General features: G+C 71.1%; 45 protein-coding genes. 38 read left to right on the top strand and 7 right to left on the bottom strand.

All coding sequences use genetic code 11. The annotated features are described in order from the left end of the window. Window positions 1–71 precede the first annotated feature (71 nt). From fabG to ACLFOB_RS01985, 22 genes are all read left to right on the top strand, one after another. Window positions 72–809, top strand: coding sequence for a 3-oxoacyl-[acyl-carrier-protein] reductase (fabG, locus tag ACLFOB_RS02090; RefSeq protein ID WP_410916881.1), 738 nt, complete (start codon window positions 72–74; stop codon window positions 807–809). Window positions 810–1,015: 206 nt separating this feature from the next. Then, window positions 1,016–1,249 (top strand): acyl carrier protein, encoded by a 234-nt coding sequence (locus tag ACLFOB_RS02085; RefSeq protein WP_410916883.1) that lies wholly within the window; start codon window positions 1,016–1,018, stop codon window positions 1,247–1,249. A 166-nt stretch (window positions 1,250–1,415) separates the two neighbouring features. Next, the gene (gene fabF, locus ACLFOB_RS02080; protein ID WP_410924605.1) at window positions 1,416–2,675 is read left to right on the top strand and encodes a beta-ketoacyl-ACP synthase II; all 1,260 of its coding nucleotides are present in this window, start codon (window positions 1,416–1,418) and stop codon (window positions 2,673–2,675) included. Next, window positions 2,676–3,836 carry an endolytic transglycosylase MltG gene (mltG, locus tag ACLFOB_RS02075; protein WP_410916887.1) on the top strand — a complete coding sequence of 387 codons (1,161 nt, stop codon included), beginning with the start codon at window positions 2,676–2,678 and terminating at the stop codon, window positions 3,834–3,836. Window positions 3,837–4,077: 241 nt separating this feature from the next. Further along, complete coding sequence (locus ACLFOB_RS02070; RefSeq protein ID WP_410924603.1) at window positions 4,078–4,428, top strand: hypothetical protein; 351 nt, start codon at window positions 4,078–4,080, stop codon at window positions 4,426–4,428. Then, on the top strand, window positions 4,337–5,707 hold the full coding sequence (locus ACLFOB_RS02065) for a DNA-packaging protein (protein WP_410924601.1): 1,371 nt from the start codon (window positions 4,337–4,339) through the stop codon (window positions 5,705–5,707). Before ACLFOB_RS02070 ends, ACLFOB_RS02065 begins: the two co-directional genes overlap by 92 nt. Before the next feature lie 299 nt (window positions 5,708–6,006). Next, window positions 6,007–7,185 carry a phage portal protein gene (locus tag ACLFOB_RS02060; protein ID WP_410916893.1) on the top strand — a complete coding sequence of 393 codons (1,179 nt, stop codon included), beginning with the start codon at window positions 6,007–6,009 and terminating at the stop codon, window positions 7,183–7,185. Continuing rightward, a complete protein-coding gene (locus tag ACLFOB_RS02055) occupies window positions 7,178–7,414 on the top strand; it encodes a hypothetical protein (RefSeq protein ID WP_410916895.1) in 237 nt (78 codons plus the stop codon). The genes ACLFOB_RS02060 and ACLFOB_RS02055 overlap by 8 nt, the downstream gene beginning before the upstream one ends. Window positions 7,415–7,428: 14 nt before the next feature. After that, complete coding sequence (locus ACLFOB_RS02050; RefSeq protein ID WP_410916896.1) at window positions 7,429–7,965, top strand: HK97 family phage prohead protease; 537 nt, start codon at window positions 7,429–7,431, stop codon at window positions 7,963–7,965. A gap of 26 nt (window positions 7,966–7,991) precedes the next feature. After that, entirely contained in the window at window positions 7,992–9,164 is a 1,173-nt protein-coding gene (locus tag ACLFOB_RS02045) for a phage major capsid protein (RefSeq protein ID WP_410924599.1), read from the top strand. Window positions 9,165–9,270: 106 nt separating this feature from the next. Continuing rightward, window positions 9,271–9,867: a head-tail connector protein gene (locus tag ACLFOB_RS02040; RefSeq protein WP_410924597.1), complete on the top strand. Its 597-nt coding sequence runs from the start codon at window positions 9,271–9,273 to the stop codon at window positions 9,865–9,867. After that, the gene (locus tag ACLFOB_RS02035; RefSeq protein ID WP_410924595.1) at window positions 9,864–10,202 is read left to right on the top strand and encodes a head-tail adaptor protein; all 339 of its coding nucleotides are present in this window, start codon (window positions 9,864–9,866) and stop codon (window positions 10,200–10,202) included. Before ACLFOB_RS02040 ends, ACLFOB_RS02035 begins: the two co-directional genes overlap by 4 nt. Beyond that, window positions 10,199–10,609 carry a DUF3168 domain-containing protein gene (locus ACLFOB_RS02030; protein WP_410916900.1) on the top strand — a complete coding sequence of 137 codons (411 nt, stop codon included), beginning with the start codon at window positions 10,199–10,201 and terminating at the stop codon, window positions 10,607–10,609. The genes ACLFOB_RS02035 and ACLFOB_RS02030 overlap by 4 nt, the downstream gene beginning before the upstream one ends. Window positions 10,610–10,631: 22 nt before the next feature. Continuing rightward, on the top strand, window positions 10,632–11,045 hold the full coding sequence (locus ACLFOB_RS02025) for a phage major tail protein, TP901-1 family (RefSeq protein WP_410916901.1): 414 nt from the start codon (window positions 10,632–10,634) through the stop codon (window positions 11,043–11,045). Then, window positions 11,045–11,368, top strand: coding sequence for a gene transfer agent family protein (locus ACLFOB_RS02020; RefSeq protein ID WP_410924593.1), 324 nt, complete (start codon window positions 11,045–11,047; stop codon window positions 11,366–11,368). Before ACLFOB_RS02025 ends, ACLFOB_RS02020 begins: the two co-directional genes overlap by 1 nt. Further along, window positions 11,365–11,577: a rcc01693 family protein gene (locus tag ACLFOB_RS02015; protein WP_410924591.1), complete on the top strand. Its 213-nt coding sequence runs from the start codon at window positions 11,365–11,367 to the stop codon at window positions 11,575–11,577. Before ACLFOB_RS02020 ends, ACLFOB_RS02015 begins: the two co-directional genes overlap by 4 nt. Continuing rightward, window positions 11,570–12,235: a phage tail tape measure protein gene (locus ACLFOB_RS02010; RefSeq protein WP_410916904.1), complete on the top strand. Its 666-nt coding sequence runs from the start codon at window positions 11,570–11,572 to the stop codon at window positions 12,233–12,235. Before ACLFOB_RS02015 ends, ACLFOB_RS02010 begins: the two co-directional genes overlap by 8 nt. A gap of 91 nt (window positions 12,236–12,326) precedes the next feature. Continuing rightward, window positions 12,327–12,959, top strand: coding sequence for a TIGR02217 family protein (locus ACLFOB_RS02005; protein ID WP_410924589.1), 633 nt, complete (start codon window positions 12,327–12,329; stop codon window positions 12,957–12,959). Then, entirely contained in the window at window positions 12,959–13,840 is an 882-nt protein-coding gene (locus tag ACLFOB_RS02000) for a DUF2163 domain-containing protein (RefSeq protein ID WP_410924587.1), read from the top strand. Before ACLFOB_RS02005 ends, ACLFOB_RS02000 begins: the two co-directional genes overlap by 1 nt. Further along, entirely contained in the window at window positions 13,837–14,280 is a 444-nt protein-coding gene (locus ACLFOB_RS01995) for a peptidase (protein ID WP_410924585.1), read from the top strand. The genes ACLFOB_RS02000 and ACLFOB_RS01995 overlap by 4 nt, the downstream gene beginning before the upstream one ends. Before the next feature lie 86 nt (window positions 14,281–14,366). Then, a complete protein-coding gene (locus tag ACLFOB_RS01990) occupies window positions 14,367–18,275 on the top strand; it encodes a glycoside hydrolase TIM-barrel-like domain-containing protein (protein WP_410924583.1) in 3,909 nt (1,302 codons plus the stop codon). Then, window positions 18,275–18,673, top strand: a complete 399-nt coding sequence (locus ACLFOB_RS01985; protein WP_410924581.1) for a hypothetical protein — start codon at window positions 18,275–18,277, stop codon at window positions 18,671–18,673. Before ACLFOB_RS01990 ends, ACLFOB_RS01985 begins: the two co-directional genes overlap by 1 nt. On the opposite strand, the gene ACLFOB_RS01980 is transcribed toward ACLFOB_RS01985, so the two are convergent. Beyond that, the gene (locus ACLFOB_RS01980; protein ID WP_410924579.1) at window positions 18,589–18,915 is read right to left on the bottom strand and encodes a TraR/DksA family transcriptional regulator; all 327 of its coding nucleotides are present in this window, start codon (window positions 18,913–18,915) and stop codon (window positions 18,589–18,591) included. The genes ACLFOB_RS01985 and ACLFOB_RS01980 overlap by 85 nt on opposite strands. Window positions 18,916–18,995: 80 nt before the next feature. Here ACLFOB_RS01980 and cysE point away from each other — a divergent pair, with 80 nt between their 5' ends. Beyond that, window positions 18,996–19,802, top strand: coding sequence for a serine O-acetyltransferase (gene cysE / locus ACLFOB_RS01975; RefSeq protein ID WP_410924578.1), 807 nt, complete (start codon window positions 18,996–18,998; stop codon window positions 19,800–19,802). A 274-nt stretch (window positions 19,803–20,076) separates the two neighbouring features. On the opposite strand, the gene ACLFOB_RS01970 is transcribed toward cysE, so the two are convergent. Genes ACLFOB_RS01970 through ACLFOB_RS01960 form a run of 3 tightly spaced genes read right to left on the bottom strand, consistent with a single transcriptional unit; the run spans window position 20,077 to window position 22,343 of the window. Continuing rightward, the gene (locus ACLFOB_RS01970) at window positions 20,077–21,045 is read right to left on the bottom strand and encodes a methyltetrahydrofolate cobalamin methyltransferase (protein WP_410924576.1); all 969 of its coding nucleotides are present in this window, start codon (window positions 21,043–21,045) and stop codon (window positions 20,077–20,079) included. Window positions 21,046–21,082: 37 nt separating this feature from the next. Further along, entirely contained in the window at window positions 21,083–22,018 is a 936-nt protein-coding gene (locus ACLFOB_RS01965; RefSeq protein WP_410924574.1) for a methylenetetrahydrofolate reductase, read from the bottom strand. A gap of 28 nt (window positions 22,019–22,046) precedes the next feature. Beyond that, window positions 22,047–22,343: a virulence factor gene (locus tag ACLFOB_RS01960; RefSeq protein ID WP_410915694.1), complete on the bottom strand. Its 297-nt coding sequence runs from the start codon at window positions 22,341–22,343 to the stop codon at window positions 22,047–22,049. Window positions 22,344–22,558: 215 nt separating this feature from the next. Between ACLFOB_RS01960 and ACLFOB_RS01955 the strand changes: the two genes are divergently transcribed. The 11 genes from ACLFOB_RS01955 to mnhG all read left to right on the top strand — a co-directional run bounded on the left by ACLFOB_RS01955 (window position 22,559) and on the right by mnhG (window position 34,520). Further along, entirely contained in the window at window positions 22,559–23,671 is a 1,113-nt protein-coding gene (locus ACLFOB_RS01955; RefSeq protein ID WP_410915696.1) for a Ppx/GppA phosphatase family protein, read from the top strand. 105 nt (window positions 23,672–23,776) lie between these two features. Then, entirely contained in the window at window positions 23,777–24,529 is a 753-nt protein-coding gene (locus tag ACLFOB_RS01950) for an RlmE family RNA methyltransferase (protein WP_410924572.1), read from the top strand. Between the two features lie 827 nt (window positions 24,530–25,356). Continuing rightward, window positions 25,357–26,745, top strand: coding sequence for a bifunctional enoyl-CoA hydratase/phosphate acetyltransferase (locus ACLFOB_RS01945; protein WP_410915700.1), 1,389 nt, complete (start codon window positions 25,357–25,359; stop codon window positions 26,743–26,745). Window positions 26,746–26,872: 127 nt separating this feature from the next. Next, complete coding sequence (locus ACLFOB_RS01940; RefSeq protein WP_410915702.1) at window positions 26,873–28,045, top strand: acetate/propionate family kinase; 1,173 nt, start codon at window positions 26,873–26,875, stop codon at window positions 28,043–28,045. A 760-nt stretch (window positions 28,046–28,805) separates the two neighbouring features. After that, complete coding sequence (locus ACLFOB_RS01935) at window positions 28,806–31,067, top strand: putative monovalent cation/H+ antiporter subunit A (protein WP_410924570.1); 2,262 nt, start codon at window positions 28,806–28,808, stop codon at window positions 31,065–31,067. Then, window positions 31,064–31,483, top strand: a complete 420-nt coding sequence (locus ACLFOB_RS01930; protein ID WP_410924568.1) for a Na+/H+ antiporter subunit B — start codon at window positions 31,064–31,066, stop codon at window positions 31,481–31,483. The genes ACLFOB_RS01935 and ACLFOB_RS01930 overlap by 4 nt, the downstream gene beginning before the upstream one ends. Beyond that, window positions 31,483–31,845 (top strand): Na+/H+ antiporter subunit C, encoded by a 363-nt coding sequence (locus tag ACLFOB_RS01925; protein ID WP_410915706.1) that lies wholly within the window; start codon window positions 31,483–31,485, stop codon window positions 31,843–31,845. The genes ACLFOB_RS01930 and ACLFOB_RS01925 overlap by 1 nt, the downstream gene beginning before the upstream one ends. Then, window positions 31,842–33,359, top strand: coding sequence for a Na+/H+ antiporter subunit D (locus ACLFOB_RS01920; protein ID WP_410924566.1), 1,518 nt, complete (start codon window positions 31,842–31,844; stop codon window positions 33,357–33,359). The genes ACLFOB_RS01925 and ACLFOB_RS01920 overlap by 4 nt, the downstream gene beginning before the upstream one ends. Further along, window positions 33,356–33,838, top strand: a complete 483-nt coding sequence (locus ACLFOB_RS01915; RefSeq protein ID WP_410924564.1) for a Na+/H+ antiporter subunit E — start codon at window positions 33,356–33,358, stop codon at window positions 33,836–33,838. Before ACLFOB_RS01920 ends, ACLFOB_RS01915 begins: the two co-directional genes overlap by 4 nt. Further along, window positions 33,838–34,137: a monovalent cation/H+ antiporter complex subunit F gene (locus tag ACLFOB_RS01910; protein ID WP_410915709.1), complete on the top strand. Its 300-nt coding sequence runs from the start codon at window positions 33,838–33,840 to the stop codon at window positions 34,135–34,137. The genes ACLFOB_RS01915 and ACLFOB_RS01910 overlap by 1 nt, the downstream gene beginning before the upstream one ends. Beyond that, window positions 34,134–34,520 carry a monovalent cation/H(+) antiporter subunit G gene (mnhG, locus tag ACLFOB_RS01905; protein WP_410915710.1) on the top strand — a complete coding sequence of 129 codons (387 nt, stop codon included), beginning with the start codon at window positions 34,134–34,136 and terminating at the stop codon, window positions 34,518–34,520. The genes ACLFOB_RS01910 and mnhG overlap by 4 nt, the downstream gene beginning before the upstream one ends. A gap of 399 nt (window positions 34,521–34,919) precedes the next feature. Here the strand turns inward: mnhG and ACLFOB_RS01900 are convergent, their stop codons facing one another. Further along, the gene (locus ACLFOB_RS01900) at window positions 34,920–38,354 is read right to left on the bottom strand and encodes an indolepyruvate ferredoxin oxidoreductase family protein (RefSeq protein ID WP_410924563.1); all 3,435 of its coding nucleotides are present in this window, start codon (window positions 38,352–38,354) and stop codon (window positions 34,920–34,922) included. Window positions 38,355–38,840: 486 nt separating this feature from the next. Next, window positions 38,841–39,212 carry a VOC family protein gene (locus ACLFOB_RS01895; RefSeq protein WP_410915712.1) on the bottom strand — a complete coding sequence of 124 codons (372 nt, stop codon included), beginning with the start codon at window positions 39,210–39,212 and terminating at the stop codon, window positions 38,841–38,843. A gap of 108 nt (window positions 39,213–39,320) precedes the next feature. Here ACLFOB_RS01895 and ACLFOB_RS01890 point away from each other — a divergent pair, with 108 nt between their 5' ends. Then, complete coding sequence (locus ACLFOB_RS01890) at window positions 39,321–40,769, top strand: TrkH family potassium uptake protein (RefSeq protein ID WP_410915713.1); 1,449 nt, start codon at window positions 39,321–39,323, stop codon at window positions 40,767–40,769. Window positions 40,770–40,779: 10 nt separating this feature from the next. Here the strand turns inward: ACLFOB_RS01890 and ACLFOB_RS01885 are convergent, their stop codons facing one another. Next, complete coding sequence (locus ACLFOB_RS01885; RefSeq protein ID WP_410924561.1) at window positions 40,780–42,492, bottom strand: trypsin-like peptidase domain-containing protein; 1,713 nt, start codon at window positions 42,490–42,492, stop codon at window positions 40,780–40,782. 175 nt (window positions 42,493–42,667) lie between these two features. On the opposite strand from ACLFOB_RS01885, the gene ACLFOB_RS01880 reads away from it, so the two are divergent. The 3 genes from ACLFOB_RS01880 to glyS all read left to right on the top strand — a co-directional run. Continuing rightward, window positions 42,668–43,603 (top strand): glycine--tRNA ligase subunit alpha, encoded by a 936-nt coding sequence (locus ACLFOB_RS01880; protein WP_410915715.1) that lies wholly within the window; start codon window positions 42,668–42,670, stop codon window positions 43,601–43,603. A gap of 126 nt (window positions 43,604–43,729) precedes the next feature. Beyond that, on the top strand, window positions 43,730–44,254 hold the full coding sequence (locus ACLFOB_RS01875) for a DUF6446 family protein (RefSeq protein WP_410924560.1): 525 nt from the start codon (window positions 43,730–43,732) through the stop codon (window positions 44,252–44,254). Window positions 44,255–44,262: 8 nt separating this feature from the next. Next, window positions 44,263–45,680, top strand: a 1,418-nt coding sequence (gene glyS / locus ACLFOB_RS01870) for a glycine--tRNA ligase subunit beta (RefSeq protein ID WP_410924558.1), incomplete at its 3' end; no start/stop codon positions are given.

Below are 45,680 nucleotides of genomic sequence, written 5' to 3'. Positions count from 1 at the left end.
GCCGACGCCGGGTTGCCGGCGCGGGCACGACTGGATAAGCGGAACCACCCTGAAAGCCAAGAGGAGCGGCGATGTTCGATCTGACGGGAAAGACGGCGCTGGTGACCGGCGCCTCGGGCGGTATCGGCGGCGAGATCGCGCGCGCCCTGCATGGCGCGGGGGCGACGGTGGGGTTGTCGGGCACCCGCGAGGCGCCTCTGCGTGCGCTGGCCGACGAGTTGGGCGCAAGGGCACATGTCCTGCCCTGCGATCTCTCCGATGCCGGGGCGGTCGCGGTCTTGCCGAAACAGGCGACGGAGGCGATGGGTGGCCTCGACGTCCTGGTGAACAACGCGGGCATCACCCGCGACGGGCTGTTCATGCGCATGTCGGACGACGACTGGGCGCAGGTAATGGAGGTCAATCTGACGGCAACCATGCGCCTCTGCCGCGGTGCGCTGCGCGGCATGATGAAGGCGCGCTGGGGCCGGATCGTGAACGTGGGCTCGGTGGTGGGCTCGATCGGCAACCCGGGGCAGGCGAACTACGCTGCCGCCAAGGCCGGGCTGACGGGGCTCACGAAGGCGATCGCGCATGAGGCGGCCTCGCGCAACGTGACCGCCAACGTCGTGGCGCCGGGCTTCATCACCACGGCGATGACCGAGAGCCTGACCGACGATCAGCGCGCGGGATTGCTTGCCAGGGTGCCGATGGGCCGCATGGGCGACCCGCGCGAGGTCGCCGCCGCCGTGCTCTATCTGGCCAGCCCCGAGGCCGCCTATGTCACCGGCGCCACGCTGCATGTGAACGGCGGCATGGCGATGCTCTGAGCGGGGTTTCCGCGCGCCCGGGAAAGCGTTTGCCAATCGCCGAGCATGTGCTATAGGCGCGCCTGATTTGGCCGGGGCGGCGCTGCCGCGACGGGCAGACCCCGCTCGAGGCGGGAGACGCGTCCTTCCGGGCGCAGGCAGGCGCCGGACCCGTGGGGCGAGGGCAGAACAGGGCCAAGGCCCGCAAGGACAACGAGGAAATTGACATGAGCGACATCGCGGATCGCGTGAAGAAGATCGTCGTCGAGCATCTTGGCGTCGAGGAGGACAAGGTCACCGACAGCGCCTCCTTCATCGACGACCTTGGCGCGGACAGCCTCGACACCGTCGAGCTGGTCATGGCGTTCGAGGAGGAGTTCGGCATCGAGATCCCGGATGACGCCGCCGAGAACATCCAGACCTTCGGCGACGCGGTGAAGTTCATCGAGGACGCACAGTAAGCCACCGGGCGCGCAGGTTTTCGGGCGGCATCCGGGACTCCGGGTGCCGCCTTCGTTTTGGCCGGCGGCAGACCGCCGCGCGGCGCCTCTCCGGTCCGCCCGGCCCTTGCCCCCCGCGGGCGCGAGAGGCTAAGAGCGGGCGAGGCGAAATCGGGAGTGGATGGTCATGCGGCGTGTCGTCGTTACCGGACTGGGACTTGTCACGCCGCTGGGCTGCGGGGTCGAGACGACCTGGTCGCGAATCCTCGAGGGGCGCTCGGGCGCCGGCACGATCACCCGCTTCGACGCCTCGCATCTGGCCACGACCTATGCCTGCGAAGTGCCGCTGGGTGACGGGTCCGACGGCACGTTCAATGCCGACGACTGGGTCGAGGCCAAGGAGCGGCGCAAGATCGACGAGTTCATCGTCTACGGGCTTGCCGCCGCGCAGCAGGCGGTCGAGGACGCGGGCTGGACCAACCCCCCGGAGGAGGAGAAGCTGCGCACCGGGGTGATGATCGGCTCCGGCATCGGCGGGCTGAACGCCATCGCCGAGACCGCCTACCTGATCCGCGACAAGGGGCCGCGCCGCGTCTCTCCCTTCTTCATCCCCGGCTCGCTCATCAACCTGATCTCGGGGCAGGTGAGCATCCGCTACGGTTTCAAGGGGCCGAACCACGCGGTGGTCACGGCCTGTTCGACCGGCGCGCACGCCATCGGCGACGCCGCGCGGCTGATCAGGGACGGCGATGCCGAGGTGATGCTGGCGGGCGGGGCCGAGGCCGCGATCAGCGAGATCGGCATCGCCGGCTTCAACGCCTGCAAGGCGCTCTCGACCAAGCGCGGCAACGCCCCCGAGACGGCAAGCCGTCCCTACGACACGGACCGCGACGGGTTCGTGATGGGCGAGGGCGCGGGCATCGTCGTGCTGGAAGACTACGAGCACGCCAAGGCGCGCGGTGCGAAGATCTACGCCGAGGTGATCGGCTACGGCCTGTCGGGCGACGCCTATCACATCACCGCGCCGTCCGAGGACGGGGACGGCGCGCTGCGTTCCATGCGCGCGGCGCTGGACAAGGCGGGACTGGAGCCTGCGGCCATCGACTACATCAACGCGCATGGCACTTCGACCATGGCCGACGTGATCGAACTGGCCGCGGTCGAGCGGATGATGGGCGATGCGGCGAGCCGCGTCACCATGTCGTCGACCAAGTCGATGACCGGGCATCTTCTGGGCGCGGCAGGGGCCATCGAGGCGATCTTCTCGATCCTCGCGATCCGCGACCAGGTGGCGCCGCCCACGATCAACCTCGACGAGCCCGCAGTCCGAACGCCCATCGACCTTGCGCCCAACGCGAAGCGCGAGAGAGAGATCAACGTGGCCCTGTCGAACTCCTTCGGGTTCGGTGGCACCAACGCGAGCGTGCTGTTCGGAAGGGTCGCATGAATGTGGCGCGCCATCGCGTCGAACGCGCTGACGATCATCGTACTGGTCCTCTTTCTCGGCGCGGGGCTCATCCTTTGGGGTGAGCGCAGGTATAACGCCGAAAGCACGCTGGACCGCAACGTCTGTATCACCGTGCCGCGCGGCGGCAGCATCCGCGAGCTGTCGCGCCGGCTGGAGGATGACGGCGTGATCTCGTCGGGCCTCATCATGCGGCTCGCGGCGGAGTACGGCGACATGGCCGGCGACCTCAAGGCCGGCAACTTCCTGATCGAGCCGGGCGCGTCCATTGCCGACGTCACGGCCAAGGTGACGGGCGACGGCATCAGCGACTGCGGGACCGTGGTGACCTTGCGGGTGGGCGTGAACGCCTCGCGCATCGACATTCTGGAATTCGACTCCGTGGCCGGCGACATGGAACGGACGGCCGAGATCGACCTGCCGGCGGAGGAAATGCCCGAGGTCTATCGCGCCGCCTTCGAGGACCCGATCACAGAATACAACGCGATCGTGGCCGAAGGCGCGACCAGCTGGCAGGTCGCCCGCGCGCTAGAGGCCTTCGACGTGCTCGCCGGCGAGATTTCGGAAATCCCGGCCGAGGGGTCGCTGGCACCCGGCGGCTACACGCTGCGCCGGGGCGCGGACCGTGCCGGGCTGATCGCGGACATGCAGGAACGGCAGTCCGGGATCCTGGCCGCGGCCTGGGAAGCCCGCGCACCGGGCCTGCCGCTGGAGAGCCCCGAGGAGGCGCTGATCCTTGCCTCGATCATCGAGAAGGAAACGAGCGTGCCGGAGGAACGGCGCCGCGTCGCCAGCGTCTTCGTCAACCGGCTGGAACGGGGCATGCGGCTGCAGACCGACCCGACCGTGATCTATGGCATTACCGAGGGGCGCGGTGCGCTGGGCCGCGGGCTGCGGCAGAGCGAACTTCGGGGCGCGACCCCCTGGAATACCTATGTGATCGAGGGGCTGCCGCCGACGCCGATCGCCAACCCGGGCCGCGCCAGCATCGAGGCGGCGCTCGACCCGGAGGCCGGCGACTATCTGTTCTTCGTGGCCGACGGCACCGGCGGCCACGCCTTCGCCGAGACGCTGGCAGAGCACAACCGCAACGTCGCGCGCTGGCGCGAGATCGAGGCGGCGCGCGAGGCGCAAGGCGAGTAGATGCGTGCTCATCGGCCCTCGCGGGCCGCTTCGCGGGGCCGCCTGGTGTGTGAGAATTTCATAATCGCAACGGGCGGTTAGCAGTCGAGGCGTTGCGCAACGGGATTGACCCGGCGCGCGCTTTCGCCTATAGGTCGTGACATGCTGGACGCAGTCCAAGGGGCGGCGCGGGATCCTTTCCGCGGCCGCCCTTTTTCGTGCCTGCGCCCGGCGTGAGCCAGGCAAACCGAAAGGCCGACCCTTGTCAGACATCCTGACCACCGAGACGGAGCAGGGATCGCCCCTCGACGAAGAGATCGCCAGCATCGCGCGTCAGCTGCGCGAGATGCGCCACGAGCTGGAGGACTTCCAGCACATCCTCGCGCGCGGCGACTGGGACGAGGCGCGCGAGGCGGGCAAGGCGGTCGCCTCGGTCAAGCAGTGGATCCGGCTGGCAATAGAAGCGGAGATGCTCCTTCATGCGCGACGACGCACCGGCTCCGGCATCGCCCGGGGCGGCTATGCCCTTGACCTCGATGCCGCCCGCGCCGAGATCGGCGCTCGACTGGATCGCCTGCGCCGCACCGGAGGTCCGGCGCCGGTTCCTGGATGACCTGCGCGACGGCGAGCTGCTGGCGCTGCCCTGGCTCTTCGAGTTCTGGGCGATGGCGCATCAGATCGCCCCGCCGGGCGACTGGCGAACATGGGTGGTGCTGGGCGGTCGCGGCGCGGGCAAGACGCGCGCGGGCGCCGAATGGGTCCGCGCGGAGGTCGAGGGCGCGAAACCCTTCGATGCCGGCCGGGCGCGGCAGGTGGCGCTTGTGGGCGAGACCTACGACCAGGTGCGCGATGTCATGGTGCTGGGCGACAGCGGCATCCTCGCCTGCTCTCCGCCTGACCGTCGGCCGGACTGGCAATCCTCGAAGCGCCGCCTCGTCTGGCCCAACGGCGCGGTGGCGCAGCTTTTCTCCGCGCATGATGCGGAGGCGCTGCGCGGGCCGCAGTTCGACGCCGCCTGGGCCGACGAACTCGCGAAATGGTCCAAGGCGGACGATGCCTGGGACATGCTGCAGTTCGCGCTGCGGCTGGGCGAGGCGCCGCGCGCCTGCGTGACCACCACGCCGCGCAACGTCGGCACGCTGAAGCGGTTGCTGGCGCTGGACTCGACCGTTGTCACGCGGGCGGGCACCACCGCGAACCGCGCCAACCTTGCCGCCAGCTTCCTTGACGAGGTGCGCGCCCGCTACGCGGGCACCCGGCTGGGCCGGCAGGAGCTGGACGGGCTGCTCCTGGAAGAGGCGGAGGGCGCGCTCTGGACCGCCGCGGCGCTTGGCGGGCTGCAGGTGGAGCACGCCCCCGACCTCGATCGGATCGTCGCGGCGGTGGACCCCCCGGCGACCGGCACCGCGAAGAGCGACGCCTGCGGCATCGTGGTGGCCGGGGCGGTGACGCGCGGTGACGTTCCCGACTGGCGCGCCGTGGTGCTGGAGGACGCGAGCGTGGCCGCCGCGCGGCCCTCGGACTGGGCGCAGGCGGCGGTGGCGGCGATGGAACGCTGGGGCGCCGAGCGGCTGGTGGCCGAGGCGAACCAGGGCGGCGACATGGTGGCCGAGGTGATCCGGCAGGTCGATCCGCTGGTGCCCCTGCGCCTCGTCCGCGCGACCCGCGGCAAGGTCGCCCGCGCCGAGCCGGTGGCCGCGCTCTACGAGCAGGGGCGCGTGCGCCACCTGCGCGGGCTTGCCGACCTCGAGGAGCAGATGTGCCTGATGACGGCGCAGGGCTTCGAGGGATCCGGCAGCCCCGACCGGGTCGATGCGCTGGTCTGGGCGCTGCACGAGCTGATGATCCTGCCGGCCGCGCGCTGGCGCCGTCCGCGCCTGCGCGCGCTGTGATCCCGCAGGGGGCGCTGCCCCCGTCCGGCTGCGCCGGACTCCCCCGGGGTATTTCGGGCAAGAGGAAGGTCGGGGGTCTTTCGGGGATAGTAGCACCTGCCCGGGGGCGCTGCCCCCGGTCGGCCTGCGGCCGACTGCCCCGGAGTATCTGGCTCCAGAAATGAGCAATGGGGCGTTGCGCGGAGGGGGCCCGCACCGCACGGCGGGCTTTCGCGGGATTAATCCGGGGACCCTAGAACGGCTTCCGAAGACGGCGCGCGGCCTGTCCGGCGCCCGAGACACCCAAGGAGCCGCCGCCGATGGTCTTTCCCTTTCGCCGCCGCACCACCGCGCCCGAGGCCAAGGCCAGCGCCGCCGCGCCGGTCATCGCCTGGGCGGGCGCGGGCCGCGTCGCCTGGAGCCCGCGCGAGACGGGGGCGCTGGCGCGCACCGGCTTCGCCGGCAACCCCGTGGGTTTTCGCGCGGTCAAGCTGATCGCGGAATCGGCCGCGGCGCTTCCGCTGGTGCTGCAGGACGCCGCGCGGCGCTACGAGGTGCATCCGCTGCTTGCGCTGCTGCGCCGGCCCAACCCGGCGCAGGGGCGGGCGGAACTGCTGGAGGCCTTCTACGGGCAGCTTCTGCTGACCGGCGACGCCTATGTCGAGGCGGTGGCCGGCGCGAAGGGCGCGCCGGTCGAGCTGCATGTCCTGCGCTCGGACCGGATGCGGGTGGTGCCGGGGCCGGACGGATGGCCGGCGGGCTTCGACTATACCGTGTCAGGTCGCACGCACCGCTTCGATGCCACGGCCCGGCCCGGCCCGGTCTGTCACCTGCGCAGCTTCCATCCGCAGGACGACCATTACGGCCTTTCGCCGCTGCAGGCGGCGGCGCAGGCGATCGACGTGCACAACGCCGCCTCGCGCTGGTCAAAGGCGCTTCTGGACAATGCCGCGCGTCCCTCTGGCGCGATCGTCTACCGCGGCGCGGACGGGGCGGGTGGGCTTTCGTCGGAGCAATACGACCGGCTCGTGGCGGAGATGGAGAGCTATCACCAGGGCGCGCGAAACGCAGGGCGGCCCATGCTGCTGGACGGCGGGCTCGACTGGAAGCCGATGGGCTTTTCGCCCTCGGACATGGAGTTCCAGAAGACCAAGGAGGCCGCCGCGCGCGAGATCGCGCTGGCCTTCGGCGTGCCGCCGATGCTGCTGGGCCTGCCGGGGGACGCGACCTACGCCAACTATCAGGAGGCCAACCGCGCCTTCTTTCGCCTGACGGTGCTGCCGTTGGCCGCGCGGGTCATGGCGGCGCTGGGCGACTGGCTGTCGGATCATTTCGGCGAGCCGCTGGAGCTGCGGCCCGATCTCGATCAGGTGCCGGCGCTTGCCGCCGAACGCGACGCGCAGTGGGCGCGCGTGGGCGCCGCGGATTTCCTGACCGACACCGAAAAGCGGCGGCTGCTGGGGCTTCCGGCGGTGCCGGAGGAGGCGCGCGATGACTGAGCGCCCGGGCGAACGCTTCGGCTTCGAGGCGCAGGATTGCGCGCCCGCGCTGCGGCTGGAGGCGCATCAGGCGATGGCCCGGCTGCAGTTCGAGACCGTGCACCGGCGGCTCGAGAAGATCGAGGCGATGATGGAACGTCTGGAGCGGCGGCTGTGGATCACGGTCTACGGCGTGGTCGGCATGATCCTCGCCCAGGCGATGCAGTCGATGGTGCAGGTCGCGCCATGAGGGAGGGGCCGCAGATGGAACTCGAGCGGAAATATGCGGGCGCCGAGGTGGCGCTGGGGGGCGACGCGCGCATCGAGGGCTACGCCAGCCTCTTCGGGGCGGCCGATCAGGGCGGCGACGCGGTGGCGCCTGGCGCCTTCGCGGCCGCGCTGGCGCGCTTCGCGGCGGCGGGACGCCGCGTGCGGATGCTGTGGCAGCACGACCCCGCCCAGCCCATCGGCGTCTGGGAAGAGGTGCGCGAGGATGCGCGGGGGCTCTTCGTGAAGGGCCGGCTGCTCACGGAGGTGGCGCGCGGCCGCGAGGCGGCGGCGCTGCTGCGTGCCGGCGCGATCGAGGGGCTCTCGATCGGCTATCGCACGGTGCAGGCCGAGCGGCGCGGCGCGGGTCGGGTGCTGACCGAGGTCGAACTGTGGGAGGTGTCGCTGGTGACCTTCCCGATGCTGCCCTCCGCCCGCGTGGCGGCCAAGCAGGACGGCACGGCCGAGGCGCTGCGCGCGCTGGCCGAGGGGTTCCGCGCCGCGCGGGCGGCGCTGGGAGAGACGCGCGCATGAGGGCGCAGGGCAATCCGGAGGTGGAGATGACGGAGACGACAGAGAGCGGCACGGCCCTTGCGCCGGTCGCGGAGGTGAAGCGCGCGGTTGCGGGGTTCGCCAGGGATTTCGCGGAATTCCGGACAGGGATTCACGCGCGGCTTCAACAGCAGGAAGAGCGACTGACCATGCTTGATCGCAAGACGCAGAGCCCGGCGCGCCCGGCGCTCGCCCGCGCCGCCGACGAGGCCGCGCCCCACACCAAGGCCTTCGGCGCCTACCTGCGCTCGGGCGACGACGACGGGCTGCGCGGCCTCGAGCTCGAGGGCAAGGCGATGTCGTCCTCGGTGGCGGCCGACGGCGGCTATCTGGTGGACCCCGAGACCGCCGAGACGATCCGCGGCGTGCTGAATTCCTCGGCCTCGATCCGGCAGATCGCCAATGTCGTTCACGTCGAGGCCACGGCCTACGACGTGCTGGTGGACACCACCGAAGTGGGCGCGGGCTGGGCGACCGAGACGGACCCCTCGGGCGAGACCGGCACGCCGCAGATCGACCGCATCTCGATCCCGCTGCACGAGCTGTCGGCGCTGCCGAAGATCAGCCAGCGGCTGCTCGACGACGCGGCCTTCGACATCGAGGGCTGGCTCGCGGGCCGCATCGCGGAGAAGTTCGCGCGCGCCGAAGCCGCGGCCTTCGTCGCGGGCGACGGCACGGACAAGCCCACCGGCTTTCTCACCCATCCGGCGGTGCCGCAGGCGAACTGGGCCTGGGACAGCCTGGGCTATGTCGCGACCGGCGCGGACGGCGCCTTTGACGGGGCAGAGGCGGTGATCGACCTGGTCTATGCGCTGGGCGCGCGCTACCGCGCCAACGCGCATTTCGTGATGAACTCGCGCACCGCCGGCACCGTGCGCAAGCTCAAGGACAACGACGGGCGCTTCCTGTGGTCCGACGGTCTTGCGGCGGGCGAGCCCGCCCGGCTCCTGGGCTACCCGGTGCTCATCGCCGAGGACATGCCCGACATCGACAGCGGCGCGGACGCCATCGCCTTCGGCGATTTCCGAGCGGGCTACACCGTGGCCGAGCGGCCGGACCTGCGCGTGCTGCGCGATCCCTTCAGCGCCAAGCCGCACGTCCTGTTCTACGCGACCAAGCGCGTGGGCGGCGACGTGACCGACTTCGCGGCGATCAAGCTTCTGCGCTTCGCCGCGGCCTGAGCCGCGGCGAGAGAGGGGGCGCGCGATCGGGGCAGGCCGGGCGACCGGCCGCGCGCGCCCCCGGCCTTGGGCCCCGGCGGGGCGGGACCATCCGGAGATGTCATTCATGCTGATCGAAGAGACGCCGCTCGATCCCGCGGCCCTGCCGGTGGAGGCCTTCCGCGCGCACCTGCGCCTTGGCACCGGGTTTTCGCAGGACGACCTGCAGGGCCCGATGCTGGAGGCCACGCTGCGCGCCGCCATCGCCGCGATCGAGGCGCGCACGGGCAAGATCCTGCTGGCGCGGGGCTTCGCGCTGATCCTGACCGCCTGGCGCGATCCGGGCGGCCAGCCGCTGCCGCTGGCGCCGGTCGCGACAGTGACGGAGGTTGCGCTGCGCGACGCGGCCGGAGAGGAAAGCCCGGTGGAGGCCGCCCGCTGGTGGCTGCAGGACGACCGGCACCGCCCGGTGCTGCGGTCCGCCGGCACGGCGCTGCCCGCGATCCCGGCACGCGGCGCGGGCGTCGTCCGCTTCACGGCGGGCTTCGGCGCCGACTGGGCCATGGTGCCCGCCGACCTTCGGCAGGCGGTCCTGCTGCTTGCGGCGCACTACTACGAATACCGCGACGCGGGCTCCCTGGGCGAGGCGGCGATGCCGGCCGGGGTTGCCGGGCTGCTCGGGCCCTGGCGCGCGCTGCGTCTGGGTGCGGGGGGCGCCGCATGAGCGCGCCCCGTCTCAACCGCGCGCTGCTGCTCGAGGCGCCGGTCGAGGCGCCGGACGGCGCCGGCGGCGTGACCGAGGGCTGGCTGGCCCTGGGCACCCTCTGGGCTGCCGTCGTGCCGCGCACGGGGCGCGAAACCGCCGGCGCGGCGCAGGCCGTGGCTACTACCGCCCATCGGATCACCGTGCGCGCCGCGCCGCCGGGCTGCGAGGCGCGTCCGCGCCCCGGCCAGCGGTTCCGCGAGGGCGCGCGCGTCTGGCGCATCCTTGCCGTGGCAGAGGCCGACCCCGAGGGCCGCTACCTGACCTGCTTCGCCGAGGAGGAATTCGCGCCATGAGCTACGCCCTCGCCGCCGTGCTGCAGGAAGCCGTCTATCAGCGGCTTTCGACCGACCCGGCGCTTGCCGCGCTGGTGGGCGACAACGTCCATGACGACCTGCCGGCCGGCCGGCTGCCGCCCGTCTATGTGGCGCTCGGCCCCGAGACGGTGCGCGACCGCTCCGACGCCACAGGCGCGGGCGCGCTGCACGACCTGCAGATCACCGTGGCAGGCGCGCGCGACAGCTTCCGCACCGTGAAACAGGCGGCGGCGGCGGTCTCCGACGCGCTGCTCGGCGCGCCGCTCGCGCTCGCCCAAGGCCGCGTCGTGGACCTGCACTTTCGCCGGGCGACAGCGCGCCGGGGCGGCCGCGGCCGCGGCCGGCGGATCGACCTCACCTTCCGCGCGCGCGTGGCGGCGGACTGAGCAACCGAAGGAGATCACGGACATGGGCGCCCAGAGCGGCAAGGACCTTCTGATCAAGGTGGACCTGACCGGTGACGGCCAGTTCCAGACCGTCGCGGGGCTGCGTGCCACGCGGCTGTCCTTCAACGCCGAGCAGGTGGATGTCACCAGCCTGGAAAGCCAGGGCGGCTGGCGCGAGCTGCTGGCCGGCGCAGGGGTGAAATCGGCCTCGATCGCCGGCTCGGGCGTCTTCCGCGACGCCGATACCGACGACCGCGCGCGGCAGATCTTCTTCGACGGCGAGACGCCGGAGTTCCAGGTGGTGATCCCCGGCTTCGGCACCGTCGCGGGGCCGTTCCAGGTGACGGGGCTGGAATACGCCGGCACCCACGATGGCGAGGCGACCTACGAGATCGCCCTCGCCTCGGCCGGGGCGCTCAGCTTCACGGCGCTCTGATGGCCAATCCCTATCGCGGAGAGGTGACGCTGGTGATCGACGGGGCGCCGCGCGCGATGCGGCTGACCCTGGGCGCGCTGGCCGAGCTGGAGGAGGCGCTGGGCGCGGACAGCCTGGTGGACCTCGCGGCGCGCTTCGAAAGCGGGCGCTTCTCGGGACGCGACGTGCTGGCGGTGATCGTCGCGGGCCTGCGCGGCGGCGGTTGGGAGGGGGCCGCGGCCGACCTGCACCGCGCCGAGATCGGGGGCGGGCCGATGGCCGCCGCGCGCGCCGCGGCCGAGCTCTTGGCACGCGCCTTCCTGCCGCCGGAGGAGGCGCGATGAGCCGCTTCGACTGGGCCGCCCTGATGCGCGCCGGGATGGGCCGCCTGGGCCTGCGCCCGGCGGAGTTCTGGGCGCTGACACCCTCCGAACTGGCGGTGATGCTGGGCGCGGGCGGCGGGCGCGCGGCGATGGACCGCGCACGGCTCGACGCGCTGATGCGCGCCTATCCCGACGGGGTCCGGCAAGAGAAGGACGAAACCGATGGCTGACACCGAGGAAAAGGCCGAGGCGCTCGACGATGCGCTCGACGCGCTGGAGACGAGCCTTGGCAACGCGGCCGGAATGACGGCGGGCTTCGATGCCGAACTGCGGCGCATCCACGAAACCTTTTCCGCCACGGGCAAGGGCGCCCAGCGGTTCGAAAGCGCGCTCTCGCGCGGTCTGCGCCGCGCCATCGACGGCGCGGTCTTCGACGGGCTGAAGCTGTCCGAGGCACTGGGCCAGGTGGGCCGGTCGCTGGTGAACGCCGCCTATTCCGCGGCGGTAAAACCGGTGACCGACCATGTCGCGGGGCTCGTCACCGAGGTGGCGGGCGGTCTTTTTGGCGGGACGAACCGCTTCGCTCAGGGCGCGGGCTTCGCTCAGGGCCGCGTCATGCCCTTCGCCAATGGCGGCGTCGTCCACCAGGCCACGCGCTTTCCCATGCGCGGCGGCTGGGGCCTGATGGGCGAAGCGGGGCCCGAGGCGATCCTGCCGCTGGCGCGCGGCGCCGACGGGCGGCTGGGCGTGCAGGCCGGCGGCGCCGGGCGCCCCGTGTCGGTGACGGTCAACGTCAGCACGCCGGATGTCGAGGGCTTCCGCCGCTCGCGCACCCAGATCGCCGCCCAGGTCTCCCGCGCGCTCGCCCGCGGCCAGCGCAACCGCTGAGCCTTTCAATGGTCCCGAAATACCCCGGGGGAGTCCGGCGCAGCCGGACGGGGGCAGCGCCCCCCATGTCCCGGACGCAAGGAGCCCGCGCATGAGTTTCCACGAGATCCGCTTTCCGCCCAAGTTGAGCTTCGGCTCGGTCGGCGGCCCCGAGCGCCGGACGGAGGTCGTGACGCTGGCCTCGGGGCACGAGGAGCGCAACACGCCCTGGGCGCAGTCGCGCCGCCGCTACGACGCGGGCGTGGGCCTGCGCTCGCTCGACGACATCGAGGCGCTGGTCGCCTTCTTCGAGGCGCGGCGCGGCCGGCTGCACGGCTTCCGCTGGAAGGACTGGTCCGACTTCAAGTCCTGCCGGCCCAGCCGCGCGCCCTCGGCCACCGACCAGCTGATCGGCCATGGCGACGGAACCCGCGTCACCTTCCAGCTGGTCAAGTGCTACCGTTCGGGCGAGGCCGCCTACGAGCGGCCGATCGCCAAGCCGGTTGCGGGCACCGTGCGCCTTGCCGTGCAGGGCGATGCGCTGCGCGAGGGCGTGGATTACGAGGTGGACGTGACGACCGGCATGGTCGCGCTGGTGCGCGCGCCCTCGGAGGGGATGCAGATCACCGCGGGCTTCGAGTTCGACGTGCCGGTGCGCTTCGACACCGACGCGATCCAGACCGGCGTGGCGAGCTTCAGGGCGGGCGATCTGCCGACCGTGCCCGTGGTCGAGGTGCGGGTCTGATGCAGGCGGCGCTGGCAGAGCATCTTGCGGGCGGGCACACCACCGTCGCGCGCTGCTGGGCGGTGACGCGCACGGACGGCGCGGTTCTGGGCTTCACGGACCACGACCGGCAACTCGAGTTTGACGGCATCGCCTTTCGGCCCGACACAGGCCTGTCGGCGGCGGCCCTGCAGCAGGGCACGGGGCTTGCGGTGGACAACACCGAGGCGCTGGGCGCGCTGTCGGACGCCGCGATCACGGAGGCTGATATCGCTGCCGGGCGCTGGGACGGCGCCGAGGTGCGGGCCTGGCTCGTCAACTGGGCCGCGCCGGAGGCGCGGCAGCTGATCTTCCGCGGCTCGATCGGGGAACTGCGGCGGGCGAGAGGCGCCTTTCAGGCGGAGCTGCGCGGGCTCTCGGCGGCGCTCAACCGTCCTTCGGGCCGCAGCTTCCAGAGGCCTTGCGCAGCGGTGCTGGGCGACAGGGACTGCGGCGTGGATCTCTCCGCACCCGGCTACCGGCACGAGGGCCCGGCGCTGTCGGTCGAGGAGGAGGGCCGCGTCTTTCGCTTCCCCGCGCTGGCGGGCTTCGCGCCGGGCTGGTTCGCGCGCGGCCGGCTGGTCGTGCTCGCAGGCGCTTCCGCCGGGCTCGAAGGCAGCATCAAGCGTGACGTCGCGGAGAGCGAGGCGCGCGTGATCGAACTCTGGACGCCGCTCGGCGCGGCACCGGAGCCAGGCGACGCGCTGCGGCTGGAGGCAGGATGCGACAAGCGGCTCGAGACCTGCCGCGCCAAGTTCGGCAACGTGCTGAACTATCGTGGCTTTCCCGACCTGCCGTCGTCGGACTGGGTGACGGTGCATCCCGCGCAGTCGGGCGAGATCGGCGGGGGCAGCCGACGATGAGCGCGGACGGAGAGCGCGTGGTCGCCGCCGCGCGGGGCTGGATCGGGACGCCCTATGTGCATCAGGCGAGCGCGCGGGGCGCAGGGGCTGATTGTCTGGGCCTGATCCGCGGCGTCTGGCGCGAGGTGCTGGGCGCCGAGCCCGCCCTGGTGCCGGCCTACACGCCGGACTGGGACGAACCGGCGGGCGAAGAGCGGCTCTGGGCGGCGGCGCGGGCGCATCTCCTTCCCGTAGTTCCGTGCAGGGCCGCGGCGGGCGACGTGCTGCTCTTCCGGATGCGCGCGGGCGCGGTGGCCAAGCACCTCGGGATTCAGGGCCGGACCGGGGCGGCGGCAACGGTGATCCACGCCTATTCCGGGCACGGGGTGGTGGAAAGTCCGTTGGCCCCCTGGGCACGGCGGATCGTGGCGCGGTTCCGCTTTCCCGGACACGCGGCATGAGGTGCGGGGGCCAAGCGCCTTGCAAGGCGCTTGCAAGGCGTTTCCAAACGCCTTGCCGGCGCGCGAACGCAGACGGGAGCGCGTGAATGGCGACGATCCTTCTTTCCGCGGCGGGGGCCGCGCTGGGCAGTTCGCTGGGCGGCACGGTGCTGGGCCTGTCGATGACCGCTGCGGGCCGCTTCCTGGGGGCCACGGCGGGCCGTGCGATCGACCAGCGCCTGCTCGGCGAAGGCTCCGAGGCGGTGGAGACCGGGCGGCTCGAACGCATCCGCCTCACCGGGGCGGGCGAGGGCGATCCGGTCCCGCGGCTCTGGGGCCGGATGCGTCTGGGCGGGCATGTGATCTGGGCCAGCCGCTTCACCGAGATCGTCACCACCGAGGGCGGCGGCGGCAAGGGCGCGCCGCGCCGGCCCGAGATCCGGCGCCATTCCTACCGCGTGAGCCTTGCCATCGCGCTCTGCGAGGGCGTGATCGCGGGCGTGGGCCGGGTCTGGGCCGACGGGGCCGAGATCGCGCCCGCCGACCTCGAGATGCGGGTGCACACCGGCGCACGCGACCAGATGCCCGACCCGCTGATCGAGGCGATCGAGGGCGCGGGCCAGGCGCCCGCCTATCGCGGCACGGCCTATGTGGTGCTGGAGGATCTCGACCTCTCGCCCTTCGGCAACCGCGTGCCGCAGTTCTCCTTCGAGGTGATCCGCCACGAACAGCCCGACCGCCCCGGCGCGGAGACGGATGTGGCAGGCGCGGTCCGCGGGGTCGCCCTGATCCCCGGCACGGGCGAATACGCGCTGGCGACCCGGCCGGTCGCGGTGCCTGTGGACAAGGGCCGCTGGCGCATGGCCAACGTCAACACGCCCCTTGGTGTGCCGGACCTGCCCGCCTCGCTCGATGCGCTGTCGCGCGAGCTGCCGGCCTGCGGCGCCGTCTCTCTGGTGGTCAGCTGGTTCGGCGACGACCTGCGCTGTGGCGCCTGCACCCTGCGCCCGCTGGTCGAACGGACCGGGGCTGACGGGCGGGGGATGCCCTGGACCGTCTCCGGGCTGGCGCGCGCTGGGGCCGGGCTGGTGCCGATGGCAGAGGGGCGCGCGCTCTACGGCGGCACGCCCGCCGATGCCTCGGTGGTGCAGGCGCTCCGCGCGCTGCGCGAAAGCGGGCGCGCGGCGATGTTCTATCCCTTCGTGCTGATGACGCAGACGGCGGGCAACGCGCTGCCCGACCCCTGGACCGGGGCGGAGGGCCAGCCGGCGCTGCCCTGGCGCGGGCGGATCACCGCCTCGGTCGCGCCGGGGCGGGCGGGCTCGCCCGATGGCACCGCGCAGGCGGATGCCGAGGTCGCCGCCTTCTTCGGCACCGCTCGCGCCGCAGATTTCACCGTGGGCGAGGGCGAGGTCGCCTACCGCGGCCCCGAGGAATGGGGTTTTCGCCGCTTCATCCTGCACTATGCCGCGCTTTGCGCCGCGGCCGGCGGCGTCGAGGCCTTCTGCATCGGGTCCGAGATGCGCGGGCTCACGCAGATCCGCGGCGCCACGGGCTTTCCGGCGGTGGAGCAGATGCGCACGCTCGCGGCAGAGGTCCGTGCGCTGCTGGGGCCGGAGACCAAGATCGGCTACGCCGCCGACTGGACCGAATACCGAGGCTACCAGCCGCCCGGTGCGCCGGAGGACTTCCTCTTTCACCTCGACCCGCTCTGGGCCGACGCCAACATCGATTTCATCGGCATCGACAACTACATGCCGCTCTCGGACTGGCGCGACGGTCCCGATCACCTCGACGCCGGGTGGGGGGCGATCCACGACCTTGGCTACCTGACCTCGAACGTGGCGGGCGGCGAGGGCTACGACTGGTACTACCACTCCGACGAGGCGCGCGCGGCGCAGATTCGCACGGCCATCACCGACGGCGCGCACGACGAGCCCTGGGTCTGGCGCGTCAAGGACATCCGCGGCTGGTGGGAGAACGCCCACCACGACCGGGTGGGCGGCGTGCGCCAGCCGCGGGCCACCGCCTGGGAGCCGCGCTCGAAACCCTTCTGGTTCACCGAGATCGGCTGCGCGGCGATCGACAAGGGCACCAACCAGCCCAACAAGTTCCTCGACCCGAAGTCGTCCGAATCCGCCCTGCCTCATTTCTCCGACGGGCGGCGCGACGAGACGATCCAGGCGCAGTACATCCGCGCGGTGACGGGCTACTGGACCGATCCGGCCAACAACCCGGTGTCCGATCTCTACGGCGGGCGCATGGTGGACATGGACCGCTGCTTTGTCTGGGCCTGGGACGCGCGGCCCTGGCCGTGGTTTCCGGCCAACCGAGGCCTGTGGAGCGATGGTGCGAATCATGCGCGCGGCCACTGGCTGAACGGGCGCGGCTCGGGGCGCAGCCTGTCCTCGGTGGTGGGCGAGATCTGCGACGCCGCGGGGCTTGCGGCCTACGACACGCGCCGCCTTTTCGGGCATGTCCGGGGCTATCTGACGTCCGAGGGCGGGACGGCGCGCGCGGCGCTCCAGCCCCTGATGCTGGCCCATGCCTTCGATGCGGTGGAGCGTGACGGTGCACTGCACTTCCTGCCGCGCGAGACCGGGGCGGCGGCGCCGCTCGATCCCGAGCGGTTGGCCGAAAGCCCCGAGATCGACGGCACGCTGGAGCGCAGCCGCGCGGCGGAGGCGGAGCAGACCGGGCGCCTGCGGGTGCGCTTCACCGTGGCCGATGGCGATTTCGAGGCGGCCGCCGAGGAGGCGATCCTGCCGGGCGAGCCCGGCCGCGCCGTGACCGAGGCAGAGGTGCCCCTTGCGCTCACCCGCGCCGAGGCGAAGTTGCTGGCCGAGCGGTGGCTGGCCGAGGCGCAGGTGGCGCGCGATGGCGCGCGCTTCGCGCTGCCGCCCTCGGCCTGGGCGCTGGGCGCGGGCGACGTGGTGCAGCTGGAGGGGGCGCGCTATCGTATCGACCGCGTCGAGCAGGGCGAGGCGCGGCTGGTCGAGGCGGTGCGGATAGAGCCCTCCGTCTATCGTCCGGCCGAGATCGAGGACATGCCCGAGCGGCTTGCGCCCTTCGTGCCGGCCGTTCCGGTGACGTCTCTCTTCCTCGACCTGCCCTTGTTGCGTGGCGACGAGGTGCCGCACGCGCCGCACCTTGCCGTGACCGCCGCGCCATGGCCCGGGCGCGTCGCGCTCTACGAAGCGGCGCAGGACGCGGGCTATGCGCTCTCGGACGTGATCGAGGCGCAGGCGGCGATCGGCGTGACGGAAAGCCCGCTCGCCGCCGCGCCGCCGGGGCGGATCGACCGCGGCCCGGCGTTGCGGGTGCGGATGCTGTCGGGCACGCTTTCGGCCACCGATGACGCGGGGCTTCTGGCGGGGCGCAACCTGCTTGCCGTGGGCGACGGCAGCACGGGCGTCTGGGAACTGCTGCAGGCGCGGGATGCGCAGCTGATCGCGCCGGGGGTCTGGCTGCTGTCGCACCGGCTGCGCGGGCAGGCGGGCAGCGACGGGATCGTGCCCGCCGTCTGGCCCGAGGGATCCTGGGTGGTGGCGATGAACGGCGTGCCGCGGCAGATCGCGCTCTCGCCCGCGTTCCGCGATGTGGCGCGGCACTGGCGGATCGGCCCGGCGGGGCGCGGCTACGACGATCCCAGCTACGAACACCGTGTGCTGGCTTTCAAGGGCGAGGGGCTGCGCCCCTACCGGCCCTGCCACCTGCGGCTGACCGAGGAAGGCGGCGGGCTGCGCGCGCGCTGGGTGCGGCGCACCCGGATCGACGGCGACGGCTGGGCCGCGCCGGAGGTGCCGCTGGGCGAGGAGGCAGAGCTCTACCTCGTGCGCATCACCGGGCCCGGCGGCGCGGTGCTGCGCGAGGTGCAGTCCGCAGGTCCGGACTGGCTCTACCCGGCCGCGCAGCGTGCGGCGGACGCAGGTGCCGGCCCGCGGCGTATCGAGGTGGCGCAGGTCTCTGCCCGCTACGGGCCGGGGCCCTTCGCGAGTGCGCCGGTGCCCGGCTGATGCGGCCCGCGCACTGGCCCGACGTGAGCGCGGCGGCGCGGGCGCTGCTGATCGTGCCGCCCGATGCGCGACCCGGCCGTGCCCGCGCCATGCTGGAGGCCGCCCATGCCGCCCACCGCGCGATGAAACGGCTTGGCCGGGTGCATCCCCGGCTGGGTAACGGCGGGCTGATGGTGCTGGCGCGGATGGCGCCGCTGCCGCCCGAACCGCCGCTCTCGGACCCGGAGTTCGCTGACTGCCTGCTGCGCGTCCTGCAGGCGCTGCGCGACTGGCGCGCTGACCCCGCGCGGCGCGCGCGGCGGCGGGGACAGGGTCAGCCCGCCGCGCAGCCCACGCAGCGCGCGGCGGTCGGGTCGAGCGCCAGCCGCTTCGGCGCGATCTCTTCGCAAGAGCCGTAGTCGCCCGCATCGAGCCGGGCGCGCGCTGCGCGAAGCCGCTGCTCGATATCGCGGCGGGCCTGCGTGGCGCGCGCCATCGACTGCGAGAGCAGCGCGTCCTGCCGCGACAGCTGCCCCATCGCCTGCTGGTCGAGCGCCACGGTGTCCTGCCCGCCTCGACCCGGCGCATCGCCCGCGTCGAGTTCCGACAGGGTCGATTGAAGCCGGGCACGCACCGCACTCTCGTCCGTCTCTGCCATCATCCGCCCTTTCCGGTCCTGCGTTCCGAGACTAGGTTTGCCGTGCCAGGATCGCAAAACCTGCCCGGACCGGGAGAAGAGACATGGCCGAGACCCGCGCGAAGCTTGCCAAGTTCGATCCCGTGTGGGATCGCATCCGCGAGGAGGCCGAGCAGGCCGTGATCGACGAGCCGCTATTGGGCGGGCTGGTGCATTCCAGCGTGCTGCACCACGCGACGATGGCCCGCGCGCTGGCCTTCCGGATCTCGATGAAGCTTGCCTCGGGCGAGATGTCCGAGCAGATCCTTCGCGAGATCGCGGACGAGGCGCATGCGGCCGATCCCGGGCTGGTGCAGGCCGCGCGCGCCGATATCGCCGCTGTCTACGACCGCGACCCGGCCTGCCACCGCTTCCTGCAGCCGCTGCTGTTCTTCAAGGGCTTTCAGGCGCTTCAGGCCTATCGCCTGGGCCACTGGCTCTGGCGCGAGGGGCGCGCGGATCTCGCCTATTTCGTGCAGATGCGCGTCTCGGAGGTTTTCGGGGTGGACATTCACCCGGCCGCGCGGATCGGCCAGGGCATCATGATCGACCACGCCCATTCCATCGTGATCGGCGAGACGGCGGTGGTGGGCGACAACGTCTCGATGCTGCATTCGGTCACGCTGGGCGGCACCGGGAAGGAAGAAAGCGACCGTCACCCCAAGATCGGCTCCGGCGTGCTGATCGGCGCGGGCGCCAAGGTGCTGGGCAACATCACGGTGGGCGACTGCTGCCGGATCGCCGCGGGCTCCGTCGTGCTGGAGGACATCCCGCCGAAAAAGACGGTCGCCGGCGTGCCAGCCCGCATCGTGGGCGAGGCGGGCTGCGCACAGCCCTCGGTCACGATGGACCACCTGCTGGCGCGCGACTGAGCGGCTTGTCGGCGGCGCGGCCTTGCGGCCGCATTCCCTCTGGCACTTCGTGCGGGCGAGGGGCGCGGCCCCTCGCGCTCCCGCGGGTATTTTTCGCAAGAGGAAGCGGACCGGTGCTGCGGGCGCGGCGAGCGACCTTTCGGCGGCGCGCGCTGCGGGCATGCGCCCGGCACGAAGAGCAGGCGGAATCTCGCGCCGGGCGGCGGAGCCGCTGCCCCGTAATTGCAACGCCGTCTGACGCGCACCGAGACGCGCGCGCGGCCGGCCCCTGCGATCAGGCGCTGCGCCGCCGCCCGCCGCGGCGACCGCCGCGCGCGCCGCCGGCCTCCTGTGCCGCCCGGGCGGCATCGGGAAAGGGCGTGCCCTCTGCCACCGCGTCGAGCACGCGGGCAAAGCGGATCCATTCGCCGCCGTTGGGATCGTTGTTCATCAGGAAGTTGGCGGCCTTGATCGCTTCCATCTCGACCTGGCGGACCGGGTTCATGATCGCGCTGGTCATGCCGGCACCTATCGCCATCGGCAGAAAGGCCGCGTTGATCCCGTGCCGGTGGGGCAGCCCGAAGGAGATGTTGGAGGCGCCGCAGGTGGTGTTCACGCCCAGTTCCTCGCGCAGCTTGCGCACCAGCGCGAAGACCTGCCGCCCGGCGGTGGCCATCGCGCCCACCGGCATCACCAGCGGATCGACCACGATGTCGTGCGCGGGGATGCCGTGATCCGCCGCGCGTTCGACGATCTTCTTCGCCACGGCGAAGCGCACCTCGGGGTCCTCGCTGATCCCCGTATCGTCGTTCGAGATCGCCACCACGGGCACGTCGTATTTCCTGACCAGAGGCAGGATCGCCTCCAGCCGCTCCTCCTCGCCGGTGACGGAGTTCAGCAGCGGGCGGCCCTGGGCCGCCGCGAGCCCTGCCTCGAGCGCGGCGGGCACCGAGCTGTCGATGCAGAGCGGCACGTCCACCAGCCCCTGCACCAGTTCGATCATGCGGCGCATGAGCGGCGGCTCGGTCTGGTTGGGGTCGGGATTGGAGTTGTAGACCACGCCTGCGTTGACATCGAGCACCATGGCCCCGCAGGCGACCTGCTCCAGCGCGTCCTTCTCGACGGTGGAGAAATCGCCGGCCTCGAGCTCGGCCGCCAGCTTCTTGCGGCCCGTGGGATTGATGCGTTCGCCGATCACGCAGAAGGGCTCGTCGAAGCCGATGGTGACGGTCTTCGACTTGGAGGCGACGATGGTGCGGGTCATTGGGGTCCTGTCCGGAAAGAGGGGTGGCTCGGGGGTGTCAGCCGGTCGCGCGGGCGGCGGGGCGGGCTGCCGCGCCGCCATGCTGCTGCGCCCATTCGGCGGTGGCGGCGATGCCGCCCAGCGGGAAGAAATGGATCTGCGCGATCCTGGCCGAGGGCGAGGCGGCGCGGCGCGCGGCGAGGTCGCGCAGCAGCTCGGTGGGCTCGTAGGGCTTTACCAGCTTCGAGACGTCCATCGCCCGGCGTTGCAACACCTTGAGCGAGGGGCCGACGCCGCAGGCGATGGCGAACCGGATCAGCGTCTGCAGCTTCGCCGGTCCCGCGATGCCCATGTGGATCGGCAGGCCGATGCCGGCGGCGGCAAGCCGTTCCGCCCAGGCGACCATCGGGCCCGCGTCGAAGGCGAACTGGGTCACGATCGCCATCTCGGCATCCGTGCGCTCGGCGAAGGCCTGCTTCCAGGCCAGTGCCTCGTCCACCAGCTTCGTGCCGCCGCGCGGGTCGATGTCGCGGTTGCCCTCCGGGTGGCCGGCCACATGCAGACGGGCGAAGCCCGCGCGGTCGAAGGCCCCCGTTTCAAGCAGTTGCATGGAGGAATGGAAGGCGCCTGCCGGCTTTTCCACCCCGCCGGCCAGAACCAGCGCCTGGCGCACGCCTGCCTCGCCCTGATAGCGGGCGATCCAGTCTTCCAGCATGGCCCGGTCGCGGATGATACGGGCCGGGAAATGCGGCATCGGCTCGAAGCCCTCGGCGCGCAGCCGGGCGGCGGTGGCCACCATGTCCGCGATGGGCGTGCCGTCGATATGGGCGATGCAGACCCGGGTGCCCGCGGGCAGCAGTTTGCGGAAGTCCGCCACCTTGGCGGCCGTGCGCGGCATCACCTCGATGGAAAAGCCGGACAGCACGTCCTCCAGGCCGGGGCCGCCTGGCGCGGGGCGGCGCTCTCCGCGCCCGGGGAACTCGAGAAGCGCCATCAGGGTCTCCTTCCATCGCATCGGGCCGTCAGGCCCATCCATCCTTCGCGATCAGCGCCTTCAGGCGGTCCTGATCGTAGTCCTTTGCAAGCCGCAGCGCCTCGGCCTCGGCAAGGTCGGCCGGGTCGCCCTCGGCCTCGCGCAGCACCGCCTTGCGCCATTGGGCGAGATAGGCATCGCTTTCCGCCAGCCCCGACTTCATCGCAGCACGGTCTATCGCCTGCTCGAAGCGTTCGGGCAGCGGGCGCTTGGCGGCCCGCCGGCCACGGCCCACGATCACCTGCGCCGGGATGTCGCGCCAGTAGACGATCGTGACCTCTTGCACCTTCGCGATTCCCCTTTTGCACTCATCCCTCTCTACGGCACGGGATCGCACCGCCCCGGTCTGATTTCGACCGATGCGCGACGCTGAGCGACCCCTGCGTTCGAGGCTGTAGGACCCCCGGCGCGGGAGCGGACGGGAAAAGCCGCATCGTGGCTTGTTTGAAGGGCGGGGCACACATATCTTGCTGGCAACTTTGTATCCGGAGGGCGTGAGACATGGCGCCCAGGCGTCCCGATGGTGCGGGCGCGTTCCCGGTCCCGGTCGAAAGCCCCGCGCCGCAGCCGCCCGATCCCGCGGAGCTTTACGCTGCGCTGGATCTGGGCACGAACAGTTGCCGCATGCTGATCGCCCAGCCGAAGGGCAGCCAGTTTCATGTGGTGGACGGATTCTCGAAGACCGTCCAGCTCGGCGAGGGGCTGGAGCGGACAGGCTCGCTTGGCCGTGCCTCGATGCGGCGCACGCTGCAGGCCGTCAGGATCTGTCAGCAGAAGTTGCGGCGCCACAAGGTGCGGCGCATGCGCCTGGTGGCGACAGAGGCCTGCCGGCGCGCGAAGAACGGCCCCGAATTCCTGCGCCGGATCAAGCGGGAAACGGGCCTCGCGCTCGAGATCATCGAGCCCGAGGAAGAGGCGCGGCTGGCGGTGATCTCCTGTGCGCCGCTGGTCTCGACGCGGACGGAACAGTTACTTGTCGTCGACATCGGCGGCGGTTCGACCGAACTGGTGTGGATCGACCTCTCCTCCGTGCCCGCCCGCGACCGGCCGCGCGCGATCATGCGGCTGCATGCGGGATTTCATCCGCCCGAAAGCCCGTTTCCGGCGGCGAAGGTCGTGGACTGGATCAGCGTCCCGCTGGGCGTGGCCACGCTGCGCGACCAGTTCCGCGACGTCGAGGACGACGCGGCGCGCTACGCGCTGATGAGCTGGTTCTTCGAGGAGAACCTCGCCGAATTCGCGCCCTGCAAGGACGAGCAGGCGCGCGAGGGCTTCCAGATCATCGGCACCTCCGGCACGGTGACGACGGTCGCGGCAAGCCACCTTGGCCTGCGCCGCTACGACCGGACCAAGGTGGACGGTCTGCGCATGACCTCGGACCAGATCGACAAGGTGATCCGCGACTACCTGGCGATGGGACCGGCCGGGCGCCGGCGCGACCCGCGCATCGGGCAGGACCGGCAGGCGCTGATCATGTCGGGGGCCGCGATCCTGCAGGCGCTGCTCCGCCTCTGGCCGACCGACCGTCTGTCGGTCGCAGACCGGGGCTTGCGCGAGGGGCTTCTCTACGCGCAGATGTCGGCCGACGGGGTGCTGGAGGATGCGCCGGTCTGAGCCGGGGCGAATTTTCGATCGAAAATTCGCCCCGGCGAGGCGCGGAGCAGAGAAGATTTTTCGATCGAAAAATCTTCGGCCGGTTGCTGCAAGAGGACGGATCGGATGCCGAAGAAAGCCGGAACATCAGGGCGCGGCCAGCGCGATCTGAAGGTGAAGGTCAAGACCGCGCGCGGGCGGAAGCTGTCGTCCACGCGCTGGCTGCAGCGCCAGCTCAACGATCCCTATGTCAGGCGCGCGCGCGAGGAAGGCTATCGGGGGCGTGCCGCCTACAAGATCCTCGAGCTTGACGACAAGTATCGCTTCCTCAAGCCGGGCGCGCGCGTGGTCGACCTGGGGTGCGCGCCCGGCGGCTGGAGCCAGGTGGCCGTTCGCCGCGTCAACGCGCTGGGCGACACCGCAGGCAAGCCGCGCGGTCACGTGCTGGCCATCGATCTGCAGGACGTAGAGCCGATCCCAGGGGCCGAGATCCACCGCCTCGACTTTCTCGAAGAGGGTGCGGATGCGGCGATCAAGGGCTGGCTCGGGGGCCGGGCCGACGTGGTGATGTCCGACATGGCGGCGGCCAGTTCTGGCCACAAGCAGACCGACCACCTGCGCATCGTGGCGCTGTGCGAGGCTGCGGCCCAGCTTGCCTTCGACGTGCTGGAAGAGGGCGGCACCTTCGTCGCCAAGGTGCTGGCAGGCGGTGCCGAGGATGCGCTGCAGACCGAGCTCAAGCGCCGCTTCACGAAGGTCGCCAACGTCAAGCCGCCCGCCTCGCGCGCCGACAGCGCGGAGAAATTCGTCGTCGCCACCGGCTTCCGTGGCCGCGAACCCGAGGATCGGCGCCTGCGACCTGACAGCGTCTTGCCCTGACGCGCAATAGGCCGGAGCATGCGCCGCGGGCCCTTGCCGCCCGCCTGCCCGTGAAGCCCGCCTGCCCTTGAAGATCGTGCGATGCGCGGGGCAGGGCGGCGGTGTCCGGCATCGCGCACATCGGGCAGAAGCGCGCGGCCGGCCCGGCCTTGGGTATCAGCACCCGCCAGAGACAGACGTCGGCGCCGCGCCGAGCGACGAGCTGCCCCGATGTCGCTTGCGATCTCCCGCGGGGTCTTCGTCACCGGGTCCGGGTCCACGCAGGCTCGCAGCCCTGTGCCCGCGCGCCGAAGCGGATCGCCGGAAGCGCGATCGCGGCGGCCGGGGCCTGGGCGGCGATCCTCCATCGCTATGTCCGGACGAAGCCGACGGACCTCGCCCGCGCGCGATGCGGCGCAGGTTGAGGCGATCGCCCCGCGGTGCGACGCCCGGTTTGGGGGCACATGTCCATCGGTCAGCTTGTGCAGATTCGCGACGACACCCTCGTGGCGCTCCTGCGCGCGCTCAAGGCGCGCGCGGGCAGGCGCCGCGCCTGCCCCCCGAACCGCAGCCAGCCGGCGCGCTCGCCCGCCTCGCGGCGGCGCATGGCGAGGGTCGCGCATGATCTGCGGCCGGATCTGACCGAGGCAGCTGGCCCCCTGCCGCGCCCCGTCGTCGGGCGCACAGCCCACCGGCGGGGCAACTGGGGCCGGGCGCGCTGCGCTCCCGGCCGGACCCGGACGAAGGCAGGTACGTTGCTGCAGCGTCACGGCGACGTCACCCGGGGTTTCTATCGTCGCGCAGATGGCCCATGCTGCAAGGCAGAAAGACGCGACGCGGAGATCCGGATGCACCTCGAGAACAGGACCTTCGATGAACTGCAGGTGGGCGACAGCGCCGAGCTCAAGCGGCTGTGCACCTTCGACGACCTGCTGATCTTTGCCAATGTCTCGGGCAACCACAACCCGATGCACATCGTCGATCCCGACGGCCCCGGCCCGCGCGAGCCGGTGGCGCCCTCGATGTTCATAGGCTCGCTTGTCTCGGCCGTGCTGGGCAACATCCTGCCGGGGGCCGGCACGCTCTACAGGCGCCAGTTGCTGGATTTCAGCGACCGTGCCCATGCGGGCGACGAATTGCTGAGCAGGGTCAGGGTTACCGGCAAGAACGAGGCCGAGGGGACCGTGACGCTGGCGACGGAGGTGCGGCGCGTCGCCGACGACGTGGTCATCATGCGCGGCGAGGCGGTGGTCGAGGCCCCGCGCGAAAAGCTTTCCTACGACGACGAGGACCTGCCCGGCCTGCTGGTGCAGCGGCATCGTCATTTCGAGGCGCTCATGCAGCTGGCCGAAGATCTGCCGCCCCTGCCGATGGCGGTTGTCGTGCCGGAAGAGGAAAAGGCGCTTGGCGGCGCGCTGCTGGCCGCACAGCGGGGATTGATCGAGCCCGTTCTGATCGGCGCGCGCGCGAAGATCGAGGCGCTGGCGGAGGCGGGCGGCTGCGACCTCTCCGGCATCGAGATCCTGGACGAGCCCGACCACGCCGCAGCCGCGCGGCGCGGCGTCGCGCTGGTGCGCGAGGGGCGCGCAGGCGGGCTGATGAAGGGGCACCTGCATACCGATGTGCTGCTGCGCGCGGCGATGGACCGCGACCGCGGGCTGCGCGCCGGGCGGCGCCTGACCCATGTCTTCGTGATGGACGTGCCAGGCCTGTCGCATCCGCTGCTGGTGACCGATGCGGCGATCAACATCTCGCCCGATCTGTCGTGCAAGATGGACATCGTGCAGAACGCGATCGAGGTCGCCCGCGCGATAGGGATCGACCCGCCGCGTGTCGCGGTGCTCTCTTCGGTCGAGACCGTCAACCCGGCGCTGCCCTCGTCGCTTGACGCGGCGCTGCTGTCCAAGATGGCCGACCGCGGCCAGATCACCGGCGGGTACGTCGAGGGGCCGCTTGCGATGGACAACGCGGTGGACATGGGGGCCGCGCGCACCAAGGGCCTTGGCGAGTCCCAGGTGGCGGGGCGGGCCGAGGTCCTGGTCGCGCCCAATCTCGACGCGGGCAACATGATCGCCAAGCAGCTGACCTTCATCGCCCATGCGGAAGCCGCGGGCGTGGTGGCGGGCGCCACGGCGCCCATCGTGCTGACCAGCCGGGCGGACGACGAGACGGCGCGTCTTGCCTCCTGCGCGGTCGCGGCCCTGCATCACCGCTGGCTCGAGGGGGGTTCGGATTGAGCGGCCTGTCGCCCCGGCGCGGCGCCCGCCGGACGCGCGGGGCCTTGGGTATTTGTGGACCATTGAAAGATCGGGCGCAGGCGTCCTCCTGCCGGCGTGCTCGCCCCGGTCGGCAAGAGGTGCGACCATGAGCGCGCATATCCTGACGCTGAACGCCGGCAGTTCCTCGCTGAAGCTGGGGCTCTTCGCCGTGGCCGCGGAGCCCGAGGCGCTGGCGGAGGGGCAGGTGGACCGCATCGGGGACGATGCGCGGCTGTGGCTGCACGACGCGAAGGGGCGCGAGCTGGCCGCGCGCGATCTGGGCGAGGCCGGCGCCAGCCATGGCGCGGCGCTCGAAGCGGCGCTCGAGGTGCTGGAAGAGCATCTGCCCGAGGCGCGGATCGCGGCGGTGGGTCACCGCGTGGTGCACGGCGGGATGGACCACGACGCGCCGGTGCGGATCGACGATGCGGTGCTGGAGCGCCTTTCTGCGCTCGAACCCTTCGCGCCGCTGCACCAGCCGCACAACCTGGCCGGCATCCGTGCGGCGCGCGCGGCCTTTCCCGACGCGGTGCAGGTGGCCTGCTTCGACACCGCCTTTCACCGGAATCATCCCTTCGTCAACGACGTCTTCGGCCTGCCGCGGGAGTTCTACGACCGCGGCGTGCGCCGCTACGGCTTTCACGGGCTGAGCTACGACTACATCGCCGGCGAACTGGGCCGCGCCGATGCCGACCTGCACGCCGGGCGCGTGGTGGTGGCGCATCTGGGCAACGGCGCCTCGCTCTGCGGGATCGTGGGCGGCCGCTCGGTCGCCTCGACCATGGGGTTCACCGCGCTCGACGGGCTGCCGATGGGCACGCGGGTGGGGCAGCTCGATCCGGGGGTGGTGCTGCACCTGATCGAGCAGGAGGGGATGAGCGCGGCCGAGGTCTCGGAGATGCTCTACAAGCGGTCCGGGCTCCTGGGCCTGTCGGGCATCTCGAACGACATGCGCGAGCTCGAGGCCTCGGACGATCCCCGCGCCGCCGAGGCGATCGCCTATTTCACCTTTCGCATCCGGCGCGAGATCGGCGCGATGGCGGCGGCGATGGAGGGGCTCGATGGGATCGTCTTCACTGGCGGGATCGGCGAGAACTCGGCCCGCATCCGCCGCGAGGTCTGCGCGCCGCTGGGCTGGCTGGGGGTGACGCTGGATCCGGCGGCGAACGACAGGAGCGCCCGGCGCATCGACGCAGATGGCGCGGTCGCCGTGCTGGTGGTGCCGACCGACGAGGAGCGGGTGATCGCTCGTGCGACCTCGGCGGCGCTGACCGGCTAGGCGCCCGTGGATCTCCGCAAACGGCGCAGGACCCGGCGCGCTGCGCCGGCGTGAGCGTCGCGGTCTGCCGGGCGTCATGCGCCCCGGGATCGGGCAGGCGCGCGGCGAGTCCGTTTCCTTCGCGCGTCGGCTGCAGCGCGAGCGGCCGGCGGTTGTCCTCCGGCCGGTGCCGCTCTACCAGCCCTGGGGCCCCGGACCGCTGCAGGAGCTTCGACATGTGCGCAAGGGCGGCGCTCGGTCTCGACTTCGGGCACGGCGAAAGGCGCGCCGCGGGCCGCATCTTTCGTCAACTCCTCCCTCCGCGCGGGCCCCGGGCGGCGCCTTCTTTGCCTCGACACGATCGTGCCGCTCTTGCCACGCCGGAGACGCGGCTGCACCGCTGCTTGCAGGAGCGAGCGTCGGACCGCCGATGTCGGTCATGCACAAGAAATGGGCAGACGCCGGGAGACCGCCCTGCGTGAAGCAGATCAGGCGAAAGCAGCGGTGCCAAGCGACAGTCGCGCGCGTGCCGCGAATGCCGGCATGGCCGGGCGGTGCCCGGAACGGCCGGACAGCGGGCGATGCGGCGTGCCGGCGAAAACCGCTTGGCAATCGCGGGCGAGACGTCCTATCTCCCGGGGCGAGCGGGCGCACGCCACACAGATGATGATGCGGGTCAGGGGCAGGGGCATTGCATGACGATCAGTAACGCGCGGGGGCGCAACACGGCCTCCGGTCCGAAGCACGTTCGCGACCGGGCAAAGGCCGGGGGCGGCCGCTGATGGCGGAAAACGGGGCGTCCGGGACCGCGCGCGGCAATGGCCTGGCCGGCTGGCTGCCGATCCTGCTGGCCGCCGGGATATTTGCCCTTTTCGTCTCGGCGGTGCCGGAGGTGGCGCGCGGCGAGGTGCTGCGCTGGCGGCTGGACTGGGTGCCGTCGCTGGGCGTCTCGCTGGGCATCCTGCTGGACGGGCTGGCGCTGACCTTTGCGCTGCTGATCTCGGGGATCGGCACGCTGGTGCTGCTCTATTCCAACACCTACCTCGCCGGGCACGCGCAGTATGCGCGCTTCGCGCTGTTTCTCACGTCCTTCATGCTGGCCATGCTGGGGCTCGTGCTGGCCGACGACCTGATCACGCTCTTCGTGTTCTGGGAACTGACGACGCTGACCTCCTACCTGCTGATCGGCTTCTCGCACGAGCAGGAGGGCGCACGCCGCAACGCGCTGCAGGCGCTTCTGGTCACGGCGGCGGGCGGGCTTGCCTTCCTTGCGGGACTGATCCTTCTGGGCTTTGCCGCCGGCACCACCTCGATCTCGGGGATCGTCACGCAGGGCGAGGCCCTGACGGGCCATGCCCTCTACCTGCCGATCCTGATCCTGATCCTGCTCGGCGCCTTCACCAAGTCGGCGCAGGTGCCGTTCCACTTCTGGCTGCCCAACGCGATGGCGGCCCCCACGCCGGTCAGCGCCTTCCTGCACTCGGCCACGATGGTCAAGGGAGGCGTCTACATCATGGCGCGCCTGCATCCGGCGCTTTCGGGGACCGATGTCTGGGTCTGGACGCTGACGATCTTCGGCGCGGCGACGGCGGTTTACGCCAGCATCCTGGCGCTGCGGCAGACCGATCTCAAGCAGGCGCTGGCCTACACGACGCTGATGGCGCTGGGCACGCTCACCCTGTTGCTGGGGCATGATTCGGGCTACGCGATGACGGCCTTCGCCACCTTCCTCGTGGTGCATTCGCTCTACAAGGCGGGCCTCTTTCTTGTCGTGGGCTGCATCGACAAGGCGACCGGCACGCGCGAGGCGGAGGTGCTGGGCGGGCTGGGCCGCGCGATGCCGGTGACCGCGCTGGCGGCGGCGGTGGCGGCGCTCTCGATGGCCGGTGTGCCGCCGCTGCTGGGCTTCATCTCGAAGGAACTGGCATACGCTGGCGCCGTCGGGCTGGACACGGGGGCGGTCTTCGTCGCCGGCGCGATGCTTGCGGCGAACGCGCTGATGGTCGCCGTTGCTGGCATCGTTGCCCTGCGCCCCTTCTGGGGACGGGCGGGCGAGATGCCGCGCAGCCCGCGCGAGGCGCCCTGGCAGATGCTGGCGGGGCCGGTGATCCTTGCCGCGCTGGGGGCGGTCTTCGGGCTTCAGGCCGGTCTGGCGCAGCAGGCGCTGATCACGCCCACGGTCGCCTCGCTCACGGGGGCGGCCGGCGACGCGAAGGAGCTGAAGCTCTGGGCGGGCGTCAACCTGCCGCTGGTCCTGAGCCTTGCGACCTTCACCCTCGGTATCGTGCTCTATGCGGCACACCGGCCGCTGCGCCGCGGGCTGGCCGCGGTCTTCGGGCGGCTGCCCAGCCTCGATGCGGGCTGGGATCGCCTGCTCGACGGGCTCAAGGCGCTTGCCGCATGGCAGACCCGCGTCATCCAGAACGGCAGGCTGGACAGCTATCTTGCGGCGACCTTCGCCACCGTTCTGGTGGGACTTGCGGGCATCATGCTGTGGACCGGCCTTCCCGGGATCGCGCCAAGCCCGGTCGCGCCCACATGGCAGCAGGCCGCCATCGCCGCGCTGATCCTTGCCGGTGCCACGCTGACCATGGTGACCTCGTCGCGCATCGCGGCCGTCGCGGGGCTGGGGGCTTCGGGCATCGGCGTTGCGCTGGTCTTCATCCTTTACGGCGCGCCGGACGTGGCGATCACCCAGCTTCTGGTCGAGATACTCGTGGTCGTGCTGCTTGCCGTGGTGATGCTGCGCCTGCCGAGGCTGACACGCGACCGTTTCCGCGCCGGCCACGCCGCGCTGGCGGCCGGTCTGGGCGCCACTGTCACGACCATCGTTCTCGCCGTGCTTACCGTGCCCTTCGACCGCAGGCTTACCGAATATTTCGAGGCGACAAGCTGGCCGGAAGCCTTCGGGCGCAACATCGTCAACGTGATCCTGGTGGACTTCCGCGCGCTCGACACCTTCGGCGAGATCGCGGTGGTGGTGATCGCGGCGCTCTCTGCCTATGCGCTCTTGCGCCAGTCGGGGAAGGGGGCCGAGAAATGAACTCGATCCTTCTGCGTGCGGGCACGCGCTATCTGGCCGCGCTGCTGATGCTCTTTTCGATCTACATGCTGCTTCGGGGTCACAACGAGCCGGGCGGCGGCTTCATCGGCGGGCTGATCGGTGCCACCGGCTTCGTGCTCTACGCCATCGCCGCGGGCACGCAGGACGCGCGCGCGGCGCTGCGCCTGCAGCCGCAGGGCATCGCGATGGCGGGGCTGGGTATCGCGCTGGCCGCAGGCCTCGCCGCGGCACTCTTCGGCGATGTTTTCTTCACCGGGCAGTGGCTCTTCCTCGGCGCGACAGAGGAAGACAAGGGGCTGCCCCTGTCCACCGTGCTGGTCTTCGACATCGGCGTCTACCTGGTGGTGTTCGGCTCGGTCCTGACGCTGGTCTTCGCGATCGAAGAGGAGGTCTGATGGAGCTTCTGCTCGCCGTCGTCTGCGGCGCGCTGGTCGCCGCGGCAGTCTACCTGATGCTCGCGGGCGACATGCTGCGCTTCGTCTTCGGCCTGTTGCTGATGTCGAACGCCGCGAACCTGGTGATCTTCACCAGCGGCCGGCTGACCGAGGGCGCGCCCGCGCTGATCGCCGAGGGGGCCGACGCGCCAGCGGGCACGGTGGCCAACGCGTTGCCGCAAGCGCTGGTGCTGACCGCCATCGTCATCGGCTTCGGCCTCTTCGCCTTCGCCGTCGTGCTGCTGCTGCGCGCCTGGACCGAGCTGGGCACGCTCCGGGGCGACGAGATGCGGCTGGCCGAGCCCGAGGAGGACGCGCGGTGAGCTGGCTTCTCGTTCTTCCCATCGCGATCCCCTTCGTCACGGCGGTGGCGGCCTTCCTGATGCGCGCGGACGCCGCCGGGCGCTGGATCTCGGTTGTGGGATCGGCCGCGGCGCTGGTGGCGGCGGTCGCGCTCATGCAGGAGGTGCTGGCGCAGGATGTGATCTCGGCCCAGATGGGCGGCTGGCCCGCGCCCTTCGGCATCACGCTGGTCGCGGATCTGCTGGCGGCGGTGATGGTGCTGATCACCGCGATCATCGGTCTTGCGGTCGCGATCTATGCTCTGGCCGACATCGAGCCCAGGCTGGAGCGGCTGGGCTTTCACGCGCTCTACCAGGTGCTGCTGGCCGGGGTGACGGGCGCCTTCCTGACCGGCGACCTCTTCAACCTCTACGTCTGGTTCGAGGTCATGCTGATCGCGTCCTTCGGACTGCTGGTGCTGGGCGGGCGGCCCGAGCAGATCGACGGCGGCGTGAAATACGTGGCGCTGAACCTCGTCTCGACGCTGCTGTTCCTGACGGCGATCGGGGTCCTCTACGGCGTCACGGGCACGCTCAACATGGCCGATCTCGCGCAGGCGACCGATCGCCTCGATCCCGCGCTGCTCACCCTGATCTCGATGCTCTTCATGATCGCCTTCGGGATCAAGGCGTCGGTCTTTCCGCTCTTCTTCTGGCTGCCGGCCTCCTATCACACACCCGCTTTCGCGGTCTCGGCAGTCTTTGCGGGGCTCCTTACCAAGGTAGGGGTCTATGCGCTGATCCGGACCTTCACGCTGATCTTCGATCATGACACGGGCACAACGCACACCTTGCTGCTCTGGGTCGCGGGGCTGACCATGCTGACCGGCGTGCTTGGTGCGGCGGCGCAGAACGAAATGCGCAAGATCCTGTCGTTCCACATCATCAGCCAGATCGGCTACATGATCATGGGCCTTGCCCTCCTCACGCCGCTCGCGCTGGCGGGGGCCGTCTTCTACATCGTTCATCACATCATCGTGAAGGCGAACCTCTTCCTGATCGCCGGTGTGGCGCAGCGACTGACCGGCGGCGAGGCGCTGAACCGGATCGGCGGGCTCTACAAGTCGGCGCCCTTGCTGGCCGTGCTGTTCATCGTGCCTGCCTTTTCGCTCGCGGGCTTCCCGCCGCTGTCGGGGTTCTGGGCCAAGTTCGTTCTGGTGCGCGCGGCGCTCGGGATAGACGCCTGGGTCATCGCGGGGGTGGCGCTGGTCGTCGGACTGCTTACCATCTACTCGATGACCAAGATCTGGGCCGCCGCCTTCTGGGAGCCGCATCCCGACGGCCTTGCCCCGACGCTCGACCGACTTGACGGGCGGGCGCGGGCGGCGCTTCTGCTGCCGATCGCGGGACTGGCCGCGCTGACCGTGGCGATCGGGCTTTTCCCCGAGCCCTTCGTGGTCTTCGCCGAGCGGTCGGCAGAACAGCTGCTCGATCCGTCGTCCTATGTCACGGCGGTGCTGGGCGCGGGCGATGCACCTGCGGGAGGGGTCGAATGAACGCCTTCGGCATCAACCTGCTGCTGGCCGTCGCCTGGATGGCGCTGACCGGCGCCACCAGCCTGACGGGCCTGCTTGTCGGCTTCGTGATCGGCTTCGGGGTTCTCTGGCTGGTCCGTCCGCTGACCGGCGAGCAAGGCTATTTCTGGCGCGTCTTCGCCTGGGGGCGGCTCGTCGTCATGTTCCTCTACGAACTTGTTGTCTCCAGCCTTGCGGTGGCTTGGGACATCGTGAGCCCGAGGTCGCGTGCGAGCCCGCAGATCATCGAGGTCCCGCTCGATGTCAAGACGGACGCGGGCATCCTTCTGGTGACCAACCTGATCTCGCTCACCCCCGGCACGCTCAGCCTTGACGTGAGCCCCGACCGCAAGACGCTGGCCGTGCACGCGATGTTCGTCGATGACCCCGCCGAGTTGCGCGCGGAACTCAAGGGCGGCATGGAACGCTGGGTGATCGACGCGGTGGAGGGAGGCGAATGATGGAGTCGGTCTTGGCGATCGTGCTCGATGCCGGGCTCGGCCTGATCGTGCTGTCGGTGGCGCTGATCTTCGTGCGCCTCGTGCTCGGGCCCAGCCTGCCCGACAGGGTGGTGGCGCTCGACATGATGACGGTGGCGATCGTGGCCTTCTGCGCGATCGCGGCGATCCGCTACGACACGCCGGCCTTTCTGGACGTGGCGCTGGTGCTGGCGCTGGTCAGTTTTCTCGCGACCGTGGCGCTTGCGCGGTTCGCCGAGCGGCTGCGGTTCCGGAAAGACGAGGGAAAGGGCGAGCGATGACGCAAGCGGTTGTGGCCGGACTGGTCTTGGTCGGCACGGTTTTCGGGTTGCTTGGCGCCGTGGGGCTCTTGCGGATGCCCGACGTGCTGGTGCGCATGCATGCCTCGACCAAGCTGGCAACGCTGGCCTGCGGGCTCACGCTGGCCGCTGCCGCGGTGCATTTCGGCTCTGCCGACGTCACGATCCGGGCGGTGGCGATCCTGCTCTTCCTGCTGCTGACCGCGCCGCTTGCCGCGCACATGATCGGGCGTGCGGCGGTCACCACGGGCGTGCCGCTCTGGCGGGTGACGGCCCCCGACTGGCTCTGCCGCCGGCGTGACGCGCCGGAGGGCGACGATACCGCCGACAGGGCGGGACCGCTGGACGACACGCCGCGCCGCTAGCGCAGGCGCTGCGGCGCCCTGTCCTGCCGCTTCCGGGCGCGCGCACTCCGCGGCGCTCTCGAAACTGGCCCCCAAGCCGGCCTGTGCGCGTGGGGGCAGGGTGTCGAGCCGCTCGCGACGGTGGGGTGCGGGTCTTGGCGATGAACCGCGCCGTGAGCCGCCCCGCGGTCAGCGGCCGCCCCGACAGCGGCGCAACGCTGGCATCGATCGCGGAGTGAAGATCAGCGTATCGGCCCCCAGCACCGCGCAGGCGCCCACCCCGGTCGGCACGGCGAAGCGCGCGGCGAGGCGGGATCGCATCAGCCCCGCTGAAGACTGCCCGTTCTGGATCTGCCCCTGGACGTGCAAGGGGGACGGCGGGCGCCGCCGCGACCGGCGCGGCGGCTTCCTCTGCCGGTCTCAGGCCGCGCGCGCCTGTTCCGGTTCGCTCAGCAAACCGTCGATCTCGGCGCGGACGCGCGCCGCGGCCTCTTCCTTGACCGGGCCGTAGCCGCGGATCTCCATGGCCGCCTCAAGGATGCGCGCCCAGCGGTCGACCGTCTCGGGCCTGGCCTCGGCCGCCGCATGCTCCATCAGATCCTCGTACCAGGCGATCAGCGCGCGCTCCATCCTGCGCTCGGCGGTGTGGCCGAAGGGGTCGGCCCAGGTGCCGCGCAGCCGCTTCATCGGCGCGAGCACCTTGTAGGCATGCCGCATCCACGGGCCGAACTGACGCTTCAGCGGCCGGCCGCGCCCGTCCTTGCCGGGCAGCATCGGGGGGGCGAGGTGGTATTTCACGCGGCCGCCCTCGAACTCGCGCGCGATCCGTTCCTCGAAGCTCTTGTCGAGATGCAGGCGGGCGACCTCGTATTCGTCCTTGTAGGCCATGAGCTTGAAGAGCGACCTGGCCGCGATCGCGGTGAGACGCTCGGCAATATCGGCGGGCAGCGCCGCGCGGAACGCATCCAGCCGCGCGCGGTAACGGTCGGCATAGGCCGCGTCCTGATAGCCGGTCAGGAACTCGGCGCGGTGCTCGATGATCTGCTGCGCGGTCTTCGCGGCCGGCTTCGGCGGGTCGAGCCTGTCGGCCAGGATCTCCGGCTTTTCCGCCATGATCCGGCCATAGGCGAAGGCCGCGTGGTTCGCCTCCACCGCCACGCCGTTGAGTTCGATGGCGCGCGACAGCGCCTCGAAGCCCACAGGGATAAGCCCCTTCTGCCAGGCGAAGCCCAGCATCATGACGTTGGCATAGACCGTATCGCCCATCAGCTTTTCCGCCGCGCGGTTGGCGTCGAAGCCGGAAAGGTTCGCCTCGCCCACGGCCTGCGCGATGGCCTTCTCGCGCGCGGGGATGGCGAGCGAGGCGTCGCGCCGGCGCACGATGTCGCCGGTGGGCATCGCGGCGGTGTTGAGCGCGACGCGCGTGCCGGGGCGATAGGTGGCGCTGGCCTTGGGCGAGGAGGTGACCACCACGTCGCAGCCGATCACAGCCTCGGCGCTGCGCTGGTCGATACGCACCTGATGGATCGTATCCGGCCGGGGGGCGAGGCGGATGTAGCTCAGAACGGGGCCGAATTTCTGCGCGAAGCCGGTGAAGTCCAGCACGCTGGCGCCCTTGGCCTCCAGATGCGCGGCCATCGTGATGAGCGCGCCCACCGTGACCACGCCGGTTCCCCCCACGCCGGTGACGAGCAGATCGTAAGGTTCGCGCAGCTCCGGCATCTCGGGCGCGGGCAGATCGGCGGTCAGCGCCACGGGATCGAGCCCCGCGCCCTGCTTCCGGCGCCGCGTCGCGCCCTCGACGGTCACGAAGGAGGGGCAGAAGCCGTTGAGGCAGGAGAAATCCTTGTTGCAGGTGGACTGGTTGATCTGCCGCTTGCGGCCGAACTCGGTCTCCAGCGGCTCGACGCTCAGGCAGTTGGACTCGACCGAACAATCGCCGCAGCCCTCGCAGACCAATTCGTTGATCATCACGAAGCGCTTGGGGTCCTCGATCTGCCCGCGCTTGCGCTTGCGGCGCTTTTCGGTGGCGCACATCTGTTCGTAGATCAGCACACTCACGCCTGGGACCTCGCGCAAATCGCGCTGCACGGCGTCAAGGTCGCGGCGGTGATGGATGGTGACGCCCCTGGGAAACTCCGACGGGTCGAACTTTTCCGGCGCGTCGGAGACCAGCGCGATGCGCTCCACACCTTCGGCGCGCGAGGCGTGCGCGATGGCCTGCACGCTGACGGGGCCGTCCACCGGCTGCCCGCCGGTCATGGCGACGGCGTCGTTGTAGAGGATCTTGTAGGTGATGTTGGCGCCCGCGGCGATCGCCTGCCGGATCGCCATGCTGCCCGAGTGATACCAGGTGCCCTCGCCGAGGTTCTGGAAGACGTGGCCTTTTCCCGTGAAGCGCGAGGAGGCCGCCCAGTTCACCCCCTCGCCGCCCATCTGGATGAGCGAGGTGGTCTCGCGGTCCATCCAGCTTGCCATGAAGTGACAGCCGATGCCGGCCAGCGCCTTGGAGCCCTCGGGCACCTTGGTGGAGGTGTTGTGCGGGCAGCCCGAGCAGAAATAGGGCGTGCGCGTCGCGCCCTCGACCTGAAGCAGTTGCGGCGGTTCGTCGGTAAGGTCCTGCGCCTTGCGGGTGAAGGCGTTCCCGCCAAAGATGCCGTCGAGCCGCCTGGCGATGATCGGCAACAGCATCCGGGGCGACAGCTCGCCGGTCCAGGGGATCAGCCGCTGAAGGTTTTCGTCGTTCTTGCCGACCATCCGCGCGGGCTTGTCGCCGGGCCAGTCGTAGAAATACTCCTTGAGCTGGCTCTCGATGATGCCGCGTTTCTCTTCGACGACGACGACTTCCTCCTTGCCGCGCACGAAGTCGAGCGCGCCGCGCGGCTCCAGCGGCCAGACCATGCCGACCTTGTAGATGTCGATGCCGAGGCGGCGGCATTCGCTCTCGTCCAGGCCCAGGAGGCGCAGCGCCTCCATCAGGTCGAGATGCCCCTTGCCCGTGGTCACGAAGCCGAAGCGCGCATCGTCCAGCCCATAGACCGCGCGGTCGATCGGGTTGGCGCGGGCGAAGGCCCAGACGGCGTGTTTCTTGGCGACCATCCGCTCCTCGATCTGCGGGCCGGGCAGGTCGGGCCAGCGGTAGTGCAGCCCGCCGGCGGGCGGCTCGAAGTCTGGGGTGGCGAATTTGCGGTCGTGCGGCAGCTCGACCGACATGCCCGATTCGACCGTCTCGGAGATTGCCTTGAAGCCGACCCACATCCCTGAGAAGCGCGACAGGGCATAGCCGTATTCGCCGAAGCTGAGGTATTCCGCGACGTTGGCGGGGTTCAGCGTGGGCATGAACCAGGTCATGAAGGCCACGTCCGACTGATGCGGCATCGAGGACGAGACGCAGCCGTGATCGTCGCCCGCCACCACCAGCACGCCGCCGTGCGGGGAGGCGCCATAGGCGTTCCCGTGCTTGAGCGCGTCGCCCGCGCGGTCGAGGCCCGGTCCCTTGCCATACCACATTGCAAAGACGCCCTGCACCTCGGCGCCCGGCTCGGTCTCGACCTGCTGGGAGCCAAGGACCGCGGTCGCCGCCAGATCCTCGTTCACCGCGGGCAGGAACTCGATCCGCTCCTGCTTCAGCCGCTCCTGCGATTTCCAGAGTTCGAGGTCCAGCCCGCCCAGCGGCGAGCCGCGGTAGCCGGAGACGAAGCCGCCCGTGTTAAGCCCCGCCTCTCGGTCGCGGCGGGCCTGGTCGAAGAGCACCCGGGTCAGCGCCTGCGTCCCGGTCAGGAACACACGGCCCTCGGGCAGGGTGTACCGGTCGGCAAGGCGGTAGTCGGTCAGGCGAAGCTGAGGGACGGTCATCGTGGCCTCCTCTGGCGGGATTGCGGAATCCTACCAGAAGTGCGGGGAAAGCGATTCCGATCTTTCCCTGATACCGTGCCGCTTGCGTAATCAGCTGCCAGACAAGCGGCAATGCAGGGAATGTCATTGCGCCAAAACCGGCTGCGCCACATTTCGCTTGCCTCGGTGGTGGCGATTCCGGACCTGCTGAAACAGGCCACCGAGGCCGGGGCACTGAGCGCTACTCCGACGCCGCCGATCTTGGCGGCGATCATCCATCTGATCGTGCGGCTGCCGGCGGTGCGGCCGGTGAGCTGCCTCGAGCGGCGGTTCCGGAACGCCCGAGAGAGGAGAGGGGGGCGCTGCCCCCCCTCGGCCCGTACCGGGCCTCACCCCCCGGGGTATTTCTCGCAAGAGGAAGGACGAGACAGGCACCGATGCAGGGCGCGTCCGGGCCTGGCTGCGGCACGCAGCCCTGGCCCGTCCGCCGCAGGTTGCGCCGGCGCGTCAGCCCTTGCTCCGGCCCATCCACCAGGTGATGCCATTGGCGTCGCGCACGCCGCCGCTGCGCTCTCCGCCGGGCTGGTCCTGCACCGGCTGCACCTCTTCCGCACCATGGGCGAGCGCGGTGCGCTGCGCGGCCTCCGGATCAGCCACATAGACGTGGACCTGCGCCCCGGGGCCGCCGGGGGCCTGGCCCAGCATCACCACCGTGTCGTCGATGCGCATCTCGGCACGGGTGATCGCTCCGCTGTCGCCGCGCATCACGCGCAGCGTCTCGGCACCGAAGACGGCCCTGGCGAAATCGAGCGTGGCCTGCGCGTCCGAGACGATCAGGTAGGGCGCGACGCTGGTATAGCCCTCGGGTTTCCACTGCATGGCGGGATCCTCTTCGCGCCCAGCCTGCCACCGGGCCGCGGGCGTGGCAAGGCGGGCGTGGCAAGGCGCGCTTGACAGCGCGGCCGGGCCGGGCGAACGCTCGGCATCATGCTCGACCTGCGCCCCGTCGGATACATCATCGGCCTGCTGGTCGCGGTGCTGGGCGCGACGATGCTGCTGCCGCTGGCGGCCGATCTTGCGGCGGGAAACGGGCACTGGCCGGTCTTCGCGCAGAGCGCGATCGTCACAGGGCTGTCCGGCGGGCTGATCGCGCTGGCCTGCGCGAACGGGCTGCGCGAGGGGCTGACGCTGCAGCAGACCTTCCTGGTGACCACCAGCGTCTGGGTCGCGCTGCCGGTCTTCGGTGCGCTGCCCTTCCTGCTGGGCGCGACCGAGGCGCGGCCGGTCGACGCCTTTTTCGAGGCGATGTCGGGCCTGACCACCACGGGCTCCACCGTGCTGACCGGGCTCGAGACGCTGCCTGCGGGCCTGCTGCTGTGGCGCGGGCTGATGCAGTGGCTGGGCGGGATCGGGATCATCGTCGTGGCCATGGTGTTCCTGCCGGAACTGCGCGTGGGGGGGATGCAGATCTTCCGCGCCGAGGCCTTCGAGACCATGGGCAAGATCCTGCCGCGCGCGGCCGGGATCGCGGCGCGCATCTCCTGGATCTACATCGGGCTCACCGGGCTCTGCGCGCTGGCCTATCTGGGCGCGGGCATGAATGCCTTCGACGCGGTTGTGCACGCGATGACCACCATCGCGACCGGCGGCTTTGCCAACTACGATGCATCCTTCGCGGCCTTCGGCCCGGTGGTTCACTACTGGGCCGCGCTCTTCATGGTGCTCGCGGCACTGCCCTTCGTGCGCTTCGTGCAATTCACCGCCGGCACCGCGAAGCCGCTGCTGCGCGACAGCCAGATCCATGCCTTTCTCGTCATTGCCCTCGTGCTGGTGCTGATCCTGACGCTGGCGCAGATGCTGGAAACGGGCCGCTGGGGCGAATCCGCCTTCCGCGCGGCGCTCTTCAACGGCGTGTCGGTCATGACGGGCACCGGCTACGCCAGCACCGACTACATGGGCTGGGGCGCCTTCGCGGCGCTGGTCTTCTTCTTCGCCGGGTTGATCGGGGGCTGCGCCGGATCGACCTCGTGCTCGATCAAGGTGTTCCGCTACCAGTTGCTCTTCTCCTCGATCCGCGCACAGCTGGCCCGGATCAACGCGCCGCACGGCGTCTTCGAGCCGCGCTACCAGGGACGGCCGGTGAGCGAGGACGTGATGAACTCGGTCATCGCGTTCTTCGTCTTCTTCGTGGTCACGCTTGGCGTGCTCTCCGTGGCGCTCAGCATGACGGGGCTCGATTTCGTGACTTCCGTCTCGGGGGCGGCGACGGCGCTGGCCAATGTCGGGCCGGGGCTGGGCGACCAGATCGGCCCGACGGGCAATTTCGCCGCGCTGAACGACACGGCGAAGTGGATGCTCATCCTGGCCATGCTGGCGGGGCGGCTCGAGCTTCTGGCGGTCTATGCGATTTTCACGGTGACCTTCTGGCGGGTCTGAGCGGGTGGGCTCAGTCCCAGCAGCTGACCAGAACCGTCATGCCGGTGCCGAGGTCGGTGAGCTCTTCCGGCGCGAGCGCGGAGGCGGGGCCGGCGCCGCGCGGCGAGAGCCCGGCCGAGACGAGCGCGGCGCGCAGGGCGCCCGCGCTCGCGGCAAAGTGCACGCCGTCGGGCAGGCGTGGGCCGCTCTCGGGGCGCGGCAGCAGCATCCCCACCACGGCCCCAGTGGCGTCGAAGACCGGACCGCCCGCGTCGCCCTCGCGGGCGTCGAGGCTGAGACGGGACAGGTCCGCCTCGCCAGCGAGGCCGCGCAGTTCCTCGAGCCGGCCGAAGGTCATCGTCGGCGCGGGCAGGCGGCCGCCGAAGGAATACCCCGCGACCGCGATCTCGGACTTCAGGCGCGACGGCGTCTCGGCGAAGCCCGCCACGCGCATCGGCGCGAGCGTCTCGCGCGGGCGCAGGAGGGCGATGCCCGGTTCCGCGTCGCGCGCGACGACCTCGGCCTCGTGGCTGTCGTCGAGCGTGATGCGCGCGCAGCCCTCGACCGTCTCAGTCGCCGTGAGGACATGGCCGCGCCCGTCGACGTAGAAGCCCGAGCGCGCGCGCAGCGGCTGCCGCACGGCAAGCCCTGCGACAAGGTCGATGTCCTGCACCGCATCGGCCCCGTCGGCAGGCGACAGCGTGCCGGGCAGGCGCGCGAAGCTTGCGCGCATCTCGTCCAGCAGCCGCGTGCGACGGTCCTCGTCGCCCGTGGGCCAGACCAGCGTGAAGCCCTTGATCGCGCCGTCCTCGAGCCGCGCTTCGGTGACCGAGACGATGCGCGCGTCGCGTCCCTCCAGCGTGAAGCTCGCCTCGTCGCGGTTGCGCGGCCCTTCCGGCGGCACGATCTCCAGCGTCTGCATGATCTCGTAGAGACCGGCCAGCGTGGCGCGGTCGCCAGGCTGGCTGATGAGCAGGACGCGCGCCTGGGGCAGCGCGCCGGTCGGTTCGTACTGCGCGAAGGGAAATTCGTGCCGGTCGAAGCCCACGACGCCCAGCGGCAACGTCATGCGGATGCCGGCGCGGTCGTCGGTCACGGTCTGCAGGTCGAGCCCGTCGAGCACGGCATCGTATTGCGCGATCAGGTCCGCGCGCTGGCGGGTGGTGAGCACGCCGGTGGGTTCATACCCCATCTCGCGCTGCCAGCCGCTCATCGCGCCGCGGGTGCCGGGGCCGAAGGAGGCGTCGATCGCGCCGTCGTAGAAGCCGGCCCATTGCAGCGCGATCTGCAATTCCTCGCGCTGGGCGCGGGTGAGCTGCGCCTCGCTTGCGCGGGCCTGTTGCGGCGTCTCGTCCACCGGCTCGGGGTCTGGCGCCGCCTCCGGCGCGGGCAGTCCGGCCGGTGGACTTGCCAGATCGTCCGCGCCCACCGGCCAGAACTGCTGCCGGTAGTCCCGCGACCGCGCGATGAAGCTGTCGCGCGGGATCTCCGCCGCGGCGCGGAAGCTCGACAGGACGTCCTCCGCGGTGGCGCGGTCGTAGGGGCCAAGCGCGATGGCATACCACCCGCCGCCCATGGTGAAGCCCGCCACATCCTGCAGACGCTGTGCGTAGAGTCGTGCGCGCTCCTCGGCCGTCGACAGGCTTGGATGCGCCTCGACCTGAACCCAGACGGTTTCCTGCGCGCGCAGCGGCCCCGCCGCCAGCGAAAGCACGAGTAGCAAGACGCCGAAAATCCGCCGCATCGTTCCCGCCTGCATCGTCTGTCATTTGCCTTTCGCGCATCTATAGCGCAGCGGTTCCGGGCTGCATCCTCAAATTTGCGCAAGCGGCGCCTGCGATTGACCCGCCCCCTCCACCGGCATAGGTAGGCCGCGGCCGGGGCGCGGGCGCCCGGCGGGCGACGAAGAGGCGAGCGCGATGGCAACGGGGCGGCCGCGAAGCTTTCAGGAGGTGTTGCAACGGCTTCAGGGCTACTGGGCCGTGCAAGGCTGCGCCGTGCTGCAACCCTACGACATGGAGGTGGGCGCGGGCACCTTCCACCCGGCCACGACGCTGCGCGCGCTGGGCCCGAAGCCCTGGGCGGCGGCCTATGTCCAGCCCTCGCGCCGGCCCACCGACGGGCGCTATGGCGACAACCCGAACCGCCTGCAGCACTACTACCAGTTCCAGGTGCTGATAAAGCCCTCGCCGCCCGACCTGCAGGAGCTCTACCTCGGCTCGCTCGCGGCCATCGGCATCGACATGGGCCTGCACGACATCCGCTTTGTCGAGGACGACTGGGAAAGCCCCACGCTGGGCGCCTGGGGGCTGGGCTGGGAGGTCTGGTGCGACGGCATGGAGGTGAGCCAGTTCACCTATTTCCAGCAGGTCGGCGGGCACGACTGCCACCCCGTCTCGGGCGAGCTGACCTACGGGCTGGAGCGGCTGGCGATGTATGTGCTGGGCGTCGATCACGTCATGGAGATGCCCTATAACGACCCCGACGCGCCGATCCCGCTGACCTACGGCGACGTGTTCCGCCAGACCGAGGCGGAATACAGCCGCTTCAACTTCGACGTGGCCGAGACCGAGATCCTGTTTCGCCATTTCGAGGACGCGGAGCGCGAGTGCGAGGCGATCCTCGCCCATCCGTCGGAGGATCCCAAGACCGGGCGCCGCATCGTCATGGCGCACCCGGCCTACGACCAGTGCATCAAGGCAAGCCATCTCTTCAACCTGCTCGACGCGCGCGGCGTGATCTCGCCCACCGAGCGGCAGGCCTATATCGGCCGCGTGCGGACGCTGGCGAGGAAATGCGCCGATGCCTTCGTCGCGACCGAGGCGGGCGGCTGGAGCGCGACCGATGCCGCTTAGGGACACGCCATGGCGGCGCCTGCGCCGTCGCATGCCAGGCCGGCTGCCCGGGCAGGCCGGCATGAACGACGCGCGCAAGCTGCGCAAGCCCGCCGCGCCGCGGCCCGTCGCCAACATGGACCGGAAATGAGCGGCCGCCTGGTGGCCCTCGTGCTCATCGCCGCCGCGGCGATCGGCGGCGGCGCGCTCTACTGGTTGCAGATCTACGCCTTCTACGAGCCTCTCGCGCCCACCGGCCCGGAGGATGTGCAGGTGGCGCTGGCCGAGGGAGGCGCGGCGCCGCTGCCGCATGCCGATTTCCGCGGCATCGACTCCGACAGCTCGCCGATCCGCTATCGCGCCTGCTTCACCCTGGCCGAGGGGGCGCAGGCCGTGCTGGACAGTGCCGCGCCGGCCCGCGACCCCGAGCCGCTGGTGGCGCCCGGCTGGTTCGACTGCTTCGATGCCACCGCCGTGGCCGCGGCGCTGGACGAAGGCACCGCCACCGCCTATGCCGGCGCCGCCGCGCTGCCCTACGGCATCGACCGCGTCGTCGCCGTCTTCGAGGATGGCCGCGGCGTCGCCTGGAACCAGATCAACGCCTGCGGCGCGGCCTTCTTCGACGGCGACCCGCTGCCGCCCCATTGCCCGCCGCCGCCCGCCGAAAGCTGACGAGAGCCATGCCCGACCTGCTGATCGAACTCTTCTCCGAGGAAATCCCGGCCCGGATGCAGACACGCGCCGCGGCCGACCTCAAGCGGCTGATGACCGACGCGCTGGTCGAGGCGGGCCTGACCTATGCGGGCGCCGAGGGCTTCGCCACGCCGCGCCGCCTGACGCTGGCGGTGCAGGGCCTCTCGCCGCGCTCGCCCGAAACGCACGAGCGGCGCCGCGGCCCGCGCGTGGACGCGCCGGAAAAGGCGATCGAGGGCTTCCTGCGCGCCACGGGGCTGTCGCTGTCGGACCTCGCCGTCGAGGAAGAGAAGAAGGGCCGCGTCTATGTGGCCGAGATCGTGACGCCCGGCCGCGACGCGCCCGACATCGTGGCCGAGGCGCTGGAGGGGGTGATCCGCCGCTTCCCCTGGCCCAAGTCGATGCGCTGGGGCGCGGGCAGCCTGCGCTGGGTGCGCCCGCTGCGCTCGATCCTCTGCATCCTGTCGGACGAGGCGGGGACCGAGGTTGTGCCGCTGGAAATCGACGGCTTCCGCGCGGGCGACGTCACCCGCGGCCACCGCTTCCTGTCGCCCGAGCCGTTTTCGGTGAATTCCTTCGAGGACTACGAGGCGAAGCTCCGGCGCGCGCATGTGCTGCTGCGCGCCGACGAGCGGGCGGACCACATCTGGCACGAGGTGACGAACCTGGCCTTCGCGGCCGGGCTGGAGCCGGTCGAGGACAGGGGGCTGCTCGCAGAGGTCGCGGGGCTGGTGGAATGGCCCGTGCCGCTTCTGGGCGAGATCGGGGCGGACTTCCTCGACCTGCCGGCGGAGGTGCTGCGCACCTCGATGAAGGAGCATCAGAAGTTCTTCTCGCTGCGCGCGGCCAAGGGCGGGCAGATCACCCATTTCGTGACGGTGGCCAACAACAGTGCCCCCGATGGCGGGGCGGCGATCCTTGCCGGCAACCGCAAGGTGCTGTCGGCGCGGCTGTCGGATGCGAAGTTCTTCTGGGACAACGACCTGCGCGTGGCCCGCGAGGCGGCGATGCAGCCCTGGCTCGACCGGCTGGAGACGGTGACCTTCCACAACAAGCTGGGAAGCCAGGGCGACCGCGTGCGCCGCATCGCGGCGCTGGCGCGCGAGATCGCGCCCTTGGTGGGCGCCGATCCCGAGTTGGCCGAAGAGGCGGCGCGCGTGGCCAAGGCCGACCTCGCCTCGGAAATGGTCTACGAGTTCCCCGAGCTTCAGGGCCGCATGGGCCGGCTCTATGCCGAGGCCGCCGGGATGCGCGACGAGGTCGCGGCAGCGGCCGAGGAGCACTATGCCCCCCTCGGCCCCGACGACGACGTGCCCGAGGCCCCCGTCTCGGTCGCCGTGGCGCTGGCCGACAAGCTCGACATGCTCACCGGCTTCTGGGCGATCGACGAGAAACCCACCGGCTC

The organism is Rhodosalinus sp., from assembly GCF_046542825.1.
Taxonomy (GTDB): Bacteria; Pseudomonadota; Alphaproteobacteria; order Rhodobacterales; family Rhodobacteraceae; genus Rhodosalinus.
Note: the sequence above shows the minus strand (reverse complement) of the source record. Positions and strands in the feature narration are given on the sequence as shown.

What these genes read in the sequence shown, in the direction of transcription:
- fabG (WP_410916881.1), top strand. Translation starts at nt 72, where the DNA reads ATGTTCGATCTGACGGGAAAGACGGCGCTGGTGACCGGCGCCTCGGGC.
- ACLFOB_RS02085 (WP_410916883.1), top strand. Translation starts at nt 1,016, where the DNA reads ATGAGCGACATCGCGGATCGCGTGAAGAAGATCGTCGTCGAGCATCTT.
- fabF (WP_410924605.1), top strand. Translation starts at nt 1,416, where the DNA reads ATGCGGCGTGTCGTCGTTACCGGACTGGGACTTGTCACGCCGCTGGGC.
- mltG (WP_410916887.1), top strand. Translation starts at nt 2,676, where the DNA reads ATGTGGCGCGCCATCGCGTCGAACGCGCTGACGATCATCGTACTGGTC.
- ACLFOB_RS02065 (WP_410924601.1), top strand. Translation starts at nt 4,337, where the DNA reads ATGCCCTTGACCTCGATGCCGCCCGCGCCGAGATCGGCGCTCGACTGG.
- ACLFOB_RS02060 (WP_410916893.1), top strand. Translation starts at nt 6,007, where the DNA reads ATGGTCTTTCCCTTTCGCCGCCGCACCACCGCGCCCGAGGCCAAGGCC.
- ACLFOB_RS02055 (WP_410916895.1), top strand. Translation starts at nt 7,178, where the DNA reads ATGACTGAGCGCCCGGGCGAACGCTTCGGCTTCGAGGCGCAGGATTGC.
- ACLFOB_RS02050 (WP_410916896.1), top strand. Translation starts at nt 7,429, where the DNA reads ATGGAACTCGAGCGGAAATATGCGGGCGCCGAGGTGGCGCTGGGGGGC.
- ACLFOB_RS02045 (WP_410924599.1), top strand. Translation starts at nt 7,992, where the DNA reads ATGACGGAGACGACAGAGAGCGGCACGGCCCTTGCGCCGGTCGCGGAG.
- ACLFOB_RS02040 (WP_410924597.1), top strand. Translation starts at nt 9,271, where the DNA reads ATGCTGATCGAAGAGACGCCGCTCGATCCCGCGGCCCTGCCGGTGGAG.
- ACLFOB_RS02035 (WP_410924595.1), top strand. Translation starts at nt 9,864, where the DNA reads ATGAGCGCGCCCCGTCTCAACCGCGCGCTGCTGCTCGAGGCGCCGGTC.
- ACLFOB_RS02030 (WP_410916900.1), top strand. Translation starts at nt 10,199, where the DNA reads ATGAGCTACGCCCTCGCCGCCGTGCTGCAGGAAGCCGTCTATCAGCGG.
- ACLFOB_RS02025 (WP_410916901.1), top strand. Translation starts at nt 10,632, where the DNA reads ATGGGCGCCCAGAGCGGCAAGGACCTTCTGATCAAGGTGGACCTGACC.
- ACLFOB_RS02020 (WP_410924593.1), top strand. Translation starts at nt 11,045, where the DNA reads ATGGCCAATCCCTATCGCGGAGAGGTGACGCTGGTGATCGACGGGGCG.
- ACLFOB_RS02015 (WP_410924591.1), top strand. Translation starts at nt 11,365, where the DNA reads ATGAGCCGCTTCGACTGGGCCGCCCTGATGCGCGCCGGGATGGGCCGC.
- ACLFOB_RS02010 (WP_410916904.1), top strand. Translation starts at nt 11,570, where the DNA reads ATGGCTGACACCGAGGAAAAGGCCGAGGCGCTCGACGATGCGCTCGAC.
- ACLFOB_RS02005 (WP_410924589.1), top strand. Translation starts at nt 12,327, where the DNA reads ATGAGTTTCCACGAGATCCGCTTTCCGCCCAAGTTGAGCTTCGGCTCG.
- ACLFOB_RS02000 (WP_410924587.1), top strand. Translation starts at nt 12,959, where the DNA reads ATGCAGGCGGCGCTGGCAGAGCATCTTGCGGGCGGGCACACCACCGTC.
- ACLFOB_RS01995 (WP_410924585.1), top strand. Translation starts at nt 13,837, where the DNA reads ATGAGCGCGGACGGAGAGCGCGTGGTCGCCGCCGCGCGGGGCTGGATC.
- ACLFOB_RS01990 (WP_410924583.1), top strand. Translation starts at nt 14,367, where the DNA reads ATGGCGACGATCCTTCTTTCCGCGGCGGGGGCCGCGCTGGGCAGTTCG.
- ACLFOB_RS01985 (WP_410924581.1), top strand. Translation starts at nt 18,275, where the DNA reads ATGCGGCCCGCGCACTGGCCCGACGTGAGCGCGGCGGCGCGGGCGCTG.
- ACLFOB_RS01980 (WP_410924579.1), bottom strand. Translation starts at nt 18,915, where the DNA reads ATGATGGCAGAGACGGACGAGAGTGCGGTGCGTGCCCGGCTTCAATCG.
- cysE (WP_410924578.1), top strand. Translation starts at nt 18,996, where the DNA reads ATGGCCGAGACCCGCGCGAAGCTTGCCAAGTTCGATCCCGTGTGGGAT.
- ACLFOB_RS01970 (WP_410924576.1), bottom strand. Translation starts at nt 21,045, where the DNA reads ATGACCCGCACCATCGTCGCCTCCAAGTCGAAGACCGTCACCATCGGC.
- ACLFOB_RS01965 (WP_410924574.1), bottom strand. Translation starts at nt 22,018, where the DNA reads ATGGCGCTTCTCGAGTTCCCCGGGCGCGGAGAGCGCCGCCCCGCGCCA.
- ACLFOB_RS01955 (WP_410915696.1), top strand. Translation starts at nt 22,559, where the DNA reads ATGGCGCCCAGGCGTCCCGATGGTGCGGGCGCGTTCCCGGTCCCGGTC.
- ACLFOB_RS01950 (WP_410924572.1), top strand. Translation starts at nt 23,777, where the DNA reads ATGCCGAAGAAAGCCGGAACATCAGGGCGCGGCCAGCGCGATCTGAAG.
- ACLFOB_RS01945 (WP_410915700.1), top strand. Translation starts at nt 25,357, where the DNA reads ATGCACCTCGAGAACAGGACCTTCGATGAACTGCAGGTGGGCGACAGC.
- ACLFOB_RS01940 (WP_410915702.1), top strand. Translation starts at nt 26,873, where the DNA reads ATGAGCGCGCATATCCTGACGCTGAACGCCGGCAGTTCCTCGCTGAAG.
- ACLFOB_RS01935 (WP_410924570.1), top strand. Translation starts at nt 28,806, where the DNA reads ATGGCGGAAAACGGGGCGTCCGGGACCGCGCGCGGCAATGGCCTGGCC.
- ACLFOB_RS01930 (WP_410924568.1), top strand. Translation starts at nt 31,064, where the DNA reads ATGAACTCGATCCTTCTGCGTGCGGGCACGCGCTATCTGGCCGCGCTG.
- ACLFOB_RS01925 (WP_410915706.1), top strand. Translation starts at nt 31,483, where the DNA reads ATGGAGCTTCTGCTCGCCGTCGTCTGCGGCGCGCTGGTCGCCGCGGCA.
- ACLFOB_RS01915 (WP_410924564.1), top strand. Translation starts at nt 33,356, where the DNA reads ATGAACGCCTTCGGCATCAACCTGCTGCTGGCCGTCGCCTGGATGGCG.
- ACLFOB_RS01910 (WP_410915709.1), top strand. Translation starts at nt 33,838, where the DNA reads ATGGAGTCGGTCTTGGCGATCGTGCTCGATGCCGGGCTCGGCCTGATC.
- mnhG (WP_410915710.1), top strand. Translation starts at nt 34,134, where the DNA reads ATGACGCAAGCGGTTGTGGCCGGACTGGTCTTGGTCGGCACGGTTTTC.
- ACLFOB_RS01900 (WP_410924563.1), bottom strand. Translation starts at nt 38,354, where the DNA reads ATGACCGTCCCTCAGCTTCGCCTGACCGACTACCGCCTTGCCGACCGG.
- ACLFOB_RS01895 (WP_410915712.1), bottom strand. Translation starts at nt 39,212, where the DNA reads ATGCAGTGGAAACCCGAGGGCTATACCAGCGTCGCGCCCTACCTGATC.
- ACLFOB_RS01890 (WP_410915713.1), top strand. Translation starts at nt 39,321, where the DNA reads ATGCTCGACCTGCGCCCCGTCGGATACATCATCGGCCTGCTGGTCGCG.
- ACLFOB_RS01885 (WP_410924561.1), bottom strand. Translation starts at nt 42,492, where the DNA reads ATGCGGCGGATTTTCGGCGTCTTGCTACTCGTGCTTTCGCTGGCGGCG.
- ACLFOB_RS01880 (WP_410915715.1), top strand. Translation starts at nt 42,668, where the DNA reads ATGGCAACGGGGCGGCCGCGAAGCTTTCAGGAGGTGTTGCAACGGCTT.
- ACLFOB_RS01875 (WP_410924560.1), top strand. Translation starts at nt 43,730, where the DNA reads ATGAGCGGCCGCCTGGTGGCCCTCGTGCTCATCGCCGCCGCGGCGATC.